Genomic DNA, 55,627 nt, shown 5'->3' on the forward strand with positions numbered 1-55,627 from the left:
CAGCCCAGTCCGAACCTGCTGTGCGGGTGAATACAGTTCATCGGGATGGTGGGTCTGGTAATCAAATTGTCCGCCCGGTTGCTCGCGGGCGAAATCGAAGTGCAGGACATGGCCCGTGCCCAGCAATTCCACGTTGATCAATTTGATGCCACGCGTGAGATTGGTATACACAAAGCCGCTCACCGTGGTCTGGGGCGCCACATGCACCTTCATTTGCCGGTCAATCAGCGTGCGCTCGACCTTCCGGTGCACGCCCATGTCACGAAAGAGGTAGGCCGCCTCGCGCGCCGCATAAAAATCGCGGTCCATGAACACCGGCATGAACCAATGAGGTTGCGTGCTGCGATTGACGATCTCAATCCACACGGGCTGAATGCCGCGCTCTGCCAGGGGCAGACCCAAACTGCCAAGGCTCTCCTCGTCGCGCAGGGCTGCCACACTGACCGATACGTTTCCGCGCGTCATGGTCTGGCGATGCGCACGCGCCATGAAGCCCGCCTCGACCTCCTGCGGGCTGCGCACATCGACGGCGGCGTCGGGAGCGCGCGTGGCCAAGCTGGTGCAAGCAGACAACAGGGCCAGCGCCAGCAGGACCGCGATTCGAGCGCCGATGACGCCCGCCCTCGACAGCATACCGGAACCGCCGCGCATGGTCACTTCGCGGGCCGCGGTGCCACCATGGACGACTGCGGGCGGACTCGCTCATCCGTGTAGCAATCCCCCGTAGGGGCATAACGGACCACTTTCCGTTTCTGGATGTAGAACAGGTTGTTGCAGACCAGCCGATTTTCGGAACACGACATGAAGGCGCCGTAGTGATGGTGACCTTGATGGCTACCCGCACTGGCAAAGCACTGTTCGGTCGTTTTGCCATTCACGTAATTGCGGATCTCCATGCCACTGTCAGAAAAGGTCTTGTACATGGGCATGGATAAAAACAATGGGTGGGTATCCAAGGCCTCAACAGGGACACCATCCCAGGCTGCCAAATCTTGCTGGCGCACGGTTGCGCATCCAAACAGCAGCGGGATGGCGGACAGTGCGAAGAGAGCTTTTACAGTTTTCATGGCATTTTCTGAAGGGTTGTAAAGAGTGTGCTGCTCAACGTTTTGCGCGCGGCAAAGCACACTGCGAAGCCGTCTGCTCACCGCCCCTGCCGCAGGCTAGGTGGTTTTGCAGCTCGATCACGCGAGTGCGGGTCATATCCGTCAAGCAATCGTTGACTTGCATGGCATGGAGGCTGCCGTCGACCGAACGGATCGACGCAAAGCGGCATTCCGCATCCCGGAAGGCCAGCCACTTGCGCTCCGCATCTAGGAGCAACCCTCGCGTCATCGAGTCGCCCTGAAGGCGGCCTTGCATCTGCTTGTATAAGGCGTTGAGCTCGTCATCGGCGCCCTTCAAGGCGATTGCGGCGCATTCGTTGAGCTGGGCCTGCGTCTGCGCGCGCTCGTAGCACATGTCAGACGATGCGTGTGCCGAAGCAGCCAAAAGTGCCAGCACAGTGCAGGCCATCGTGAATTTGAGCATGGGGGAATGAATCAGGTCAGTTTGTCAAAAAGTCGAAAAATCCAGGACAGTTGATACATCAATGCCGAAGAGACAAAGGCCACATGAAACACCCGTGACCGGGTCAGCGCAGCCACGATGCACAGCACCACCAAAATGGGCGTCCGGACCAAGTACTCACCGGCAAACCGGGAAAAGTGTTCCTCGCCTTTGATGAGGGTATCGATCACATCAAACAGGCTGGTTGCCGCCAACAAGCCAAAAAACCAAGATCGCCTGGCCAGGAAGAAATCTTGATAGCTCAAATAATCCTGCAAGCTGTCGGGAAATAGCAGTGCACACTGCAAAAACAGCAAAATAGCATAACCGATGACGAACAGGTAGGTACCAAATGTCCAAACTTCTACCTGATATAGGCCAAACTCCCACCACCAGAAATGCACAAGGGACAGCAGCACCGACGCGACCCAAGCCAAATGCACGGGGTAAAGTCGATACTGTGCCGGGTGTTGCACAATCCTCGCCACGCCGGAGAGCAACCGTGTGACCCCAAGTCCGATCACCATGCCCATCACGGTCCGTATGTGAGGGTAGATGTCGTGCACCGACAACAGGGCTTGCTGCATGTGTCGAACCTTCAGCGCATCTCCAACTGACCTGGCTCCGGAGGACCGTTGTCCTCGTCCGGGTTGTCGACCAGACATCCCGTATCATGGCACCCGTCATAACCATCCGATGGTTTTGAATGGTGATGATGGCCCGACGACGAGGCAGCACCCAAAATCGCCCCCAGCACCAATCCGCTGACCACCGCCCCCGCATCGTTGCCGCGGGAATCGTAGTGGCGTGCGCCTTCATCGTAAGTGTCGCTTCGGCCGTGGTGATAGCCGCCACCGTCGGCAAACGTACCCGCACACCCGTCGCCCACCCAGATGTAGCCCGTGCGCGGGTTGTAACCCCAGGTGCGATTCAAAATGCACGCACTGCTCGATATTTGATGGATCAATTGAGGCCGAGAAAGGTCTCGTGCCGAGCACTCGGTGTATTGGTAATCACGAGACCTGCATTCGACTGTGGTCTGAGCCATGACCTGGGTGGGATACGCGTACAGCAGCGGCATTAGAACCACTCCCGTGAAAAATCCTGCCTTCCTCATCTTTTCTCCTCTGCTGATGATTTGAATTCGAAAATTTATACTCATCCCACTTCACCCACCGTGTAGATGGCGAAAAATATCCGATAAAAGTATTATCTTAGGTCAAGAATAATGGATTATTTTTTCAAAAAAACGATGTTTTTCTTGATCCCAACATTCATTGGGACTGCTCTGGCCGCCCGGCGCGCTTGATCCCGTAAGTGCAGGCGGGCCACTGGTGACGCCGACACGGTCCTCGTCTGACACCATGGCAAGCGCAGTTCGCATGCAATTCCGAGGTCTACAGAGATTTCCGATGCAGCTGTATCGAGTGTGATCTCCTACCCCACCGGCCATCATTCGACAGCACCCTGCACGGGCGCGACGGCGTCAAGGCCTGGCCCCACCCAGGCAGCCCTGCATAGGGCAGATGCGCCGCGTGCCGGGACCTTGTGCTGACCAGCGCGCCTGCAGCTGCAGCGCCCTCACATGCGCCGTCGCCTGCGCCGGCCTGGCCCCTGCATCAACGAGCGGCTCTCATTCCGCGATGAAGGCCCCATGACAAGTAGGCTCCACCGCATGCCACGCCACGACGCCCCCCACGCCCGGCCCGCATCCCGGCTCACGCTCGCCCGATGCGTTGCGCCACGGGTGCGAAGCCGTGGTTCAGCGGCCCGTGGCCGTGGCCGGTCACCACGTCGGCGCCGGCCGCGATGGCGTTCAGGATGTAGGCGCGCGCCAGGCCCACGGCCTCGGACAGGCCATGGCCGAGCGCCAGGTGGGCGGCAATGGCGGACGACAGCGTGCAGCCCGTGCCGTGGCCGTTGTGGGTCACGATGCGCGCGCTTTCCAGGCGCTCGCAGCCGCCTGCCGTGGCCAGCACGTCGACGACCCAGTCGCCCGGCAGGTGCCCGCCTTTGAGCAGGGCCGCCGGTGCGCCCAGCGCGCGCAGCGCCTGGGCGGCCTCGTCCAGGCCCTGGGCGTGGTCGATGGCCTGCGCCAGCAGCAGCTCGGCCTCGTCCAGGTTGGGGGTGATGAGCTCGGCCAGCGGAAACAGGCGCTCGATCAGCACCGCCACCGTGGACTCGGCGATCAGGCGATCGCCGCTGGTGGCCACCATCACGGGGTCCAGCACCACGTGCGGCAGGCCGTGGGCCTCGATGGCGTCGGCCACCGCATGCACCACCTCGGGCGTGGCCAGCATGCCGATCTTCACCGCGTCGACGCCGATGTCGCCCACCACGGCATCGATCTGCGCCCGCACGAACTCGGGCGGCACCCCGTGGATGCCCTGCACACCGCGCGTGTTCTGGGCCGTCAGCGCGGTGATGGCACTCATGCCATAGCAGCCCAGCGCCGCAAAGGTCTTGAGATCGGCCTGGATGCCAGCACCGCCGCCGCTGTCGGAGCCGGCGATGGTGAGCACGCGCACGTAACGTGGCGGTTGCGCGGGCGGCGCAGCCAGGGGAGAAGCGGGGGCTGAGGTCATGGCGGACTGACAGAAAAGGACGGCATCGGACGGTGCGGCATGAGCGTCACCGCACGCCGAGGAACTTGTGCGTTTGGATGCTGACACGCCAGCCATGGCGCGTGGCCTCGTCCACGCACAGCGCGGTGGCCTTGGGGCTCTGGCTGATGGGTTGCAGCCAGATGAGCGACCGGGGTACGCGGCCCAGGTCCAGGCCCAGCAGGCGTTCGACGTCGGCAGGCTTGCCCACGGGGTGCTTGACCTCGTTGGCGCGCGCCAGCGCCTCGGGCAACACCGGCAGGCCACCGGGCATGTCGAGCTTGGGGCTCACCGTCACCCAGGTGTCGGGGTGCACCCGGATGGGGTGCGTGCCCGAGGTCTCGATCTGCACCGAGTAGCTGTGCGCGATCAAGAGCGTGGTCAAGGGCACCAGGTCGTAGAGCGCCGGCTCGCCGCCCGTGATCACCACGTGCCGGGCGCGAAAGGCCTGCACGGTGGCCAGCAGCTCATCCACCTCCATGGCGGCCCAGGTGTCGGCATCGTCGGTCTTGGCCAGCATGTCGGCCACGGCCACCTGCCGCGCCGGGTCCAACGCCCAGGTGTGCTTGGTGTCGCACCAGGGGCAGCCCACGGGGCAGGCCTGCAGGCGCAGGAACACGGACGGCGTGCCGGTCATGCAGGCCTCGCCCTGGATGGTTTCAAACACCTCGTTGATTGGCAGCATGGTCCGCCCCCAGGTAAATGGCGCTGTTGGCGCCGTGCTCCTTGACCTCGACCGACACCAGCCGGCAGCGCGGCGACAGGCCTTGAGCGCGCATCCACGCGGTGGCCAGGCCGTGCACGTGTTCGGCGAACTTTTCGCAGCCCACGCCGGGCAACACCACCAGCTCCAGCAGGCCGCGCCGGGCCGCCTCTTCAAACCAGGCGATCTCGGGGTCGTCGGCGGCCACCACGGTCTTGTGGTCAAAGGTGGCTTCCAGCATCGCCTTGAGCGGCTTGAGGCCGCCAAAGTCCACCACCCAGTGGCGCTCATCCAGCGCATGCGCCTCGAACTCGAAGCGAAACGCCAGCGAGTAGCCGTGCAACAGGCGGCAGTGCGAGGCCGCCCGCCACTGGCGAAACGCCACCGACAGGCCCACCTCGTGGCCATAGGTCTTGGTCGATCGGTAGCTCATGCGCGCCCCTCGGTCCCCGTGGCGGGACGAGCCGCGTGCCCCTGCACACACGCCCCACCCTGCCGCCGCCGCGCACGGGCCGCATGGCCAGCCATATGGCGAACCGGGCGGCCCGTCGTCAGGTCGATGGCCATGGACGCTGCCTTACACCGCATCGTGCGCTTCACGCACATCGTGCACCCCGAAGCCCGAAGCGAGCGAGGGGTGCGGCAGCACCGGCGCGGCAGACCGATCGGCCTGGGCGCGGGCCCAGCCCTCGGCCAGCGCCTGCTGCATGGCCGGCAGGGTGCGCGCGGGGTCGTCGCCCAGGCCGCGCACCACGCACACGGCGGCCGCGCCGCAGGCGGCGGTGTCGCGGATCTGCTCGGCCGACAAGATGCCGCCAATGGCCACCACCGGACAGCCGGCGTTCGCCACCCACCAGCGCAGGTTGCGCAGGCCTTGCGGGTGCCAGGGCATGTCCTTGGTGGTCGTGGCCCAGACGGGGCCGCAGGCGATGTAGTCCGGCGCCAGGGCACGCGCACGCGCCAGCTCCCACACGCTGTGCGAGCTGATGCCCAGGTGCAGCAGCCGCATGGGCGCATCACCCGGCGCCTGCGCCCAGTCCACGGCCAGCAACCGCCCGCCCTCGCTGGCCAGACGGGGCTGGCGCAGGCTGGCGCGCTGCATCTCGGTCAGGGCCAGCAGGTCTTCCTGGCCCAGGTGCAGGCCACTGGCGCCCAGGTCCAACGCAGCCTGCCGGTGGTCGTTGATGAACAGCGCCGCCCCGGCCGCGTGCGCCGCCTCGATGCTGCCGGCAATCGCCTGGCGCAGCCGGGCCTGGTCCTGCGGCGTGGGGTGCGGCGGCAGCTTGGTGCGCAGCTGCACGATCTGGGCGCCATGCTCGGCGCAGCGCGCCAGGCGCTCGGCGTTGTCGACGATGGCGTAGATGCTGGGGGCCGCAGGCATGGGGGTGTGCGGCACGCTGCCGTCGTCGTGCGTGAAGGTCGGCACCGCGCTCCAGCTCAACAGGGGCACGGGGCAGCGCCGGCCCGCGGGGTCCAGCGTCAGGCCCAGGGTGATGGCATCGGCCGCGACAAAGCCCTTGGCCAGCGCCAGCACGGTGGCGCCGGCCTGCATGCGCCAACCCGCGTCGGCGTCGGCCGTCCAATGCCGGCGCAGGCCCGGGTCGGGGTTGAGCCAGCCTTGGGCCGAGGCGCTGTCCAGCCACTGCAGGCCCTCGTCGGCGCGGCCCGGCTGGCGTTCGCCCCCGGCCTGGCGCAGACAGGCGCTGGGCGCGGGCATGCCCGTGGGCCACAGCCTGGCCTTGGCACTGCGCCAGGCATCGACCAGGAATGGCGCCGACGGCACGGCCTTGTCGAGGGCCGCGCCGTTGCGGCCGGCCAGCCAACGCAACAGGTCGGCGCTGCTGCCCATCAGCACATCACCGGCTTCGAGCAGGCAGGCCCAGGCCTCGCCCTGCGGCAGCGCACCGTCCATCAGCACGGCGACGGGCTGCGTCTCGCGCCAGCGCCGCAAGGCCGTGGCCAGGGCCACTGTGGGCGCGGCGCTGTGCACCCAGGCCACGTGCGGTGCGGTGTTTGCACCGGCCAGTTCATCGGCGCCCAGCACCTGCACCCAGGCCGGCACCTGCCAGGCGGCGGCGGCCTGCACCAGCACCTGCTGGCGTTGCGCCGCCTCGTGCGCCGTGGCGGCGACGATGGCGATGCGCACCGGGCCGTGTGCACCCGGCGCCGCCCGCGTGGCAGCCGCCGGCCGGGACGTGCGCGGCACCTCGTCCAGTGGCAGCAGCGGTGCCGGCCGGCTGAAGGGCCCCGGACTCATCGCGTGCCCCCGGCCGAGCCCGCGCCCGGCAGCACCAGGCCGCCGGCCGACGCGGCGGGGTTCAGCAAAAAGGGGTTGCCCGTGACCGGGGTCGAGGCAACGGCGTAATCCTGCTTGGCCATCACGCCGGCCAACCAAGCGTCGCGCCCCGCTTCGACCGCCTGGCGGAAGGCCCCCGCCATGCGCACCGGCTCGCTGGCCTGGGACACGGCCGAGTTCAGCAGCACGGCGTCAAAGCCCAGCTCCATGGCCTGGGCAGCGTGGCTGGGCGCCCCGATGCCCGCGTCGATGATGAGCACGGTGTCGGGCAGGCGCTCGCGCAGCGTGCGCAGTGCGAACGGGTTCACCAGCCCTTGGCCGGAGCCGATGGGCGCGCCCCAGGGCATCAGCAGCGGGCAGCCCACGTCCAGCAAGCGCTGGCAGGTCACCAGGTCGTCGGTGCAGTAGGGAAAGACCGTGAAGCCTTCGCGCACCAGCTCCTGCGCGGCCACCACCAGCTCATAGGGGTCGGGCTGCAGCGTGTACTCGTCGCCCACCACCTCGAGCTTGAGCCAGGCGGTGTCGTACAGCTCGCGGGCCATGTGGGCCAGCTGCACGGCCTCGCGCGCGGTGCGGCAGCCGGCCGTGTTGGGCAACAGGCGCGCGCCCTGGCCGGCCAGCGCGGCGCGAATGATGTCCACAAAGCCGTTGTCGCCCGCAGCGCTGAGCTGGCGCTTGAGCCCCACGGTGACGACCTGCGAGCCCGAGGCCGCGATGGCGTCGCCCAGCACCTTGGGCGAGGGATAGCCGGCCGTGCCCAGCAGGAAGCGGCTGGTGAGCGTCACGTCGCCGACCTGCCAGTGATCGGCACCGCGCTGCGCCGTGACCCAGCCGGCCGGCTCGGCCGCCGCCGACGGCGGGCTTGTTTCTGCGGAATTCATGTTGGCAACCATCGTTTCTCAATCAAGCAGTATGCACCGATCTCCGTTTTAATTTAAACGGAAACAGCCTGATACTGCCTCAAACCTTGTCTCACATCGCCGGTAGCGGCTTCGCCCAGGCCGTGCGATTGTCCCCTGCGGCGGCCGTCGCCGTTGCACCCGCCCTTGCGCCCGCCGTTGCACCTGCGGCGCCAGCCGACGCACACGGGTCGCAGCCCGGACCGGCGCGGCCTGCTCAGCCCCCGACGATGGGCTGGAACAGCATCACGCTGTCGCCGGCCGCCAGCGCGCGCGCGCGCCCGCCGCGCGGCACGAACTGCTCGTTCACCGCCGTGCTCACGGCCTGCGGCGCGTGGCCCAGCGCCGCCACCAGATCGGCCAGCGTGCAGCCATCGGGCACGAAGCGCGGCTGGCCATCGAGCTGGATGGCGATCGCGGCGCGGGGGGCCAGCGCATCGGCGGTGTCGGCGATGTGGCAGGCGGTGTCGGGGGTGTTCATGCGTTTCTCCTACTCAGGGGGGGCGCTGCCGGCAGGCTGTGCGACCGCGCCATCCGGCGCCGCCAGCCCTGCCCCAGCAGGCCACGGTCTCGTTCAGGTCATGGGGCCGACCGACTGGATCGGCCCTGAGGTCGGCTGGGGGTTGAACCCCGCGTGGGCCGGTTGGCTGACCCGGACGCCGCCTGCCCCGATGCACCCGGTGCGCGCGCGTCCGCCGCCGGCGCACCCGGCGTCGCACCGCCCGGCGACAGCCCATACAGCGAACCGCCCGAGCTGCCGTGCCCCGAAGCCGGGCCGCTCGTGGCGCCCAGCCCACCGAGTCCACCCAGGCCCCCGCCGCTGCCCAGCCCGGCCGCGCCCTCGCGCTGGATCGACAGCCCTTGCGCAGCCGCAGGCGCCATCAGGCCGGCCCACAGGCTCGCGGCCAGCCAGACCCACGCAACTCGCCCAGCAACTCGGGCTGCCGTGCCACGCAGGCCGCCCCGGTGCCGCGGGGCCTGCACCACCCATCGCCTTGCGTCACGCCACATGGTTCCCCTCCGCCGTTTGCCACCCGCACCTGGGGGTGCCGGGCCCGTTCAGGTTCGTCAACCAGATCCCGCCACGCCAGCGCGGCGACGTGGTGCCGTAGATGGTGTCCATGGCGGCGTCCTTCATGCGCAGGCCTGCGCGGCGTGCAGCCACGGCGCCTCGCCCAGGCCACCGACCTCGTCCAGCGCCACGCCGGCCAGCGTGGTCGGCAGGTCTGCGGCCTGCAGGGCCTGCTGCAGCAGCGCCGGCGCCAGCAGCCAGCCATGGCGGAACAGGCCATTGATGCGCAGGCGCCGGCCCGCCACCTCAATGCGCGGACCGTTGTCGGGCAAGGCCGGGCGCAGGTTCACGTCCAGGCGCACCACGCGGGCCTCGGCCGCAGCCGGCAGCACGCTGTGGGCCGCCGCCATGAGCTCGACCGCCGAGCGCAGCGACACCGGCGAGCGGTCTTCGCTTTCGATTTCGCTGGCGCCCACCAGCAGCAGGTCGCCCGGGCGCGGCACGATGTAGACGCGGTGGCGCGGGTGCAGCAGGCGCACCGGCCGCGTCAGCCCGTGGCCGGGCGCGTGCAGCCACACCAGCTCGCCACGCACCCCGCGCATGGGCAGGTCGGGCCGGGCGCCCAGGCCCCGCGTGTCGATGACCTGGTCAAAGGTGGCCACGCGCTCGCCCCCGGGGCCGTGCAGGTGCAGCCGCGCGTCTTCGCCCACCTGCGTCACGCGCTCGCCCCAGTGCCAGTTCACGCGGCCCGGACCCGAGGGGCCGCTCAGCGTGCGCGCCGCCAGCACCAGGGCCAGCAGGGTGTTGGCCGTGTCCAGCTGCCCCTCGGCCGGCAGGAACCAGGCGTGGGCGGCGCCGGCCAGGCTGGGCTCTTGCGCCTGCAGCTGCGCCAGGCTCAAGGCCTGCGGCATGCCCTGGGCGCTGGCCTCGGTCAAACCCAATGCAGGTATGGCGTCATCATCGATCAAAAATCGACGGTAAGCCAGGGATACTGCCTCTTGCCAGGCGGCGCTGCGCCCCGCCGCAGCCAGCCGCGCCAGCACGCGCTGGGCGCTGCCCAGGTCGGGTCGGTGCGCCAGCATCCACGAGCCGCGCTGGGCGTAGAACGGCGCAAAACTGCCGGGCGTGCGGCCCAGCGCCTGGGTGATGGCGCGCCACAGCACGATGGACCGCCAGCCCAGCGCGGCCAGCGCGGGCTCGGCGTTGTCCAGCTCGGCGATGGGGCTCAGCATGCCGGCGGCGGTGAAGCCCGCGGCCTGCGGCCAGACCGGGTCGGCAGCGCCCCCGCCCCCCGTCCAGGCCGGCGAGAGGCCCACCCGGGGCTGCGCACGGTCGGCAAAGCACGGGCCGGCATCGGGCGCCGGGTCGAACACGTCCACGCTCAAGCCCTGGCTGGCCAGGTGCCAGGCACACAGCCGGCCCAGCAGACCCGCACCGGCAATGCCGATGTGGCGCGCGCCGCCGCGCAGGCTGCCGCCCTGGCGATCACCAGTCATCGTGCGAGGGGGAACGGAGTCAAGCGGTGTCATTCACGTCATGGCGGAGCGCCTGACGGAGGGGCAAACCGGCCGGATCGGGCGCCGTCATGGCTGGGCGCGCCGTCGCTGGTCCTCTAGCTTCTTCCGCCGGTACAAACCGTCTCAAGTTCGCGGGTTTGGCGTGATCGCCATCTCAGCAGGCCGGCCTGCACCCCGGTTAAAGGCCAAGGGAACCGAGCCGCCATCGAGCCGATGAGGCAGCGGTTCCCAAGCCGCGCATGATACCCCAGCCCCCTGGCTGCGACCTGCCGCCGTCGGGCGCGACCCCACGGCCCGTCAGAGCAAGCGCGCCAGGGCCAGCAGCACCAGCAGCAGCAGCCACACGCCCAGGCTGCGCCACAGCAGCTTGGCCACCTCGCCCATGCGCGGCACCTCGGGCTCGCGCCGGTGGGGCGTGCCGGTCTGCGCCGTGAGCTGGGGCGTGAAGATCGCGTCGGCCGTGGACCAGGCCTGGTCGCGCGCGCTGGCATGGCCGGGGGGCGCCAGCCGCGCCAGGCTGGCCCCGCCCAGGCGGATGTTGAGCGCCCCGGCGGTCGCGGTCAGCAGCAGGCCGTCGCTGTCCATGGGCGCCTGCTGGGCGTGGCTGCGCCAGCTGCTGACGGCCTCGACGAAGTTGCCGACCACGGCCAGGCTCAGCGCCGTGAGCCGGGCTGGCGCCCAGTCCAGCACCTGCCACGCGCGCTCGGCCACCTCGGCCAGCAGCGAGCGCTCGCTGAGGGCCAGCACGGTGTGGCGCAGGCGCGCGTCGCGCATGGTCACCTCGGCCAGGCGGTACATGACGGCCCCCAGCGGGGCCAGCCCCAGCATGGCCGTGAAGCCGTACCAGGCCACCACACCGAACACGTGGCGATGCGCCGACAGCACCGCGTATTCGATGGCGTGGCGTGCGATCTCGGTGCCTGGCACGCGGGCCGTTTCCACCCCTTGCCAGGCCGCCAGCAGCCGCCGCGCCAGCTCTTCGTCGCCATCCGCCAGGGCATTGCGGATGGCCATGAAATGCTGGCTGAAGCTGCGCCAGCCCAGGCAGGCATACAGCAGCAGTGCATCCCACAGCATGGCCACGAACGAGCCCAGCAGCTGCTGCAGCCCCCAGTGCACCAGGGTGCAGGCCAGCGCGGGCACGCCGACGATGAGCACCCAGCCCACGCGCGCATGCACCAGCTTGCCGGTGTCCACGTTGCGGGCCACCCAGCGCGCCCAGCGCCGCAGCACGCGGTTGGGCCAGCTGCCGTGGCGCAGCGGGCGCACCTGCTCCACCAGCCAGGCCAGGACCAGGGCAAACAGGCTCATGGGAGGAGATCCACCACGTTCATCGCCGCTCGCGAACGTTCACTGCTCGGCGCTGAGGAAACGGTAGAGGTTGCGCAGCATGCCGGCCGTGGCGCCCCAGACGAAGCGCTCGTGGCCGTCATCCATGTACGGCATGGACAGCCAGCTGCGGCGAACGCCATCGGCCACGTACTCGTGGTGGCGGTGGTTGGCCGGGTTCATCAGAAAAGCCAGCGGCACCTCGAAGGCAACGTCCACCTCCTGCGGATTGATGCGCAGGTCCAGCGGCGGCTTGACCAGCCCGACCACCGGCGTGACGACGAAGGCCGTGCCCGTGGTGTACGACGGCAAGGCGCCGATGACCTCGACGCGGGCCGGGTCCAGGCCCACCTCCTCCAGCGCCTCGCGCAGCGCCGCGTCCTCGATCGAGGCGTCGCCCGGATCGACGCGCCCGCCCGGAAACGCGACCTGGCCCGAGTGCTTGCTCAGCTTGGTCGAGCGCTGGGTGAGCAGCACCATGGGCTGGGGCCGCATGACGATGGGCACCAGCACGGCCGCAGGCGCCGCCTCGGCCTGGGTGAACTGCGTTTCACGGCGGATTTCCGGCGTCCAGCTCAGGTCGCGGGTGAAGCGTCGGCGCAGGGCCTCGGGCGTCAGCGCCGCGGCCGGAATGGCTGGCAAGCCGTCGTCCACGGCCACGACCGGCACCTTGCGGGCATCGAACTGAGGGATGCGCGACAGCGGCGCGGGCAGGTTGACGTTGACTTGGCTCATGGCGTGGGTTCGCGGGGTTCTCTCTCGCGCCGTGGTCTGCAGGGGCAACCCGCGGCATCTGCGGGGCGTGGCCACCCTCCGGGGTGCACAACGCGGCAGGCCGCATCATGCCTCGTCGCGCGTGCGGGCTCTGACGCGGCCGCGGCCCGCGACAGACCGCCGGCCACCAGAGGCAGCCGCTGCGCCCCCAGCCCTGCGCGGCCAATCGCCAGGCAGCGGCGCTGCATGATCGTGCGTGCTTGGCGCCGACGTCACACGCAGTATGCACCGACATCCGTTGTTCATTCATCGGAAATCGACCCATACTCCAAAAATGACCGGCCACAAAAAAAGCCGCAGACGGCTGTCTGCGGCTTTCGAGGGGGTCGGCAGCTCACGCCACCGGCACACCCGATCAGGCCTGAGCGGCTTCGCCCTTGTTGACGCGGGCGGGCAGCTTTTCCTTGATGCGGGCCGACTTGCCGCTGCGCTCACGCAGGTAGTACAGCTTGGCACGGCGCACATCGCCACGACGCTTGACTTCGACGCCAGCGATCAGGGGCGAATAGGTCTGGAACGTACGCTCCACGCCTTCGCCGCTGGAGATCTTGCGAACGGTGAAGGCGCTGTTCAGGCCGCGGTTGCGCTTGGCAATCACCACGCCTTCGTAGGCCTGCACGCGCTTGCGCGAGCCTTCCACCACGTTCACGCTGACGATCACCGTGTCGCCAGGGGCGAACTGGGGGATGGTCTTGTTCAGGCGAGCAATTTCTTCCTGCTCAAGGGTTTGGATCAGATTCATGTCTGAGGCTCCGATGTGATCATGCCCAGCTGCACTAGGGGCGGCGTGGCGGCGAAAACCAGGGTTTTCGGCTTGCCTTCGAGGCAGTTTGCGCAAGGCGCAGGGACTGCATGCAGCGAAAGCGCCGCGGCTGACAGAGGATCGCAAAGCCCGCCATTCTACTGCACAGCCCGCCCGGTGCGCCAGTCGGGGCCCGTCCGACGCAAGACCCGCAGGCCGACTGAACGCCGAGACAATGCCCGCCCCCTCGCCATACCTTGCCTTTGGGCGTCACGCAGGCGTCCGTGGCACGAACCTTGTCGATGCCGGCTTGCGGATCACCGCTGCTGCAGCACGGGGCCCTGCTCCTTGGCTTAACGCAAACGCCACCGGCAGCGCCCGCCCTTCAGGATTGGGCGTCTTGCCGGCCCGTGGCCGCCAAGCCGCGCAGAAACGCCTCGTCGGCTTTGCTCAACCGCCCGGCCTGTCGGGCCGCGGTCACCAGCTCGGGCCGCAGGCGCTGGCTCAGCGCCAGGCTTTGCTCGCGCCGCCAGCGCGCGATGTCGGCGTGGTTGCCCGACATCAGCACGGGCGGCACGGCCTGGTCTTGCCAGACCTCGGGCCGGGTGTAGTGGGGCGAATCCAGCAGGCCGTCGAGCGCGGGGTTGAAGCTGTCGGCCATGTGGCTCTGCTCGTCGTGCAACACGCCGGGCTGTAGGCGCGCCACGGCGTCCAGCAGCGCCATGGCCGCGATTTCGCCGCCCGACAACACGAAATCACCGAGGCTGATCTGGGCGTCGACGTGGGCGTCGATGAAGCGCTGGTCCACGCCCTCGTAGCGGCCGCAAAGCAGGATGGCGCCGCTGGAGCCGGCCCAGCCGGCCACGCTGGCGTGGTCGAGGCGCTGCCCGATCGGCGAAAACAGCACCAGCGGCGCGGGCTCGGCCGCATCGGCCCCATCGGCCCCAGCGACGCGGTCGGCGCGGATGGCCTGCAGGCAGGCCAACAGCGGCTGGGCCTGCATGACCATGCCAGGTCCGCCACCAAAGGGCCGGTCGTCCACGCGGCGGTAGTTGCCCTCGGCGAAGTCCCGCAGCGGCCACAACCTGACCTGAACCTGGCCGCTCTCGTAGGCGCGCCGCGTCACGCCCGCCTGCAGCAGGGGCGCGAACAACTCGGGAAACAGGGTGATGACGTCAAAGCGCATGCCGGGGCCCAGCGGAAAAGGCCCGCATTCTGTCACGGCGCGTCGCCAGCACGGCGGACTCGCGGCATTTCATCCGCAGTATGAAGCCATGATCAATTAACCATCATCGAGGACGAAGCCATACCCCTCAACGGCTCAGATCCACATCCAAGCCGCGGTACAGCCAGGGGACGTCCATGAGCCGCTCGCCCAACAGCCGCATCGCCAGGTTGCGCCCCCAGCGCACCGGGCCCGTGGCGTGGAAGATGCGACCGTTGCGGCGTGAACGGGCCTGCACGCGGGCGTTGCGCGCCCAGCGGTTCAGCGCGTAGTGGCGCAACAGGTTGTCCATGGGCACACCGGTTTCGGCCATGGCAAACGCACGCCCCAGGGCATGCGCGTCTTCGATCGCCATGCCGGCCCCTTGCGCGAGGTAAGGCCGCATGGGGTGGGCCGCGTCGCCCAGCAAGGCCACCAGGCCCTGCCCGTGGTCGTGCGGGCTCTGCATGGGCGCGCGGTCGTGCAAGGGCCACAGCCGCCAGTGCGGCACGGCCTCCACCAAGTCCCGCAAGGCCGGGGCGTGCCCCCGCAGCTGGGCCTGCAGCTGGGCGGCATGGGCGCTGTGGTCCCACGACCGCGGGTCGCCGGCCGGCTTCTCGCCCTCGACGATGACGACGAGGTTCAGCGCCTCCCCCGCGCTCACGGGATAGGCCACGGCATGCAGCCGGGGCGCCAGCCACACGCCCACCTGGCCGCTGCGCAGCCGCGCCGGCAGCTGCGCCTGCGGCACGGTGGCGCGGTAGGCCAGGTGGCCCGTGAACGCGGGCGCGCCGTCGTGCAGCAGTTGCTCGCGCACGCGGCTCCACAGGCCATCGGCCCCCAGCAGCACATCGCCCTCCACCGTGTGACAGCGGGTGCGGACAGTGGCTTCGGCTGGGCGGGTCGTGTGCCTCAGGTTCGCCGACACCTCCTCGTCGCCCCCGGCACGCGCCGGCTGCAGGGCCGCGCCGGCATCCGTGGCGGGCCCGGCGCCCACCGCGCCCGCCATGTCGGCTGGAACGGCGGGGTCCGGCACCGTGGCCACATCCAGCGACACCACGCCATCGCGCTGCCGGAAGCCCTGCACCTCGGTGTTCAACCGCAGCCAGACGCCCGGCAAAGGCGCCACCGCGCGCAGCAGCAGCGCGTGCAACGCCGCGCGGTGCACGGTGACGTAGGGCGCGCCGTAGCGCTGCAGGCAGCGGGCCCCCAAAGGCAAGGCCGCCAGGCTGGCGCCGCTGCGGCCATCGAAAGCCTGGATGCGATCGGGGTGGGCGGCCACGCGGTCCAGCTCGGGCATCAGCCCCCAGGCGGTGAGGATGCGCGTGACGTTGGGTCCCAGTTGAACGCCGGCGCCCACTTCCTCAAAAACGGGGGCCTGTTCATACAGGCGCACCTCCCAGCCGGCGCGGGCCGCTGCCAAGGTGGCGGCCAAGCCCCCAATGCCACCACCGGCCACCAGCATCTGTTTGTTCATGCCGAACGATTCTGCCATCATTTCAGGAGCAGGAAAACCAGCACACATGAGTCAGACGAACGCATGCATTTTTTTTCGCATGCCGGCCTCATGAACCGGTGCACGGGGTTGAATCCGCGGCCCCATGCTGCGCCCACCAGCCTCCGCGCCAAGCGGGCCGCGGCCGGCACGCGGCCCGCGTACCGACCGCCGCATGGGGTTGTCACCGACGGGCACGATCGGGTCACGGGTGTAGTCTGCCCGCGCTACGTGCCCGGAACCACCACAAGGAGACCCGATGCAGACCATGCACCCGCTGTTCCTGAGCCTGTTCGCCGCTGCCGCCCTGACCGCTTGCGGCGGGGGCGGCGATGACGACCATCCCAGCCCGGAACCCGAAGAAACGCGCGCGCAGGACAACCGCAACAGCTTCGCGCCCGCCGACCCCACGGCCACCACCTTCGCGGCCCTGGCCGCCACCGCCGACGACACCGTGGACATGACCACGACCAGCCGCTGGGCCGGGGTGCTGCAGGGCTCGGCCTACCGCATCGAGGTTCCGGCCAACTGGAACGGCCACCTGGTCATGTACGCCCATGGCTACGCCGGCACCGAAAACGCCTTGACCCTCTCCAACCCGTCCATCCGCCGGCATCTGATTCAGAACGGCTACGCCTGGGCGGCCTCGAGCTACAGCAAGAACTACTACGACGTGCGCGCCGGCGTCGAGGACACCAACGCGCTGGCCCTGGCCTTCAACCGCATCGCCGCCGAGCGCGGCCGTGCACTGGCCGCGCCCCAGCGCACCTACATCATCGGCCACTCCATGGGTGGCCACATCGCGGCCGCAGCGGTCGAGGCCGAAACCCAGACCACGGCCAACCACAAGGTCCGCTACGACGGGGCCGTGCCCATGTGCGGCGTGGTGGGCGATACCGAGCTGTTCGACTACTTCACCGCCGCGCAGGTCACCGCACAGGCCCTGGCTGGCGTGCCCAACCAGCCGCTGACCAACTGGTCGTCCATCTCGACGCAGGTGACCTCTGCGCTGTTCACCACCTTCCCGTCGGTGCCCACGGCCACAGGCCTGGCCTACCTGTCGGTGGTGCAAAACCTCACGGGCGGTCCACGGCCGCTGTTCGACCTGGGCGTGGCCGTGGGCGGTTCGTTCGCGCCCGTCTGGGGCGTTTTCGGCAGCGACGGCACGGTCAACGGCATCCTCAACCGCAGCGTGACCGACACCTCGCGCTTCACCTACGTGATCGACGGCGAGCCCGCTGCATCTGCCGCCCTGAACGCCGCGGTGCAGACCGTCCACCCCGTGCCCGACGCCAACCGCCTGCGCCGCGACGGCCTGCGCTGGATCCCCAAGACCGCGGGCCAGATCAACGTGCCCGTGGTCACGCTGCACACGCTGGGCGACCTGTACGTGCCCTTCAGCATGGAGCAGATCTACAACCGCCGCGTGGCCGCTCAGGGCAACAGCGGCAAGCTGGTGCAGCGGGCCATCCGGGGCGCGTCGCATTGCGACTTCACCGTGGCCGAGCAGGTCGAGGCCTTCGACGACATGGTGCAGTGGGAGCAAGGCGGGCCCAAGCCTGCCGGCGACGACGTGCTGACCGCCGCCACCGTGGCCGAGCCCACTTACGGCTGCCGCTTCACACGCAACACGTTGGGGCCGGACGACAGCGCCACGACGACGCAGCTGCGGGCGGTCATCGGCCAATACGCCGCCACCTGTCCCTGAGTAGGTGCCACGCGCCGGGCTGGCTGGTGACGCACAGCGGCCCGGCCGGGTGTATTGGCGGCGCAGGCCAGCCGAGCGCTTTCTGGACGCGTGGCAACCTGAACGACGTGCGGCAGCTGCAGCTTGAGTGGCCATCGGCCCGCGTGAGACAGCCAGCTGCGTGACCACGGTCGGACCAGGCCGTTGGACGGATGACTTCCGGGCATACGCGGCGTGCATGGTCTTGACCCCGATTGCACGGCGCATGGCCCGCCTGTCCAGGCACCCTTGACGAGCCCGCTCAGGACAGGTCAGGCCGGCCGCGACCAGCCTTGACCACCGCACGGCGGCTCTTGCCCGCCAGCCGGCGCAGCTGCGAACCCCGTGTGGGCCGGGTGGCCTTGCGGGCGCGCGGCGGCTGCGCCACGCCCTGCACCAGCTCGTGCAGGCGCGCCAGGGCATCCAGGCGGTTCAGCTCCTGCGTGCGGTGCCGCTGGGCCTTGAGCACCAGCACCCCGCCCTGCGTGATGCGGCTGTCGCGCGAGGCCAGCAGGCGCGCCTTCACGTCGTCCGGCAGCGACGACGCAGCGATGTTGAAGCGCAGGTGAATCGCGCTGGCCACCTTGTTGACGTTCTGCCCGCCTGCGCCCTGGGCGCGGATGGCCGTGATCTCGACCTCGGCCTCGTCGATGACCAGGGGCCGGCTCATGCCAGCGCCCGGCCGGCCATGGCCCGGCCCGCGGCACCATGCCGGCCCTGCAACGGCCCCAGCGTGGCGGCAGCGGGGCGCGAGCTGACGGCTGCCCTGGCATGCACGGTGGTGTGTGACGAGGCTTGCGCATACGCCAAGGCTTGCGCCATGCCGCTCGTCATGGCTGGCTTGCCCCCCGCCCCTGTCAGCCGGCCGCCATCCAAGCGGGGGCTAGGATGGGCGAAGACGGTCAGGTGCTGGCGGACCTGCGCGCCACCGACGATCACGTTTTCAACGGGCTGAACCATGGCCTTGTTGCCTCATGAAAAATGGCAGCATGCACGCATTGCCGTTGATGAATGAACGGCAATGCCCGTATACTGCCTTCAGCCTTGGGCTACAGACGAACCGCGGCGATCACGCCAGCAACTGGCGCAGCACAAAGGGCAGGATGCCGCCGTTCTGGAAGTACTCGACCTCAATCGGCGTGTCGATGCGCAGCGTCAGCGTGGTGGTCTGCCGGCTGCCATCGGCCCGCTCGATGATGAGCTGGGCGTCGCTTTGCGGCGCCAGGTCAGCCTGCGGCACAACGTGGATGAGCTCGTTGCCCGTCAGGCCCAGGCTCTCCCAGCTTTCGCCGGCCTTGAACTGCAGCGGCAGCACGCCCATGCCCACCAGGTTCGAGCGGTGGATGCGCTCGAAGCTGCGCGCCACCACGGCCTGAATGCCCAGCAACTGCGTGCCCTTGGCCGCCCAGTCGCGGCTGGAGCCCGTGCCGTACTCCTCGCCCGCGAACACCACCGTGCCCACGCCGGCGTCCTGGTACTTCATGGCTGCGTCGTAGATCGCCATCTTCTCGCCCGTGGGCTGGTACAGCGTCACCCCGCCCTCCTCGCGCGTGCCGTCAGGCTGCGGCGGGATCATGAGGTTCTTGATGCGCACGTTGGCAAAGGTGCCGCGCATCATCACGTCGTGGTTGCCCCGGCGCGAGCCATAGCTGTTGAAGTCGGCCTTCATCACGCCGTGCTCCTTGAGCCACAGGCCGGCCGGCGAGCTCTCCTTGATCGAGCCGGCCGGCGAGATGTGGTCGGTGGTGATGGAGTCGCCAAACAGGGCCATCACGCGCGCGCCACGCACGGCATGGGGCGAAGTCACATCGCCCTGCGGCTGGGGCAGGTCCAGCCCAAAGCCCTTGAAGAACGGCGGCTCGGCGATGTAGGTGCTGGAGGGCCAGTTGTAGACCTCGCCCGTCACGCCCTTGATCTTTTCCCACAGCTTGCCGGGCTCGCTCTTGACCAGGCCGTAGTTCTCCCGGTAGGCCTTGCCCTTGAGCGCGAACTTCAGCAGCTGGTAGATCTCGTCGCTGCTGGGCCAGATGTCGCCCAGGAACACGTCCTTGCCACCCTTGCCCTTGCCCACGGGCTGCGTCATCAGGTCCACGCGCACGTTGCCGGCGATGGCGTAGGCCACGACCAGCGGCGGGCTGGCCAGGAAGTTCGCCTTCAGGTTGGGGTGGATGCGGGCCTCGAAGTTGCGGTTGCCCGACAGCACGGCCGCGCACACCAGGTCGTTGGCGACGATGGCCTCGTTGATCTCGGGCGCCAGGTCACCGGCGTTGCCGATGCAGGTGGTGCACCCGTAGCCGGCCAGCGCGAATCCGAGTTTGGCCAGGTACGGCAGCAGGCCGGTCTCGCTGAGGTACTCGGTCACGATGCGCGAGCCGGGCGCGAGCGAGGTCTTGATGTGCGGCTTGACCGTGAGGCCCGCCTCGACCGCCTTCTTGGCCAGCAGGCCCGCGGCCAGCATCACGCTGGGGTTGGAGGTGTTGGTGCAGCTGGTGATGGCCGCGATCAGCACGTCGCCATTGCCGATCGACACCCGCCCCTGCTCATCGAGCAGGCAGACCTCTTCCGGAGCGGCCACGGCCGGCAGGTCGACGCGGTTGCCGCTCATCTCGGCCACGTTGCGTGCCGCACCGGCGGGCGTGGCCTTCGCCTTGGCCGCGGGCTGGCTGAGCTCGGCGCCGCAGTCCAGCGGCACGCGCCGATCCAGCTCGTCCTGCGGGCGGTTGAACCCGTTGTTCGCCATGGGGGCTGAGAACAGCGTGGTGAACTGGTTCGCCACGTGGCCGATCTCGATGCGGTCCTGCGGGCGCTTGGGGCCGGCCAGGCTGGGCGCCACCGTGCTCAGGTCCAGCGAGACCACGTGCGTGTAGTCGATCTCGCCCTTGCCCGGCACGCCGAACAAGCCCTGCGCCTTGAAATAGGCCTCGAACAGCTCGATCTCGCTCTTCTTGCGACCCGTGCCCTGGAAGTAATCCAGCGTGCGCTCGTCCACGGGAAAGAAGCCCATGGTGGCGCCGTACTCGGGCGCCATGTTGGCGATGGTGGCGCGGTCGGGCACGGTCAGGCTGCGCGTGCCTTCGCCAAAGAACTCGACAAACTTGCCGACCACCTTCTCCTTGCGCAGGATCTCGGTCACGGTCAGCACCAGGTCGGTGGCGGTCACGCCCTCGCGCAGCGCCCCCGTCAGCTCGAACCCCACCACATCGGGGGTCAGGAAGTAGACCGGCTGCCCCAGCATCGCGGCTTCGGCCTCGATGCCGCCCACACCCCAGGCCACCACGCCCACGCCATTGATCATGGTCGTGTGGCTGTCGGTGCCCACCAGGCTGTCGGGGTAGTACACGTCAGATGCCGTTTCTTTGTAAACGCCACGCGCCAGGTACTCCAGGTTCACCTGGTGAACGATGCCAAAGCCGGGCGGCACCACGCCAAAGGTGTCGAAGGCCTGCATGCCCCACTTCATGAACTGGTAGCGCTCCTTGTTGCGGTTGAACTCCAGCTTCATGTTCAGGTCGAGCGCATCCTTGCGGCCGTAGTAATCGACCATCACCGAGTGGTCGACCACCAGGTCCACGGGCACCAGCGGCTCGATGCGGCGCGGGTCCTTGCCCAGCGCCTTGGCCGTCGACCGCATGGCCGCCAGATCGGCCAGCAGCGGCACGCCGGTGAAGTCCTGCAGCACCACGCGGGCCACGGTGAAGGGAATCTCATCGGTGCGGGGGGCCGTGGGCTGCCAGTTCGCCACCTGGGCCACGTGATCGACCGTGACCTTGTTGCCATCGCAGTGGCGCAGCACCGACTCGAGCACGATGCGAATCGACACCGGCAAGCGGTTCACTGCGGGGAATTGCTTGGCCAAAGCCGGCAGCGAGTAATACTGGCCCGACTTGCCCGAGCGGGTCTTGAATTTCTTCAGCGTGGCCGCGAAGGCGTGCTTGGCAGGCTTGCTGGCCTTCGCGCCGGACTTGGCTCGCGCTGCGGCGCTGGATTTCGCTGGGGCTTTGGACTTCACGGCTGTCATCTTGGGGATCCTTATCGAAGTTCCGATTGGGCGCCCCGCTGCTGCGTCACGCCCGCTCTGGCACCGATTGTGCAACTCCTTGACGCTTCCCGCCGCCGCGGGCGGCGAGCACCGCACGGGGCGTCATGGCATGGCCTGTCCCACACTCACCTTGAAAGCAGTATGGGCCGGTTGTCGTTCAAATTTGAACGGCAACCGGCCCATACTGGGTATAGCGATGAGAAGCTCAGCGCGCCGGCAGGTAGCGCGACGGATCGGTGGGCTTGCCCTGGCGGCGAACCTCGAAATGCAGCTTCACGCGGTCGGCATCGGTGTTGCCCATTTCGGCGATCTTCTGGCCCTTGGTCACGGACTGGTCTTCCTTGACCAGCAGGGCGCGGTTGTGCGCATAGGCCGTCAGGTAGGTGTTGTTGTGCTTGAGGATGATGAGCTGGCCGTAGCCGCGCAGGCCGGAGCCCGCATACACCACCTTGCCGTCTGCCGCGGCCACCACGGGGTCGCCCGCCTTGCCGGCGATGTCGATGCCCTTGTTCTTGGCTTCGTCGTAGCCGGCAATGATGCTGCCCGACGCGGGCCAGATGAAGGCGACTTCTTCGCCCCCCGTGGCGCGCGGCTGCGTGGGCGCAGGCGCCGGCGAAGCCGAGCCGGCCGCAGGCAACTCGCTCACGCTGGGCGCCGGGGCAGGCGCGGCGGCCACGACCGGTGCACTCGGGGCGGCACCGGGCGGCGGCGACACGCGCAGGACCTGGCCCACTTCGATGGCGTTCGGATCGGGCACCACGTGGGCGTTCCAGCGGATCACATCGCGCCAGTTCTGGCCGTGGTCGAGCGCGATCTTGCGCACGGTGTCGCCGCGCTGCACAGTGTAGTAACCGGGCTTGCCCATGTTTTCGTAGCCGGGCAAGCTGCGGGGATCAACCTGATTGACCGTCGGCGCGGGCGCTGCGCCCGCCGTCTGTCCGCGATCTTCCACTGGGGCGCGTGTGGGGCTGGAGCTGCACCCCGCAATTGCGGCCAACATGGCCGCCAAGGCCACCCCGTTCCAAGCTGATCGAAAGCCTGCGTTCATACCGTGTTCCTCTTCAAGCAACCCCGGATTTTAAAGGGACGAACAAAACGGCCTCGAGAACGCGCTGGGTAAAGCCCTGCGGCGTGCGCTCCACCACCATCAACGACTGTGTACCCGGCCCCGTGACGGTGGGGGCCACGAGGCGTCCGCCCACGGCGAGCTGCGCCAGCCAGGTCTGGGGAATGGCATCGCCCCCGGCGGCCGAAATGATGGCGGCATACGGTGCGCCCTGGGGGTAGCCCAGGTTGCCGTCACCCATCAGGAGGTGGATGTTGGGGATGCGCAGCGTGCGCAGGTTTTCGCGCGCCTTGTCGTGCATGGCGCGCAGGCGCTCCATGCTGTAGACCTCGGTCGCCAGCTCGCTGAGCACGGCCGCCTGGTAGCCGCATCCGGTACCGATTTCGAGCACGCGCCCGAGCCGGCCGCTGTGGCCCTCGCGCAGCAGGCTCAGCATGCGCGCCACCACACCGGGTTTGGAGATGGTCTGGCCCAGGCCGATCGGCAGCGACGTGTCTTCGTAGGCCTGACCCTCCAGCGCGGGATCGATGAAGCGGTGGCGCTCGACCTTGCCCATGGCCGTCAGCACCGCCAGGTCCTGAACGCCCTGCTGCGCCAGCAGCTGCAGCAGACGCTGGCGCGGCGCCGCCCGGTCGCCCGAGACGGTCGGCAGCGCGAAACCCGGCGGCCAGGCGGGGGGCGCTGCGCCTGGCGCGGGCGCGGGGCGCGGCCGAGCACTCGCCGTGGGCGCCTGCGCCGCCGGCTTGCCCCCCAGATCGAGCCGCGCCGGAAAGCGGGGACGCTGAGGCTCGTTCATGTCTGCTGCTGCGACGGCGATCGCATGCTGTGCAAGGCCTGCGACCAATACGCCAGGTCCTGATGCGCGGTGAGGTCCACCATCAAGGGCGTGATGGCGACATGGCCTTGCGCCGTGGCGTGGAAATCGGTGCCGGGTGCGCCATCCATGGTGGCCCCGGCGGCACCGATCCAGTACATGGTGTCGCCGCGCGGGCTCAGCTGCTGAATCACGCGCTCAGCGCTGTGCCGCCGGCCCAGGCGGCAGATCTTGGGCGGCTGCAAGTCGCCCAGCGGCACGCTGGGCACGTTGACGTTGAGCAGCCACGGCGGCGGCACGCGGTGCTCGTGCTTGCGTCGCGCCACCATGGGGGCCAGGTCCTGTATCAGCGCCTTGGCGGCGGCCACGGCCGTGTCGAGGTGGGGCCAGCCCTTGTCGACCAGCGAAAACGCGATCGCCGGGATGCCGAACAGGTAGCCCTCCATGGCCGCGCCCACGGTGCCCGAATAGATGGTGTCGTCACCCATGTTGGCGCCGTTGTTGATCCCCGAAATCACGAGGTCGGGCGTGTAGTCGAGCAAGCCCGTGAGCGCGATGTGCACGCAATCGGCAGGCGTGCCGTTCACGTAGCGCACGCCCTCACCGGCCTGATGCACGTACAGCGGCGCGTTCAGCGTCAGCGCGTTCGACTTGGCGCTGTTGTTGTGCTCGGGGGCCACCACCTCCACGTCGGCGATGTCCTTGAGCGCGGCGAACAAGGCCATCAGGCCCAAGGCCTGGTGGCCATCGTCATTGCTCAACAAGATCTTCATTTGCAAGCAATTGTAGGGGGTGCGCCAGCGCCTGCGGCCCGCCGCCCAGATGGCTTGCCCAGCCGGCCGCAAGCGTCCGCACACCGGCCGCCGGCCGGGCTTTGCGCACCAATCGCCCATGGGACAAGCCCCTGAGCCTGGCCGCCTATGATGCGGCGAGCCGCCTGGCCGACTGAGCAGATCAGCGGTCGGGCGCCCTGTTTTCACCTTGTTTTACCGGAGACCTCATGCACGGCTGGTTCTGCCCCAATCCCACTGGCGTTGACACCCTGGAATGGCGCGAAGCGCCCGATCCACAGCCCGGCCCCGGCCAGGTGCGCGTGCGCGTGCATGCCGCCAGCCTGAATTTCCCCGACCTGCTCATCGTCGAAAACAAGTACCAGTTCAAGCCCGAGCCGCCGTTCGTGCCGGGCTCGGAATTCGCCGGCGTGGTCGAGGCCGTGGGCGAAGGGGTCACCACCCTCAAGGTGGGGCAGCGCGTGGCCGCCCTGGGCGGGCACGGCGGCTTTGGCACCCACGCCCTGGCGATGGAAGGCAAGTGCGTGGCCCTGCCCGACGACTTCCCCTTCGTCGACGGCGCGGCCTTCGTCATGACCTACGGCACCACGCAGCATGCGCTGTTCGACCGCGGCCGCCTGCAGGCCGGTGAAACGCTGCTGGTACTGGGCGCCGTGGGTGGCGTGGGTTCGGCCGCCGTGCAGCTGGGCAAGGTGGCCGGTGCCAAGGTGATCGCCGCGGCCTCGACCGACGAGAAGTGCGCCATCGCCAAGCAGCTGGGCGCCGACGAAACCATCAACTACAGCACCGAAGACCTGCGTGAAGCCCTCAAGCGCCTCACGGGCGGCAAGGGTCCGGACGTGATCTACGACCCCGTGGGCGACAAGTTCGCCGAGCCGGCCTTCCGCTCCATCGCCTGGCGTGGCCGCTACCTGGTCATCGGCTTCGCCGGTGGCGACATCCCCAAGCTGCCGCTGAACCTGCCGCTGCTCAAGAGCGCCGACATCGTGGGCGTGTTCTGGGGCGAGTACGCGCGCCGCGAACCCGAGGCCTACGCCAAGGACAAGGCCGAGCTGCTGCAGTGGTACAAGGAAGGCAAGATCAAGCCGCTGATCGACCAGACCATGCCCATGCACAAGCTGCACGACGCCTACGCCTACATGGCCTCGCGCGGCGTCAAGGGCAAACTGGTGCTGGTGAACGAAGGCTGAGCGCAGCCCGCCGTGCACCCTGAAGGCGCCTGCGGGCGCCTTTTTCATGCGCGCCTCACAGGCAGAGCCGATCACCTCGCGCATCAGGTGCCGCTGCACCACGTCTGCGCCATGGGCCCGGGGGCCACGTGAACGCGCGTTTGGGGTCACAACCCAGATCCTCTCGATCACCCGCACCCCGCCGGCCCGCGCAGGTGCCCCGCAGTCGGCCCGTCGGCCGCGCACCTGCCCCTTCGGTGGCCGCGGCCAGCATGACCTTCCCCCGCACCGGTCAAACGACCGCGCTGCCGCTTGGGGCGATGCACGCCGTGGACAGATGCCATCCGCCCTCTTCCCGTCCATCCGACTCACGTTCCAGTACGCCGCCCTTCTCCCTTTCGAGACCGAATCATCCGGTGTCCCCCGCGTGTCACAGCGTGCCTGGCGCGGCGCATTTGGCGCTGGTCTTCAATCGTTTCTCAGAAATAGAATTCTTGTTCTCATTTGTGACTGCGTTGGCACGACGCGCAGGCCGCAACGAGGCATGACAAAGCAATTCAAACATCAGGAGACTGTTCGTGACGCAACGCATCAACATCCGGCAGATGGCCGACGACGCGCCCATGGGGCCGCTGCAGAAATGGCTGGTCGCCCTGTGCGCCCTCATCCTGCTCATCGATGGCTATGACCTCACGGTCATCGGCGTGGCCCTGCCCTCGCTGATGGCCGATCTGAAGATCGAGGCCGGCGCCGCCGGCGTGCTGGCCAGCGCCGCGCTCGTGGGCATGATGCTCGGCGCCATGGTGCTGGGCACGCTGGCCGACCGCATCGGCCGCGTGAAGGCCATCGCCATCAGCGTGTTCATTTTCAGCGTGTTCACCGCCGCTTGTGGCCTGGCCACCGACGTGTGGACCTTCGGCGTGCTGCGCTTCATCGCCGGCCTGGGCCTGGGCGGCGTGGTGCCGGCGGTCACGGCCACCATCGCCGAGTTCGCGCCACGCCGATCGCGCTCGTTCATCACCACCGCGGTGTTCGCCGCCTATGCCCTGGGCGGCGTGCTGGCCGCGCTGCTGGGCCGCTCGCTGCTGGACAGTTTCGGCTGGCAGATCGTGTTCTACCTCGCCGGCCTGCCGGTGCTGCTGATTCCCGTGCTGCTGAAGTACCTGCCCGAATCGGCCGCTGTGCTGCAAAGCCGCAACGACCAAACCGCCCTGCGCGCGCTGGCGCGACGCATCGTGCCCCAGCAGGCCCTGCCCGCCGATGCCGAGGTGTTCGCGCCGCAGCCCCAGCAACAGGCCAAGGTGCCACTGGCCCGGTTGTTCCAGGACGGCCGGGGCTTCAGCACGGTGATGCTGTGGGTGGGCTTCTTCTCGGGCCTGTTCATGCTGTATGCGCTCAACTCGTGGCTGACCAAACTCATGGCCATGGCGGGCTACAGCCTCAAATCGGCCCTCATGTTCCTGCTGCTGCTCAACTGCGGCTCGGCCCTGGGCAGCTTTGGCAGCGGCTGGCTGGCCGATCGCCTGGGCATGAAGCGCGTATTGACCACCATGCTGGTGTGCGGCGCCGTCGCCACGGCCATGCTGGCGCAGCAGATGTCCCCCAACATGGTGGCGCTGCTGGTCTTCATCGTCGGCTTCACCATGTCCGGCGGCCAGGGCCTGGCCTATGCCTATGTGGGGCAGTACTACCCGGTGGACATCGGGGCCACGGGCGTGGGCATGGCCGCCGGCGTGGGGCGCATTGGCGGCATCGCCGCGCCCATCATCATCGGCACGCTGATCGCGATGGAGCTGCCGCACGCGCAGAACTTCTACGTCATCGCCGCCTTCGGCCTGCTGCAGGCGCTGGCCTTCAGCCTCATCAACAACCGCGTGGCCGCGTTCAGCCAACAGCAACAGCCGGCCTGATTGCGGCAGTTCCAGTTATTCAAGGCAGTATGGCCTTGTTGCCCTTTTTTATACAACGGAAAATGGGCCATACTGCCACCCATCACTGCTTCAGCACAACGGAGTCCTCATGACCATCCTTCACGGCAAAACCATCGTCGTCACCGGTGCCGGCTCGGGCATCGGCCGGGCCACCGCCCGCCTGCTGGCCCAGCAGGGTGCCACCGTCTTCGCCACCGACCTGAACCCGGCCGGCCTGGCCGAAACCGCCGCCGACCTGGGTGACCAGGCCGGCGCCTTCCACACCTTGACGCACGACGTCACCGAGCAAGCCGACTGGGACCGCGTGTTCGCCCAGGTGGCGCAGCAGGCCAACGGGCAGCTGCACGGCCTGGTGAACAACGCCGGCATCATGCTCGCCGGGCCGTTCGACCAGGCCTCGGTGGCCGACCTGCAGCGCCAATACCGCATCAACGTGGAAGGCCCGTTCATGGGCATGCAGGGTGCCCTGCCCCTGATGCGCGCGGCCGTGCAGGCCCAGGGCGGCACGGCCTCCATCGTCAACGTCTCGTCCATCTTCGGCCAGATCGCCGGCCAGCGCTATGCGGCCTATTCCGCCAGCAAGGGCGCCATCCTCATGCTGACCAAGGCCGCCGCCGTGGAACTGGCGCCCGACGGCATCCGCGTCAACAGCGTGCACCCCGGCCCCACCCTCACCGCCCTGGGCGCGGCGCACGAGCCCCCGCGCGACGCGCAAGGCCGGCCCCTGAGCCGCGACGAGGCCCTGGCGCAGTGGTCCAGCCGCATCCCCATGCGGCGCCTGGGCCAGGCGGACGAGATCGCCGGCACCATCGCCTTCCTGCTCAGCGACGCGGCCGCCTACACCAGCGGCGCCGAGCTGGTCGTCGACGGCGCCTACTCGGCGTGCTGACCGGCCGACCGCCGATCGCACAATGGGCCGCCCACACCCGGAGACGCCATGACTTCCGCCCCGACCTCCTCGTCCACCCTTCACGCCGGCGGCTGCCTGTGCGGCCAGCGGCGCTACCGCATCGCCGGCGAGCTGCCTGCCGTCGTCGCATGCCATTGCAGCCATTGCCGGCGCACCTCGGGCAGCGCCTACTCCCTCAACCTGGTGCTGGATGAGGCGCAGGTCAGCTGGGACGGCCTGCCACCGGCGGCCTACGCCGACCAGCCCGAATCGGGCCACACGCTGGAGCGGCTGTTCTGCGACCGCTGCGGCTCGTCGCTGGCCTCGCGCGCCGGCCTGATGCCGGGCAAGCTCATCGTCAAGCTCGGCAGCCTGGACGCCCCGCCTGCCGACGCGCCGCGCATGCAGGTCTGGACCGACTCCGCCCTGCCCTGGGCGGTGTTTGCCGGCCTGCCCAGCGCCGCCAAGGGGCGCTGACACGCAGGCCGGGCGGCGGGGGGCACCGCTCGCCGCACCCGGCATGACTGGCCGATGTCGGCGCAGGCCGCTCACGCGTGGTGCCCAACACATCGCGCCCCCGCGGCGTGGTCGATACATCGCGCCCCCCGCGGCGCGGTCAATGTCACCCGGCCGCAGGCTCACCGCCTTCGGCCTCGGTGGTGACGGGATGGATCAGCGTGGGCTGGGGCGCGGACACACCATGCCCAGCCTCACTCGCCGCGGTTCGCGGGCGCCTCGCGCCCGGCCCAGGGTACGCTGCCGCGCAGGTCGATCGCGCTTCTTTTGACCCAGTATGGCGCACTGCCCGATGATTTTAAAAAGGCGTTAGACCCATACTGCCATTACAACTGGCATGAATGCGCTGACTGCCGACACCCAGGCTAGCGCGGCATCCGCGCCCGACCACCGCAACGCCAAATCGGCCGCCCAACCCCACTCGGCCCGTGGTTCCGGGCGGGCCGCGTCGCGCCATGGCGCGTTCAGCCCGCTCCAGGCCCCTCGGCCACCGCCGTCACTTCGAGTCGCCCGCCGGCGCCGCGGCGTCGGCTGCGGGTTGGGCCCCGACGAGCACCACGGCCAGGCGGTCGGGGTGGATGAGCTCGCCAAACGCAGCCTTGACCTGCTGCGCGGTGACAGCGTTGACCTGGCGCGTCCAGGTGTCCAGGTAATCCAGCGGCAGGTTGTTCCAGGCGATGTTGGCCACGTTGAGCAGCAGCTTGCGGTTGCTGTCGATGCGCAGCGGGAAGCTGCCCGTCAGGTTGGCCTTGGCGGCGTTCATCTCCGCCTCGGTCGGGCCGCGCGTGACGTAGTCGCGCAGCACGTCCTGCGCCACCTTCAGCGCCTGCTGGGCCTGCTCGGGCTTGGTCTGCAGGCCGATGGTGAAGCTGCCCCCCGCCAGGCCCGGCGAGAAGTCGCTGCCCACGCTGTAGGACAAGCCGCGCTTCTCGCGCACCTCGTTCACCAGGCGCGAGGTGAAGCCCTCACCCAGGATGTGGTTGCCGACGAAGAACGCGAAGTGGCGCGGGTCCTGGCGTGCATAGCCGGGCTGCCCCATCAGCACCTGGGCCTGGGCGGCGGCAAAGGGCTGGTTGACGACCGTGGCCTGGGTCAGGGCCGGCACGGGCTGCGACTGAGCCGGCGCCGGGCAGGCCCCGCTGCTGGCGGCCGGCAACTGGGCCAGCAGCGTCTGGACCAGCGCGTCGGCCTGGGCGCGGTCGACCGCGCCCACCACCGTGGCCTTGGCACGGCACGGCGCCAGGCGCTGGTCGCGCCACGCCTGCATGTCGGTCACGCCGATCGCGGCCAAGGTCTGCGCGTCCGGCTCCTGGCCGTAGGGATGGCTGCCGAACACCGCCTTCTGATAGGCCAGCGCGGCCACGGTGCCGGGCCGCGTCAGGGCCTCTTTCAGCCCCGCCGTCCAGCGCGCGCGGTCACGCTGCCAGATGGCGTCGGGAAAACTGGCATGGCCCAGCTGATGCGCGGCCAGTTGCACGGCGGGTGTCAGCAGCTTGGGGTCGGTGAGCGAGCGCAGGTTGACCGAGAAGCGGTCGTTGCTGGCGCTGGCGCCAAAGCTCGCACCCAGGTCGGCCCAGGCTTCGCCCAGCTGGTTTTCGTCCATGGCGGGCTGGCCGCCGCCAGCGGCCACGCCCTGCTGCAGCATGCTGGCCGTGGCCTGCGCCAGGCCGGCCTGGGCCGCAGGCACCAGGCGCTCGCCGGCGTCGAAGTCGATCTGCACGTCGACCATGGGCAGCCCGGGGCTGGGCACGAAATACACCTGCGCGCCGCTGGCCTGCTGCCAGCGCTCGATGGGGATGGCGGCCTGCACAGAGCCGGCGAACCCCATCACCAGTATGGCGCCAATGGCGATGTAGCTTGAACGGAAATTCATGAATACTCCAATGTCATTCGATGGGCAACGGGGCTGCTTCGCGCGTCAGTGCAGCTCGCCCTGCGGGCCGGCCGGCGCGGGCCGGGCCGGCGCGGCGCCAGTCACCGGAATCAGCGTGCCCACGGTCAGGCCGTCGTCACCGAAGTAGCGCTGGGCTACGTCTTGCACCTGCTTGGCGGTGACCCGGTTCAGCGCCGCGATGAGCGCCGGGTTCAAGTCCAGCGGCAGCCCCTGGACCCAGGCCGCGCCCAGCTCGCGCGCCTGGTTCATGAGCGAATCGAGCTCGTACACCTGGCTGGCCGTCCACTGCGTTTTCACGCGCGCCAGCTCCTGCTCGGAAATGCCCTCCTTGGCCACCCGCGCCACCTCGGCGCGCAGGGCCGCCTCGACCTGTTCGGCGGTCTTGCCGGCCGCGGGCACGCCCATCATGAAGAACTGCTGCGGGCCGCGGCCAAACAAGCCATTGCCGGTGCTCGCGCTGTCGGCCACGCGGTCGGGGCCCTGCATCAGCGCGCGGTCCAGACGCGCGCCGCCGTACCCGTCCAGCACGGCTGACAACACCGTGAGCGCCAAGGCATCGCGCGTGTCGGCGCTGTCGTCCAGCCGGGTGAGCTGCGGCACCTTGAAGGCCAGGATCACGTAGGCCTGTTCGGCGGGCGCCTTCAGGCTGACGCGACGCATGCCCTGCTGCTCGGGCTCGGGCATGGGTTTGCGAGTGGGCACCGCGCGCTTGGGGATCTTGCCGTAGGTCTGCTGGGCCAGCTGCCACACCTGCTCGGGGTTCACGTCGCCAGCGACCACGACGGCAGCGTTGGCGGGCACATACCAGCGGCGGTGGAAATCGCGCACGTCATCGGGCGCCAGGCTGTCGAGGTCGCCCATCCAGCCGATCACCGGCCGGTGGTAGGGGTTGGCCACGAACGAGGTGGCGTTGACCAGCTCGAACAGGCGCGAGCGCGGGTTGTCGTCGGTGCGCATGCGGCGCTCCTCCTTCACCACGGCCAGCTCTTTCGTGAACTCGTCGTCGGGCCAGCGGTTGTTGGCAAAGCGGTCGGCTTCCAGGCGCATCACGTCAGCCAGCTTGTCCTTGGGAATCTGCTGGTAGTAGCCGGTGTAGTCCATGGTGGTGAAGGCGTTCTCCTGCCCACCCAGCGCGGCGACGCGGCGCGAGAACTCGCCGGGCTGGAGCCGCTGCGTGCCCTTGAACATCATGTGCTCGAGCACGTGGGCCACGCCGCTGACGCCTTCGCCCTCGTCATACGCCCCGGCGCGCACCCACACCATGTGCACCGCCGTGGGCGCGCGCCTGTCCACCTTGACGATGAGCTGCATGCCGTTGGGCAGCGTGCGCGTGAACAGCGGGGTGGCCGCGGGTGCCCGGGCCGCGGAGGTCGTGGCAGCAGGCGCGGGCGCTGATGCGGGTTCAGCCCAGCTGGCCGACGCCCCCCAGGTCAAAGCGACCGCCAGCGCCACGCGGCGCAGCATCCATCCAGCTTGGCGCTGCGCGCCGGTTGACTCACTCATGGTGTCCTCGTTCGATGCAGGGCCTCGGGGCCCATGCGGTTGGGTGTGCGCGTCGATTCTGCGCGAGGGAAAGGCTTGGTGCGCTTGCAACCAAGCGCAACGGCGCAATTTCATAGAATGCAAGTGATCCCTAAAAGCCATCGATGTTCAGTTTTTTCCGCAAAAAGTCGGCCCCCACGCCCGCCCAACCCGCAGCGCCCGTCAGCCCGGAGGCCGATCTGCCCGTGCCAGCGGCGCCGACCGCGGCCATCGCGGTGGTCGAGCCGATGGCCGCACCGGCACCGGTCGTGCCTCCGGTTGCCGAGCCTGCAGCCGAAACCGAAGCCACCGAAGCCGCCCGCGCAGGATGGCTGCAGCGCCTTAAATCAGGCTTATCCAAGACCAGCAACAGCATTGCCGACGTGTTCACGGGCGGCACCAAGATCGACGAGGCGCTGTACGAAGAGCTGGAAGCCGCCTTGCTCATGGCCGACACCGGCGTGGCCGCCACCACCGCGCTGCTGGACGACCTGCGCCAACGCGTGAAGGACACGCGGGCCACCGAGCCCGCCCAGGTCAAGGCGCTGCTGGCCGATGCCATCGCCGACATGCTCGCGCCGCTCGAAAAATCGCTGATCGTGGGGGAGTACCACCCGACGGTCATCATGGTGGCCGGCGTGAACGGGGCCGGCAAAACCACCACCATCGGCAAGCTCACCCGCCACCTGGCCGCAGGCGGCGCCACCGTGCTGCTGGCCGCGGCCGACACCTTCCGCGCCGCCGCCCGCGAGCAGCTGGCCGCCTGGGCCGACCGCAACACCCATGACCTGAGCGCGCGCGAGCTGGACCCCGGCAACCGTGTCGAGATCATCAGCCAGCAAGGGGCCGATCCCGCCGCCGTGAGCTTCGACGCCGTGGCGGCCGGCCGCGCACGCGGCAAGGACGTGGTGCTGGTGGACACGGCAGGCCGCCTGCCCACGCAGGCCCACCTCATGGAAGAGCTGCGCAAGATCCGCCGCGTGGTGCAGAAGGCCGACGTGACGGCGCCGCACGAGTGCCTGCTGGTCATCGACGGCAACACCGGTCAGAACGCCCTGGCCCAGGTCAAGGCGTTTGACGAGGTGCTGCAGCTCACCGGCCTGGTGGTCACCAAACTCGACGGCACGGCCAAAGGGGGCGTGCTGTGCGCCATCGCACGCGAGAAGCCACTGCCCGTGTATTTCATCGGCGTGGGCGAAAAGCTCGAGGACCTGGAGACCTTCCACGCACGCGAGTTCGCCCATGCACTGCTCGACTGAGCACCTGGGCGGGAACCGCAGCGCCGCGCTGGCACTCAGTCCCGTGTGCCAGACTTTTCACTCCGCGCGCCAGCAGCGCCCATCGACGACCCGCTCATGAACGCCACCGTTGCCCAAAAACACCTGCTGATGCTCGGCGCGGGCCGCGCCAACCTCCACGCGCTGCGCAGCTTTGCCGACAACCGCAGCGGCGACATGCGCATCACCTTCGTCGCGCCGCACCCGCATTTCACCGATCCGGCCATGCTGGGCGATTACGTGGCCGGCAACCTGGCGCTGGACGACTGCCGCCGGCCGCTGCAAACCGTGCTGGAGGCCGCCGGGGCCGACTACATCGCCGCCGTGCCCACGGGCCTCGATCCGGTCGGCCGCATGGTGCAGCTGAGCAGCGGTCACACCCTGTCGTACGACGTGCTGGCCGTGAACCTGGAGCCGCTGATCGACCGCACCGCCGTCGAGGCCGAGCTGCCCGGCGCGCGCCAGAACGCCATGTTCCTGCACCCGCTCGAGGCCTTTGGCCAGCTGTGGCCCCAGCTGGAAGCGCTGGCCCAGCAGCGCCCCATGCACGTGGCCATCGTCGGCCACGATCTGGGCGCCGCTGAGCTGGCCATGTGCGCCGCCCAAGGCCTGTGGCAGCCCCAGGGCAGCCGGGTCAGCCTGCTGACCCACGGCCAGCCGCTGTTCGACGACGCCCCCCAGGGCCTGCAGCGCAAGGTGCTTGCACGCCTGAAGCAGCTGGGCGTGGCCATCGTGCCCACGCCGGTGCTGGGCTTCACGCCAGGCACCATCCACCTCGAGGGCGAACTCACGCTGAGCTGCGACGCCCCCGTCATCGCCCTGCCACCCAAGCCAGCCGCCTGGCTCAGCCACACCGGCCTGGTGATCGACAACCAGGGCTTTGCCGAGGTGAACGAACGCCTGCAAAGCGAAAGCCACCGCCAGATCTTCATCGCCCATGACGCGGCCGATGAAGCCCTGGGCCCCGTCTTCGACAACAACCTGCGCGTGGCGCTGCAGGGCGGCAACTTCAAGAATGCGCCCAAGCATGGCCGGGCCCTGCGCGTGGTCAGCAGCGGCAACCGCCAGGCCATCGTGACCTGGGGGCCTCTCGCCCTGGAAGGCCGCGAAGTCTGGAACTGGAAGCACCGGCGCGATGCCCGGCTGCTGGACGGCCTGGTGCCTGCCCCCATCGAGTGAACCCTCCGCACGCCTGACCTGCTCACACGACGAACCAGGATCGCCCCATGACGGCCGACATCGATGTGCTGCACACCCTGCAGGCGCGTTTTGAGCAGCACATGCACCGCCATCCCCGGCTGACGTGGCCTGCAGTGCGTGGCCGCATCGAGGCCAACCCCAAAGCGCTGGACAGCCTGCGCCTCATGGAAGCCTCGGGCGGCGAACCCGATGCGGTGGTGCTGAATGCCGACGACGATCCGTTGGGCCCGGTGTGCCTGTGCGACTGCGCGCCGCAAAGCCCCAGCGGCCGCCGCAGCCTCTGCTACGACGGCGCCGCCTTGGCCGAGCGCAAGGCCCATCCGCCGGCAGGCAGCGCCCTGGACCTGGCCCAGGCCATGGGCACACAGCTGCTGACGCCCGAGCAATACCGCGCGCTGCAGCGGCTCGATGCCTTCGACACCAAAACCTCGAGCTGGCTGCTGACCCCGCCCGACATGCGCGCCCAGGGCGGCGCCCTGTTCGGCGACCGCCGTTACGGCCAGGTGTTCACCTACCACAACGGCGCCTCGTCGTACTACGCGGTGCGCGGCTTTCGCAGCCTGCTGTGGGTGTGAGTGATCGCCACGGGCTGTTTTTTGAAGGCAGTATGGCGGCACCACCTTTTGGTGACAAACGGCTAACGGGACATACTCATCGATGCACAGGCATTGCTCAGCGGAGAGCACACGAGAACACCAAGGTGAGTGCCCCGAATTGGTGACGCTGAGCGGCCCAAAGAAAAAGGCCCGATCTTTGTGAGATCGGGCCTTTCAACAGGCTTGGCATCCAAGATCGGGGCATGGCCAGGAAGTTACCTGAGCATCGAACCGTCATTGGTAGGCGCGATTGGATTCGAACCAACGACCCCCACCATGTCAAGGTGGTGCTCTAACCAACTGAGCTACGCGCCTGTTGTTCGTTCGAGAAGCTGAAAGTATAGCACGCAATTTTCAGCTCACGCAACTGGATTGAAAATTTTCCGCCAACACCCGCTTCCTTCTTCGGTTGCCGAACCACTGAACCGCGCGCCACCTGCGGCTGCAGCCTTTGTCATTCGCCCCGATGCCGCAGTCATCAAGACATCAAGTTGCCCAATCCCCTCCGCCCCACGCCGCGTCACCGCCGGGGCTGTGCGATGCGCGGCGGCGGTCGTAAAATCTGCTGCACTGCAACATGCGCAGCATCCCATGACTTGGCCGTGCAGGGCCGGGTCTGCCTGCGAGGAGCACCTGGGTGCCTCAAGACCACGATTCCACAACAGCCGATGACAGCGGCGTCCGCGTCATCAAGAAATACCCCAACCGCCGGCTCTACGACTCGGCCACCTCGACCTACATCACGTTGGCCCAGGTCAAGGAGATGGTGATTGCGGGCGAGCGCGTGCGCGTGCGCGATGCCAAGACCAGTGAAGACCTGACGCGCAGCATCCTGCTGCAGATCATCCTGGAAGAAGAAGCCGGCGGCGCGCCGATGTTCTCGGAAGCGGCGCTGGCCAACATCATCCGGTTCTACGGCCACACCATGCAGGGCTTCATGGGCGCCTACCTGGAGCGCAACGTGGCGGCCTTCTCGGAGATGCAGTCGCGCATGCAGGACCAGGCCAAGTCGTTTTCGCCCGAGGCCTGGGCCCAGTACATGAAGCTGCCGGCCAACCCCATGGGCGCCGTGCAAGAGCAGATGCAGGAACAGATGAAGAAGCAGACCGAGCAGATGCTGGAGATGTTCGGCCTCAAGCGCTGAGTCTGGCTCGCCGGCCGCGCAACGCCTGCCGACTGGACGGCACTTGGCGCGTCCCTGCGCTTCGTGCCATCCAGTATCCAGCCATTCTCGTTGTCCATTAAACGCAAGCCACCTGATACTACCTGGTGGTTTCTTCATGCTCACCCACAACTGCCTGGACCAGACCCCTGAGCGGGCACGTCACCTGAACGCAACCGGGCCACAACGCCCGCCCTCCGACGCTTCACGCCGCTGAACCACACTCTCGGGTCGCCGCCTCCGGCGGCCCGCCTCTTGACCCAGAACTGGGACAATACGCCATGAGCGACGTACTCACCCCCACAACCCCCACGCCGACCCCCGCCAAGCCCCCGAAAGTGGGCTTCGTGTCGCTGGGCTGCCCCAAGGCCCTCACCGACAGCGAGTTGATCCTCACGCAGCTGTCCGCCGAAGGCTACGAGACCGCCAAGACCTTCAACGGTGCCGACCTGGTCATCGTCAACACCTGCGGCTTCATCGACGACGCCGTCAAGGAAAGCCTGGACACGATCGGCGAAGCTCTGGCTGAAAACGGCAAGGTCATCGTGACCGGTTGCCTGGGCGCCAAACAGGCGGCCGACGGCGGCAACATGGTGGCCAGCATCCACCCCAGCGTGCTGGCGGTGACCGGCCCGCACGCCACACAAGAGGTGATGGATGCAGTCCACCAGTTCCTGCCCAAGCCGCACGACCCGTTTGTGGACCTGGTGCCCGGCGCCTTCGGCGATGCCGGCATCAAGCTCACACCCAAGCACTACGCCTACCTGAAGATCAGCGAAGGCTGCAACCACCGCTGCACGTTCTGCATCATCCCGTCCATGCGGGGCGATCTGGTCAGCCGCCCGATTGGCGACGTGCTGAAAGAAGCACGCGCGCTGTTCGAAGGCGGCGTGAAAGAGCTGCTCATCATCAGCCAGGACACCTCGGCCTATGGTGTGGACGTGAAGTACCGCACCGGCTTCTGGGACGGCCGGCCGGTGAAGACCCGCATGTTCGAGCTGGTGCAGGCCCTGGGCGACCTGGCTCAACCCTTTGGGGCCTGGGTGCGCCTGCACTATGTGTACCCCTATCCGCATGTGGACGAGCTGCTGCCGCTGATGGCCGAAGGCAAGGTGCTGCCCTACCTCGATGTGCCGCTGCAGCACAGCCACCCCGATGTGCTCAAGCGCATGAAGCGGCCGGCCAGCGGCGAGCGCAACCTGGAGCGCATCCAGCGCTGGCGCGAGATCTGCCCCGAGCTGGTCATCCGCTCCACCTTCATCGCCGGCTTCCCGGGCGAAACCGAGGCCGAATTCGAACACCTGCTGGACTTCGTGCGCGAAGCGCAGATCGACCGGGCCGGCTGCTTTGCCTACAGCCCTGTCGACGGCGCCACCGCCAACGCCCTGCCCGGCATGCTGCCCGAGGCCGAGCGCGAAGCCCGCCGCGCGCGCTTCATGGCTGTGGCCGAATCCGTGTCCACGGCCAGGCTGCGTCGCCGCGTGGGCGCCACCATGCAGGTGCTGGTGGACAGCGCGCCCGGCCTGGGCAAGCGCGGCGGGGTGGGCCGCAGCTACGCCGATGCACCCGAGATCGACGGCGTGGTGCGCCTGCTGCCGCCCGAAAAGATCAGCAAGACCATGAAAGTGGGCGAGTTCACGCGCGCCCGCATCGTGGACACGCAAGGCCACGACTTGGTGGCCTTGCCGATTTGATCGCTTGACCAGTATGCATCCCTTGTCGTTTTCTGAACAACGGCAATCGATACATACTCCCGGAACCATTCAGCGTGCGTGGTGCATGCCCATCCAGATGAATCTCGTAGCGGTCTGCCCCAAGGCGCGCAGCTTCCTTGAAACGCACCCGCGGCAACACCATCCCAAGTTCCTGCGCATGCTGATTGCAGAAAGCAGCAATGCGTTGCGCGCGGTCACGCCCCGCTGCGTCACCCAACCCGCATGAAGGCCATCCCCTTGTCCCCCGGCACGCTGTGCTCCGAAGCCGAGGTGGTGACGCTCGTGCACAGCTTCTACGCCCGTGTCCGGCAGGACCCGGTGCTGAGCCCTATCTTCAACGCGCACATCCACGACTGGGACGAGCACCTGGCGCAGCTGGTGGATTTCTGGTCGGCGATCTTGCGGCGCACCGGGCGCTTCTCCGGCGCCCCCATGCCCAAGCATGCGGCCTTGCCAGGCCTGTCGGCGGACCTGTTTCAGCGCTGGTTGACCCTGTTTCGCGAGAACGCAGCGATGCAGCCCAACCAGGCCATGGCCACGCAGGCCTGCGTGATGGCGGAACGCATCGCACAAAGCCTGTGGCTGGGCTATCAAACGCACCACCACCCCGAGGCCTTGCCGACAGCCTTGCCGAAACACTGACCTGGATGCGGGTGCAGTCCGGGGCGACCTCGCCCACAGGCGGATCGTCGCCGTCGCCGATGGGACGTTTCTCCGCTCGACGCTGCAGGGCTCCTGTCTGCAAGTCCCAGTTCCCGGCACGAGCGACCACAGCAACCTGTTCACAGCAGACTGTGCCGCAGAGGCCAAAAAGCCAGGCAGGCGCTGCAAGTCGTGCGCCGCGTTCTGTGCATCCGGTTGCACCGCGCAGCCAGTTGACAGCCTCCTCCGCACAGTCCATCCACTTCAGCCGGGCCCCACAGACGGCTGGCATACCCCCAAGGGTCCAGGGCGACCAGCGCGGCAACACCGTCCTCAGCACGCCGCCCATGCGAATGAACCATCTCGCCCCGACGCATGGCCGACCTGTTGAGGCGCATCCACCACGCGACCAGGGCACCCAGGGCTCTGCGGCGCCAATGGGCGGGCATGAACAGCGGATGCGTGGCCACGGCAACAATCAAGGCAGTATGCCGCTCATTCCATTTCATGTTGAACAGCAACAAGCGCATACTGCCCTACATCATTTTGAAAAGCAGGTCCAACGCACAGGCCTCACGCGGCGCGCAGCCCTCGGCAAAGGCCGCTCACATGCGACGGGTGCCGCGCACGCCTTTCACCTGACGCACCGCATTCAGCACCTGGACCAGTTGCCCGGTCTGCTGCAGCTCGACCGTGAACGTCATCCAGGCTGTGCCCCGGGCCGAATGGGTCTGCACGCCGATGACGTTGATGCGCTCCTTGGAAAACACATCCGAGATGTCGCGCAGCAGGCCCTGCCGGTCGGCCGCCTCGACCGAGATGTCCACGGGGTAGACCGCCGCCGGCTCGCCCGGTTTGCCACCCTGCCCCCAGTCGACCTCGATGACGCGCTCGGGCTCGCGGCGGCCGAGCGCGTGGAAACTGGCGCAGTCCAGGCGGTGGATGCTGACGCCCTTGCCCCGGGTGACGAAGCCGCCGATTTCGTCGGGCGGCGCGGGCCGGCAGCAGCGCGCCAGGTGCGTGAGCAACGAGCCCACGCCCACCACCAGCACGCCGGCGCCCCGGCCATCGGTTCGCGGCTTGCCCGTGCGCACCACGTCCTGCTCGGCTTCGTGAGGCGCCGCATCGGGCTTGAACAAGGCCTCGATGGTGCGCAGCGAGAGCTCGTCCTTGCCCACCACCTCGAACAAGGCGTCGATGGTCTTGAAGCCCAGCTCGCGCGCCAGGTCTTCGTACTTGATCGCCGTCTTGCCTTCGCGCTGCAGCAGCTTTTCGACCATGTCGCGTCCACGCGCCACCGTGGCCTCGGCATGCTGGGCGTTGAACCAGGCGCGCACCTTGGCCTTGGCCCGCTGGCCGACCAGGTAACCCTGCTCGGGATCGAGCCAATCCATCGAGGGACCGCCCTCTTTGGCGGTCACGATCTCGACGCTCTGGCCGTTCTCCAGCGGCGTGTTCAGCGCCACCAACTTGCCGTCGACCTTGGCGCCGCGGCAGCGGTGCCCCACGCTGGTGTGCACGGAGTAGGCGAAATCAACCGGTGTGGCGCCTCGCGGCAGCTCGATCACGGCCGCATCGGGCGTGAGGACGTAGATGCGGTCGTCGAACAAAGCCTGGCCGTTGATGGCATGGGCCAGGTCGCGCTCCCAGGCCAGCAGCTGGCGCAGCACGGCGATCTTGGCGTCGTACGAGCTGTCGGCGGTCACGGCCCCGCCATACCCCTTGCTGCCGGCCTCTTTGTAGGCCCAGTGCGCGGCCACACCATGTTCGGCGTGGTCGTGCATGGCCTTGGTCCGGATCTGGATCTCCATGGGCTTGCCCTTGGCATCGCGCACCACGGTGTGCAGCGACTGGTAGCCGTTGGGCTTGGGCTTGGCGATGTAGTCGTCGAACTCTTCGGACACCGGGGTGAAGTGGCGATTCACCCAGTCCAGCGCCGCGTAGCAGTCGTCCACGGTGTTGACCACCACGCGCAGGGCACGCACGTCGAACACCTGGTCAAAGTCCAGCTGCTTGCCGCGCATCTTCTTGACGATGCTGTAGATGTGCTTGGGCCGGCCTTGCACGGTGGCGGGGATGCCCGCAGCCATCAGGCCACCCTGGAGTTCCTTGCGCAAGGCCTCGAGCGACAGCTCGCGCTCGACGCGCTTCTCGTCGAGCATGGACGCGACCAGCTTGTAGGTGTCGGGCTCGAGCGCCCGAAACAGCAGGTCTTCCATCTCCCACTTGATCTGCCAGACCCCGAGGCGATTGGCCAGCGGGGCGAACACCTCGCGTGTCTCGCGCGCCAGCGACGGCTGCAGCGACTTGCGCGTGGCGGCGGCATAGCGCAGGGTCTGCAGGCGTGACGCCAGCCGCAGCATGACCACGCGCAGGTCGCGGCTGAACGCCAGCAGCATCTTGCGCACGTTCTCGTTCTGCAGGCGCACGCCCTCTGGCGTCTGGATCATGGGCAAGGCGGCGCGCGACAGGCGCTGCACCTTGACCAGCTTGCCGGTTTCGATGGCCAGGTCGGCCAGCTCAGGGCCACAGATGCGGGTGATGACCTCGCGCGGCTTGTTCAGGTGTTCGCTGGCATACACCAGGTAACCCCCTGCCTTCATCGAGGCGGACGCCCCCACGCTGGCCAGGATGTCCACCATGGCGTCGGCGTGCTCGAGCGTGTTCTCGCCACTGTCCAGCACCTGGTCGGCCAAGAGCGGCTCCGCAAACGCCCGCACACGCGCCAGCAAGTTGGCATCGTCCGCCGTGGTCTGGGCCGTGGCTGTCACCAGGTCAGGCGGTGGTGTATCGATCCGGGGGGCGATCAGCTCGGGCGCTAAGGTTTTGACCATGTGTGCAACTGTACTTCGGCACACTCATTCCAACAGGAAATTGAGCACCGGGGTGGTTTGTTCGGGCGTCAGCAAGGTGGGGGCATGTCCGACGTTTTCAAACACCTGCAAGCGCGCTTTCGGCCCCACCTCACCCATGCGCTGGGCCGTGGCCGGACTCAACAGGTCCGATTGCGCACCCCGGATAAGCAAAGTCTGTGCCGTGATCGCTTCGTACACTTGCCAGATGGCCGCTTCGGCCGCCTGGGCCTGCTCTGGGGTGTTGCGCTTGAACGGCAGCGCGATGTCGGGGTCGTAGTGCAGGGTCAGCCCCCCTTCGGGCAAGGGCCGCACCATGTGGGTGGACAAGGCGCGCCACTGCGCATCGGTGTGCTGGCCAAAGCCGGCCTGGATGGTTTTCAGGTAGCCCGTGGCCTCGTCCAGGCTGTTGAACATGCCGGTCTTGCCCAGGTAGCTGCCGATGCGGGCCAGCGATGACCATTCGATGGTGGGCCCCACGTCGTTGAGGACCAGGCGCCGGATCGGCATCGGCAAGGGCAACTGGGGCGAGCCCGCCACCAGCATGCCGATGAGCCCCCCCATGCTGGTCCCCACCCAGTCGAGCTGGGCCATGGGGCCGTCCTGGGCCAACTGCTGGAGCAGCGCCAGCATGTCGCCCACATACTGCGGAAAGCCGTAGCCTTCGGGGTTCTTCAGCCAGTCGCTCTGACCGCGGCCCACGACGTCGGGGCAGATCACCCGAACGCCAGCACCAACCCGCGCCACCAGGGCCTGGGCCAGCGCATCGAAGTCACGCCCGGTGCGCGTGAGGCCATGCACACACACCACCACGTGGGGGGCGCTGTTCGGTCCCCACTGCCAATACGCGGTGTCGTGCCCACCATCGGCATCCGCACAACGCACCGTCCTAAGCTGGGGTTCAGTTTGCATCCAGGGCCTCGCTTAACATGTGATTCCCGGGCATCGTAATTCATCCACCCATTTCAGAAGGACACCCATGCTCAAAGGAAAAACAGCGCTTGTCACAGGCTCCACCAGCGGCATCGGCCTGGGATTGGCCAAGGCCCTGGCGCAGCAGGGCGCCAACATCGTGGTGAACGGCTTTGGCGACCACGCGGGCCCCGAAGCCGAGATTCGCGCCCTGGGCGTTCAAACGGCCTACCACGGCGCCGACATGAGCAAGCCGGCCGAGATCGAAGACATGATGGCGTTCGCCGCCAAGACCTTTGGCCGCGTGGACATCCTGGTGAACAACGCCGGCATCCAGCATGTGTCGCGCGTCGAGCACTTCCCGCCCGAGCGCTGGGACGCCATCATCGCCATCAACCTCAGCAGCGCCTTCCACACCACGCGCCTGGCCTTGCCGGGCATGCAGCAGGCGGGCTGGGGCCGCATCATCAACATCGCCTCGGTGCACGGCCTCGTGGCGTCGGCCGAGAAAGCCGCCTATGTGGCCGCCAAGCACGGCATCGTCGGGCTGACCAAGGTCACGGCGCTGGAAAACGCACAAGGCGGCGTGACCTGCAACGCCATCTGCCCAGGCTGGGTGCTGACGCCGCTGGTGCAAAAACAGATCGACGCCAAGGCCGCCGAGCAGAAGATCTCGGTGGCAGACGCCACCAAGCAACTGTTGCAGGAAAAAGAGCCTTCGCTGCGCTTCACCACGCCCGAGGAGCTGGGCGCGCTGGCCGTGTTTTTCTGCTCGCAGGCTGCGCACAACGTAACCGGTGTGGCCTGGAACATGGATGGGGGCTGGGTCGCTCAGTGACCCGAGAGGATGGTCGACCCCGACCGTCTCGCGGAGGGGTGATTGGCCTGCCGCTGACCGGCGGTCTTGCTGAACTTGATGGGAGGCAGCAGGCCGCGCCTTCAGCGTCCGCCCCGTCCGCTGCTGGACGCCTGCTTGACCTGGTCACGCAAGATGGCGCGCTCCTGGGGGGACAGGCGCCAGGCGGCATCGGGCTCGGTGCGCATGGCGGCTTGCACGTTGCCGTTCTGCATCGCTGTCGGACCGGCATTGAGCGCCCGCCCCGCCGTCGCGGCACCGGCGGCCGGCATCAGCATGTTTTGAGCCTTCGCCATGGCCTCGGCCGAGGCGCGTGCGCCCTCCTGCCCCAAGGCGGGCTGACCATGGGCGCTGAGGCTGACCAGCAGCAACGAGGCCAGCGCGGCGCACGGAAAAGATGGAGGAAGGACCATGACGGGCAAGCGTCTCACAAGCCCCCGTGTTTGTCTGGGTCAAAATCCCGGGAACGGGCAACAAATGTAACCCGTTGATAGTTGAGGTCCAAATCCAGCTGCCGATGATGTAACAATGGCCGCTGTTACATATTCAAGGAAGCCCATTGAACGCCATGAATCAAACAGCCGGACGCTTGGACAAACTGGTGGTGGTCGACGACGATGCGCGCATTCGCGATCTGTTGCGTCGCTACCTCACCCAGGAAGGGTTTGAGGTCATGGTGGCCGAAGACAGCAAGGCGCTCAACCGCATCCTGCTGCGCGACACGGTCGACCTCATCGTGCTCGATTTGATGATGCCTGGCGAAGATGGCCTGTCGATCTGCCGTCGCCTGCGCGCCGGCGGCGACCGCACGCCCATCATCATGCTCACCGCCAAGGGCGAGGACGTGGACCGCATCGTTGGCCTGGAGGTCGGTGCCGATGATTACCTGGGCAAGCCCTTCAACCCGCGCGAATTGCTGGCCCGTGTGCACGCCGTGTTGCGCCGCCGCCCGCCCCAGGAGGCGCCGGGTGCCCCATCGGCCGAAAACGAAACCGTGACCTTCGGCCCGTTCTCGTTCGACCTGGGTGCGCGCACGCTGCACAAGGACGGCCAGGAGATGTCGCTCACCACGGGCGAATTCGCCATGCTCAAGGCCCTGGTGCGCCACCCGCGCCAGCCACTCTCGCGTGAAAAGCTGGCCCAGCTGGCACGCGGTCGCGAGTTCGAGCCCTTCGACCGCAGCCTGGACGTGCAGGTCTCGCGCCTGCGCAAACTCGTGGAGCAGGACCCCGCCTCGCCGCGCTACATCCAGACCGTGTGGGGTGTGGGCTACGTGTTCGTGCCGGACGGCGCCAGCTGACACCTCGCGCACACGTCCCATAACTCAACCCAGTATGCAGCCATTGACGTTCATGATTGAACGACAGTGGCTGCATACTGCTTCTTGCCGATGCCTTTTTTGCTGCCCGGATCAGACCGCGCGCCCGGGCACCGGCTTCCAGGCCCTACCAGGACTGACTGCATGCCCTCCATCGACTCCAGCCTGACCTCGCCCATCCCGCTGGAGGTGTTGACGAGCACCCCGACCAGTCCCAAGCGCCGCTTTGGCGTGTCGCTGTTCTGGCGCACCCTCTTCCTGCTCGCCGCGCTGCTGCTGGGCAGCACCTTCACCTGGTACCAGACCTTTCGCGCGCTCGAGTACGAGCCGCGGGCGATTCAAACGGCGCAGCAGATCGCCTCGCTGGTCAACCTCACGCGTGCGGCGCTGGTGTATTCCGACGCCATCGCGCGTGTCTCCCTCATCAAGACCCTGGCCGAACAGGAAAAGGTGCGCATCGTGCCGCGCGAGCCGACGGACAAGTTCGAGCTCTACGGCAAATCGCAACTCGATGAGCGCATCACGGCCGAGCTGATCAACCGGCTGGGCTCGGGCACGGTCGTGGCATCGTCCGTCAACGGTGAACAAGGCCTGTGGGTGGGCTTCACCATCGAGGGCGACTCCTACTGGCTGCTGATGGACCCCTCGCGCCTGCGGCCGCTGTGGGGCGCAGCCTGGATGATCTGGCTGCTGGCCGCCGGGGCACTGTCGCTGATGGGCGCGGCCATCATCGCCGGCCTGATCAACGCACCGCTCAAACAGCTCTCGCTGGCCACCAGCCGCGTGCGCGAGGGCAATTTCGACGCCCCGCCGCTGGACGAGCACACCGTCACCAAGGAAATCCGCGAGGTCAACATCGGCTTCAACCGCATGGCCGAGCAGCTGGCCAAGGTGGAGCAGGACCGCACCGAAATGCTGGCCGGCATCTCGCACGACCTGCGCACGCCCCTGGCGCGGCTGCGGCTGGAAACCGAGCTGTCCATTCCCGACGCGGACGCGCGTGAGCTGATGGTGGCCGACATCGCCCAGATCGACGTCATCATCAACAAATTCCTGGACTATGCGCGGCCCGACCACGTCTCGCTTTCGCTCACCTCGGTGGCCGAAGTCATCGAGAGCTGCGCGTTCCCGTTCCGCAGCGCCGCCGGCATGGACATCCGCGTCGAGGTGCCGCACTCGCTGCAGGTCATGGCCGACGAGGTCGAGCTGGGCCGCGTGATCTCCAACCTGCTGGAGAACGCACGCCGCTATGGCAAGTCGCCCACCACGGGGCTGACGCGCGTGAACATCACGGCCCAGGCCACGGCGCAGCATGTGCACATCCGCCTGCGCGACTTTGGCCCCGGCGTGCGGCCCGACCAGCTCGGCGGCCTGACCAAGCCCTTCGTGCGCGGGGACGAGGCACGCACCGAAGCCAAGGGTGCCGGCCTGGGCCTGGCCATCGCGGAGAAGGCCATGAACCGCATGGGCGGCACCTTCACCCTGTCGAACGCGCAACCGAGCGGCCTCGCGGCGCTGCTGACGCTGCCAGTCGCCTAAGCCAAGCCAAGCCAAGCCAAGCCAAGCCAAGCCAAGCCAACAAGATCATGGCTGCAGGCTCTGTGTGCCAAGCGCCTGACCAGGGCCATGCGACATGGGCGGACAGCGCCCGCGCAGGCTTGCCGCGCGCGCCCGCTCAGTAATGCGGGGGCAGCTCGTCGCGCGGGTCGCGCGCGCCGGCGCCGCCCGGGGCCGCAGCGGCCTGCAGAAGGCGCAGCTGCGCGACCTGGGCCTGCAGGGCATCGATCTGGGCCTGCTGGCGGTACAGGGCCAGGTTGAGCTGCTCCAGCAGGTCTTCGCTGTAGCTGAGCTTGACCTCCAGGTCGGTCAGGCGGGCGTCCACGCGATCGGCGGCAGCCGCCTCATCGGACGCTGTGGCCGGCGCGGGGGTGGCAGACGCGGTCATGGCAACCTCCGGCGGTGAGCCATGGATACCGCAGTATCCACACCTTCCCGTTGCTTCATCAACGACAAGTGGCGCATACCCCAGCCACTCACCGTTGCAGCAAGGCGGCGGTCATGCGGGCCACGCCTTCAAAGATTTTTTCCACATCGGCCGTGGCGAAGGACAGGCGCAGCGTCGCCGGGTCGGCCTGGGCGGCAAAGAAAGGCGCACCCGGCACAAAGGCCACGCCGCGCTCCACGCAACGCCGGTTCCACTCGCCCGCGTCCTGCAGGGCCCCGTCGGCGCCGGTCAGGCGCGCCCACACGAACAGCCCGCCCTGCGGCGGCACGAAGCTCAGGGCCTGACCCAGGCCGTCTTCCAGGGCGCTGCACAGGGTTTGCGCACGCTGGGCGTACACGCTGCGCACCTTGGCCAGCGTGTCGGGCAGGCGGCCCGCGGCCAGGTACTGCGCGGCCGTGGCCTGGGCGAAGGTGCTGGTGTTGGCGTCGGAAAACTGCTTGCACATGATGGTGCGCGCCAGCAGCTCGGGCGGCGCGATCAGCCAGCCCAGTCGCAGGCCAGCCGAGAGGATCTTGGACAGCGAGCCGCAGTGCGCCAGCACCTCGCGGCTGCCCGGCACCTCGCGCGACAGGGCCAGCATGCTGGCCGGCGGCGGCGTGTCGAAGTAGAGGTCGCCATACGGGTCGTCTTCGATCACCAGGGTTCGGGTGCGCGCGGCCAGCGCCAGCACGCGCTTGCGGCGCTCCAGCGTCAGCGTGGCCCCACTGGGGTTGCCGAACGTGGGAATCAGGTAGATCAGCTTGGGCTGGTGCTCGTCGACCAGCCGCTCCAACGCGTCGACGTCGACCCCGTCGCTGTCGATGGGGGCCGAGATCACCTCGGCGCCATACAGGCGGAAGCACTGGATCGCGGCCAGGAAGGTTGGCCCTTCCACGATGACTTTGTCACCGGGCGAAATCATGCACTTGGCCAGCAGGTCCATGCCCTGCTGGCTGCCGGTCGTGACCACCAGCTGGTCGGCGCTCACATCGGTGCAGCCCTTGGCCTGCATGAAGGCCGCCAGCTGTTCGCGCAAGGGGCCATAGCCCTCGGTGGCGCCATAGGCCAGCGCCGCAGCCGGATCGGCCTTGAGCGCCGCATTCACCGCCTCGGTGATGCCCGGCGCATCGCACAGCGTCACATCGGGAAAGCCGCCTGCGAAGCTGATGATGCCAGGCTTGCCCAGCAGCTTGAACAGTTCACGGATGGCGGAGGTTTCGACCTGGTTGAGGCGATTGGCAAAGTGCAGGGACATGGCGAATGAGGTGAACACGGGACAGGAGGCCGGTGCATGCGCTTGCCTCGGCCCAGGTGCCATTGTGCCCCGCGGCGTCCCCGCTCATCCAAGCACCCCGGTCACGCGGGGCGCCTGCCGCCTCAGGCCGCGCGGCGGCGCACCAGCAGCGCCAGCAGGACGAAGCCGAAGATCACGAACCAGATGAAGGCCCAGTTCGCGATGGTCAAGCCCAGCAAGGTCCAGTCGATGGCGCTGCAATCGCCGCTGCCGCGGAAGATCATGGGCACCACGCGCTGCAGCGGGAAGGACTCGATCATGCCGTACAGGTCACGGCCGCAGGTCGCAAACTCGGGCGGGTTCCACTGCAGCCAGCTCTGGCGTGCGGCCGTGAACGCCCCGAAGGCACAGACCAACACGCCCAGCGCCGCCATGACCACCTGCAGGCCGCGCTTGGGAAAGATGGCGCCCAGCACCGACAGCACGATGAGCACGATGAAGCACTCACGCTGCACGATGCACATGGGGCACGGGTGCAGGCCCAGCACGTTTTGCAGGTAGAGGATGCCGAACGCCAGCATGCTGGCCGAAATGAGCGCAATGCCGGCAAACGCACGGCGGGGGTGTTGGGTCAGGAAGGACAGCACAGGTGTTGAGGCGTGAGGGATGAAAGCCACCAAACGGCGGGCCGAATGATGAGCCGAACGGCGGGCCGAATGGCGAGCCACACAGCTCACCATTCAGCGGGCCAAACGGCTGGCGGGGCGACCGGACACGATTCTCGGTCATGCCCCAGCCTGCCGGTGCGCCAGGGCTCGTCTCTGAGCGGCAGGCCGCCAAATGGTTCCCGATGGCCCGCGTGGCCCGCCACACGCTGGCGGCCCGCTCTGCGCCGCCTCACGGCCGGGCTGCCTCAGGTCGATTGACGCATAAAGAGGTAGTATCAACCTGCGTTGATCATGTAGCCAACGGAAAACCCACCATACTCCGCTCAATCCGAACTCAATCCCGGCACGCGCAAAAAGTGGCTGCGGTAGTGCACCAGCTCCTCGATGGACTCGTGCACATCGGCCAGCGCCGTGTGGGCCTGCTTTTTCTTGAAAGCCGACACCAGCTCGGGGCGCCAGCGCAGGGCCAGCTCCTTGAGCGTGCTGACGTCGATGTTGCGGTAGTGGAACCAGGCCTCGAAACGCGGCATGTACTTGACCAGGAAACGCCGGTCCTGGCTGATGGTGTTGCCGCACATGGGCGACTTCGCCTTGGGCACGTAGCGCTTGATGAAGGCGATGAGCTGTTCGGCCGCAGCCTCTTCCGTCAGCGTGGAGGCCTTCACCTTGTCGATCAGGCCGCTGCGGCCATGCGTGCCCTTGTTCCAGGCGTCCATGCCGTCGAGCAGCGCGTCGCTTTGGTGGATGACCAGCACCGGGCCTTCCACGCGCAGGCTCAGGTCAGGGCTGGTGACGATGACGGCGATCTCCAGCAGGCGCTCTTTGTCGGGGTTCAGGCCGGTCATCTCACAGTCCAGCCAGATCAGGTTCTGGTCCGACTTGGTCAGGACAGGCGTGGGCGTGGGTGCGGCGGCGGGAACGGGCGCCGGCTCGGCAGCAGCGGTGGGCAGATCGGGTTCGGACATGCAAGGGCTCGGCCACCGCCCGCGCTCCGAGTCGGCCGGAGCCGGCTGGCGCGCGGCAAAGCCGCCGACCATAGCACAGCCCTTTCGCACCCTGGCGGCGCCGAATCCGACGCCCGTTCCGACGCAGGCCAGCTCTTCGAGCTGGCGGTAGCCCTGTGCAGGACTGACCCGGCGCGCATGCCTCCGCCGGGCGTGGCGCCCGCGCGGCGCGCCGGTGCCCAGGTTCGCGCACGGTCCCACGCCTGCACGCCTGCACGCCCGCTGCCCGGGGGCGCGCTGTTGCCACATCCTCGACAACGCCCACAACCTGCCCCTGCAACTCGCCGTGGGGCTGGGCGTGCCGGCTGCGGCCCTGCTGTGCGGGCGGGTCGCCTGGCTGGTCTGGCGCGCGCCCCTGGCCGCCCTGACGCGCACCGCTACACTGCGCGCATGTTGCAGGTGATGCCCCTGGCGCTGTGGATCAGCGCTTTTTTTGCGCTGGCGCTGTGCGCGCAGACGCTGCTCAAGCTCTGGCTGGCGGCCCGGCAGATGCGGCATGTGGCTCGGCACCGGCACGCCGTGCCAGCCTCTTTTGCCGGCACCGTGAGCCTGGACGCCCACCAGCGCGCCGCCGCCTACACGGTGGACAAGCTGCGCGTGAGCCTCGTCGAGATCGTCGTCAGCGCCGCTGTGGTGCTGGGCTGGACGCTGCTGGGCGGGCTGGACGCGCTCAATGCCGCGCTGCTCGGCGTCGTCACCCACCCGCTGCTGCAGCAACTGGCGCTGCTGGGCGCCTTTGCCGCCATCGGCGCCCTCATCGACCTGCCGTTTTCGCTCTACCAGACCTTCGTCATCGAGGCCCGCCACGGCTTCAACCGCATGAGCCCCGCCCTCTGGCTGGCCGATTTGCTCAAGGGCACGCTGGTCGGCATCGCCCTGGGCCTGCCGCTGGCTGCCCTGGTGCTGTGGCTGATGGCCGCGAGCGGCGCGCTGTGGTGGCTGTGGGTGTGGCTGACCTGGACCGGCTTCAGCGTGCTGCTCATGCTGGTCTTTCCGACCTGGATCGCCCCCCTGTTCAATCGGTTCGAGCCCCTGCGCGACGAGTCCCTGAAGCAGCAGGTGGCCGAGCTGATGGCGCGCTGCGGCTTCCGGGCCAAGGGCTTGTTCGTGGTCGATGGCAGCCGCCGATCCGCCCACGCCAACGCCTACTTCACCGGCCTGGGCGCTGCCAAGCGCGTGGTGTTCTACGACACCTTGCTCGACCAGCTCACGCCTGGCCAGGTGCAGGCCGTGTTGGCCCACGAGCTGGGCCACTTTCACCACCGGCATGTCACCAAGCGGCTGGTGGCCATGATGGCCTTCAGCCTGCTGGCCCTGGCCGTGCTGGGCTGGCTCAGCCAGCAGCCGGCCTTCTTCGTCGGGCTGGGCGTCACGCCCAACCTGCCCTATGCGCTGAACGGGGTGCCGGCCATCCCCAACCACGCCCTGTTGCTGTTGCTGTTCCTGCTCGCCGTGCCCGTGGTGTCGCTCTGGGTCACGCCCTGGCTGAGCCACCGCTCGCGCCGCGACGAGTTCCAGGCCGATGCCTACGCCGTCGCCCAAACTGGCCGCGCCGACCTGCAGGCCGCGCTGCTCGCGCTCTACAACGACAACGCCAGCACGCTCACCCCCGATCCGCTGTATGCCCGCTTTTACTACTCGCACCCACCGGCCAGCGAGCGCCTGGCGCACATCGCCCAGGCGGGCGTCGTGCCTGCCCATGCATGACACAGCGCAGTATCCACCCCTTGCCGTTATTCTTTGAACGGCCATTCAGCCATACTGGGTGATGGAACACCCCTGCTGCCGGTGCGGCACATCGCGAGGGGCCGTGTGGCCCGCAAGCGATTTGCCCGCCAACCGCGCCCGCACGTGGCCTTGCCGCCTGCACCCGGGCCTGCCACGCATCGCAGCCCACACACGCCGCCGCCCCACCATGCCACCATCCGGCTTCGCCTTGACCAGGACCCCACCCGCCCCATGAAGCACCAACCGCCCTCCTTCCACCCCGCCAGCGCCTCGCAGACCGGCCTCGTCATCGCCAGCCATGGCCGCCATTGCGTGGTGGAGACGCCGGACGGCGAGCGGGTGATCTGCCATCCGCGCGGCAAGAAGAGCGCCGTGGTCGTGGGCGATCGTGTGGCTTGGCAGACCAGCGGCGATGAAGGCGTGATCGAACGCGTGCTGGAACGGCGCAACCTGCTCTACCGGCAGGACGAAATCCGCACCAAGTCCTTTGCCGCCAACATCGACCTGGTGCTGGTGCTGGTGGCCGCCGAGCCGGTGTTCTCGGAAAAGCAGCTCACGCGGGCGCTGATCGCGGCCGAGGCGGCGCACATCCAACCCCTGGTCGCGCTGAACAAAAGCGACCTGACCGAGCCCTTCGCCCACGCCTGGGCCCGCCTGGCCCCCTACCGCGACATGGGCTACGCCGTGGTGCCGCTGGGCCTGGAGCACGACGCCGACGCCGAGCTGGCGCCCCTGCGCGAGCTGCTGGCCGGCCGCGCCACCCTGGTGCTGGGCCCCTCGGGCGCGGGCAAGTCCACGCTCATCAACCGCCTGGTGCCGGGCGCCAAGGCGCTCACGCGCGAGATCTCGCAGGTGCTGAACACCGGCAAGCACACCACCACCAGCACGAGCTGGTACTGGCTGGATGCGGCGCGCACCACGGCCTTGATCGACTCGCCCGGCTTTCAGGAATTCGGCCTGCACCACATCGAACCCGCTCAGCTGCCCGCTTACATGCCCGACCTGCGCCGCCACGTGAAAGACTGCCGCTTCTACAACTGCACCCACCTGCACGAACCCGGCTGCGGCGTGCGCGCCGAAGTCGTCTGGCCCTTCGAACCCGGGCGGATCAGCGAGAACCGCTACGCGATCTATGAAGAGCTGTTCGCCGAACTCAGCGCGCCGCGCTACTGAGTGCGCGACCGCCGGCTTGGCGCCATGGCGGGGCATGAGCCGCCGCACGGATTCGCCCGGTCGGTGACGCGTCGGCGGTGCAGCCGCCGGCGCAGCCCAGCGCGGCTCCGCACGCCGCGCTGCGCTGGGACACCTGCGGGACCGCAACCGTGCTGGTCTGGCCCATCACGCGGACCACGACCCAGCCTGGCGCGCTGCACGTCCGCACGCAAGACAGCCGGGTCGTGATGATCGGACGGGCCACGGCGCCTGCGCCGGACACCCAGCCAGGCAGCGCCAAGGTGAACAGCCCTGATCTGGCCCGCCAACAGACAGTCGGTGGGCTGCACGGCAGCCAGACGCTGCGCTTCGGACATGGCTTTGGCCGGCATCGCACGGCCAGAGGGCTTGCGGAGCCTGCTGCTGTCACCGTTGCGCGGGTGCCGGCTGCAGGGACTGCATTTCTTGCCCCTCGGCTGCCTGAGACGTCGGGAAGCGCTGGCGCGGCGCCGCCTGCAGCGCGGCATGGCCCGGCGCCCCGCCGCGAGGCCGGCGAATCAACCGAAGCGGTAGCTCGACACGGTCAGTCCGCCCATGAAGTCGCGCTGGTGGTAGCTGTGGCGGCCCACATCGGCGCCGGCCGCACCGGCAGCCACCATCAACGGCAGCAGGTGCTCTTCACGCGGGTGCGCCAGGCGAGCGGCCGGGGCGTCGGTCCAGGCCCGCAGGCGGGCGTCGCGCTCGGCCTGCGGTTGCTGCACGGCCTCGCTCAGCCAGGCATCGAACGCCTGCGAGGCGGCGTGCCCGGGCGGGCCGAAGGCACGCAGGTTGTGGTACGACAGGCCGCTGCCGACGATGAGCACGTCCTCGTCGCGCAGCGGAGCCAGCGCCTGCCCCAGGACCAGGTGGGCCTGCGGGTCCAGGCCGCGTTTCAGCGACAGCTGCACCACGGGCACGCGGGCATCGGGGTACATGGCCTGCATGGGCGAAAACATGCCGTGGTCGTACCCGCGCTCGTCGTCCTGCGCCACGGCCAGGCCGGCCGCGCGCAGCAGCACGCTCACCCGGTCGGCCAGGGCAGGATCACCCGCGGAGGGGTACTGCACGGCGTAGGTGTAGGCCGGAAAGCCCCCGTAGTCGTACACCATGCCGGGCCGGGCGGCACGCTGCACCGTGAATTCGGGCGCTTCCCAGTGGGCCGACACCATGAGGATGGCGCGCGGATCACGCCCCACCTCGGCCGGCATGCGCGCCAGCGAAGCGGCCAGTTCGCGGTACGCCGTGTCCCGCTCAGGCATCCAGGGCCAGGGCCCGCCCCCGTGCGAGATGTAGTAAACGGGCAGGCGCGAGCCAGGGGCGGCAGAGGATTCGGGTGTGGACATGACAAGCCTCGGAAAGCAGGATGGCCCTCACATGGCGTCGCCGGTGAGCCATTGCAAGCGCTGCGAGCGCGCGGGCCACCATTGTCCACGTCCGCCTGAGGGCAGGCCTGACGGCATGCGCCCCACCGTGCACGGCCTTCGGCAGCCTGCCCCAGGCACGGCGACCTGGCACGCCATGCACCTCGTATTTCAACAGTATCCTCAGGTTTCGGATCATTCAAGATCGGAAATCTGACCATACTCCATCACATCACACTTCACCATCCCCGCGCAGGGACCAGCGCTGACCATGCCGAGGCGCCGGGGGCCAGTGCGCCGCCTGCGGCCCGGCGGACGCTGCCGGCGCCTCGCTGGCCGCGCCTGGCTCGCCTTGCCCATCGAGCCAGCGGGCCGCCGACATCCAGCCGCCGTGGCTGACAACCAGCGCCTGCGGCGGCAGGGCCTGCCGAATCCGCGTCACGCGCTGCAGCAGCATGGCCACGGATTCGCCCCCGCCGGGGCGCGTGTGCGTCAGGTCGCGTGCCCAGGCGTCGATCTCGGCCACGGGGATGTCGGCCCAGAGCTGGCCATCCCAGCCGCCAAAGTCGCTCTCCCGCAGGTCGCGCAGCACCGTGTGACGCCAACCCCAGCGCGCCAGCCAGCGCCCCACGGCCCGGCTGCGCTGCAGGTCCGAGGTCCACACCCGGCGCGCCAGGCCCTGGCGGCGCGCAAAGGCCTGGATGCGCCGCGCCACGCGCTTGGCCTTGCGCCGGTCCACGGGCAGGTCGGTGTGGCCGATGCAGCGGCCTGCGCTGCCCATGGCCTTGGGGTGGCGCCAGACGTGCAGCGCATCGGCGAGCACGGCATCGCCTGCGGCCATCGCGCGCACGCGACCGGCTTGGCCCGATGCCCGCGCCGGCTTGCCCGTGCCGGTCGTCATGCCAGCCACCCCGGGGCCTGGCCAGCCAGCACCAGCAGCATGAGCGCCTCGGCCCCCTGCTCGGTCGCGCCCAGTGCATCGCCGGTGAAGCCACCCAGGCGCCGGCGCAGCCAGGCGCGCATCCACAGCACCCAGGCCAGCAGCAGCACGGCCGCCAGGGCCAGGCGCAGGCCGGGCAGCGGCAGCGCCAGCGCCAGCGCGCTCCAGCCCAGGGCCGGCAACACCAGCGCCGCCGGCACGTCCAGCGCCAGGGGCTTGGCCTTGGCATGCTCGGCGTCGCCGCCATACGGCAGGCTGACCATGAGCAGCACGGCGCTGGCGCGCGCCCACATGTGCGTGGCGACCAGGGCGGCGCAGGCCAGCGCGACATCGTGTGCCGCCAGCGTGGCCAGCAGGCCGATGCGCAAGCCGGTGACCACCAGCAAGCCCACCGTGCCGTAGGTGCCGATGCGCGAATCCTTCATGATGAGCAGCGCCTTCTCGCGCGGGACCCAGCCCATCAGGGCGTCACAGGTGTCGGCCAGGCCGTCTTCGTGAAAGGCGCAGGT

At 68.5% G+C, this 55,627-nt stretch carries 52 protein-coding genes, 1 tRNA gene and 1 riboswitch (2 of these 54 cut by a window edge); of the genes, 16 read left to right on the forward strand and 37 right to left on the reverse strand.

The features are described 5' to 3' along the window. The 18 genes from CCO03_RS14000 to CCO03_RS14080 form a co-directional block, all read right to left on the reverse strand. Positions 1-651: the beginning of an LssY C-terminal domain-containing protein gene (locus CCO03_RS14000; protein ID WP_087282026.1), read on the reverse strand. Its footprint begins 654 nt before the window's first position; only the first 651 of its 1,305 coding nucleotides appear in the window; its start codon is at positions 649-651; its stop codon lies off the left edge, out of view. Positions 652-653: 2 nt separating this feature from the next. Further along, complete coding sequence (locus CCO03_RS14005; RefSeq protein WP_087282028.1) at positions 654-1,067, reverse strand: hypothetical protein; 414 nt, start codon at positions 1,065-1,067, stop codon at positions 654-656. Between the two features lie 34 nt (positions 1,068-1,101). Then, positions 1,102-1,530 carry a lysozyme inhibitor LprI family protein gene (locus CCO03_RS14010; protein ID WP_087282029.1) on the reverse strand — a complete coding sequence of 143 codons (429 nt, stop codon included), beginning with the start codon at positions 1,528-1,530 and terminating at the stop codon, positions 1,102-1,104. A gap of 11 nt (positions 1,531-1,541) precedes the next feature. Further along, the gene (locus tag CCO03_RS14015; RefSeq protein WP_087282030.1) at positions 1,542-2,135 is read right to left on the reverse strand and encodes a hypothetical protein; all 594 of its coding nucleotides are present in this window, start codon (positions 2,133-2,135) and stop codon (positions 1,542-1,544) included. A gap of 11 nt (positions 2,136-2,146) precedes the next feature. Beyond that, positions 2,147-2,629: a DUF3011 domain-containing protein gene (locus tag CCO03_RS14020; RefSeq protein WP_205690306.1), complete on the reverse strand. Its 483-nt coding sequence runs from the start codon at positions 2,627-2,629 to the stop codon at positions 2,147-2,149. Between the two features lie 637 nt (positions 2,630-3,266). Then, complete coding sequence (gene thiD / locus CCO03_RS14025; RefSeq protein WP_087282034.1) at positions 3,267-4,133, reverse strand: bifunctional hydroxymethylpyrimidine kinase/phosphomethylpyrimidine kinase; 867 nt, start codon at positions 4,131-4,133, stop codon at positions 3,267-3,269. A gap of 46 nt (positions 4,134-4,179) precedes the next feature. Further along, positions 4,180-4,836 (reverse strand): 7-carboxy-7-deazaguanine synthase QueE, encoded by a 657-nt coding sequence (gene queE, locus CCO03_RS14030; RefSeq protein WP_087282036.1) that lies wholly within the window; start codon positions 4,834-4,836, stop codon positions 4,180-4,182. After that, the gene (locus CCO03_RS14035) at positions 4,811-5,287 is read right to left on the reverse strand and encodes a 6-pyruvoyl trahydropterin synthase family protein (protein WP_087282038.1); all 477 of its coding nucleotides are present in this window, start codon (positions 5,285-5,287) and stop codon (positions 4,811-4,813) included. Before CCO03_RS14035 ends, queE begins: the two co-directional genes overlap by 26 nt. A gap of 144 nt (positions 5,288-5,431) precedes the next feature. Beyond that, positions 5,432-7,111, reverse strand: a complete 1,680-nt coding sequence (locus CCO03_RS14040) for a thiamine phosphate synthase (protein WP_087282040.1) — start codon at positions 7,109-7,111, stop codon at positions 5,432-5,434. Continuing rightward, positions 7,108-8,031, reverse strand: coding sequence for a thiazole synthase (locus tag CCO03_RS14045; RefSeq protein WP_087284705.1), 924 nt, complete (start codon positions 8,029-8,031; stop codon positions 7,108-7,110). Before CCO03_RS14045 ends, CCO03_RS14040 begins: the two co-directional genes overlap by 4 nt. Positions 8,032-8,266: 235 nt before the next feature. Next, positions 8,267-8,530 (reverse strand): sulfur carrier protein ThiS, encoded by a 264-nt coding sequence (gene thiS / locus CCO03_RS14050; protein WP_236903838.1) that lies wholly within the window; start codon positions 8,528-8,530, stop codon positions 8,267-8,269. Between the two features lie 519 nt (positions 8,531-9,049). Continuing rightward, a complete protein-coding gene (locus CCO03_RS20610; RefSeq protein ID WP_257789717.1) occupies positions 9,050-9,172 on the reverse strand; it encodes a hypothetical protein in 123 nt (40 codons plus the stop codon). A gap of 11 nt (positions 9,173-9,183) precedes the next feature. Next, entirely contained in the window at positions 9,184-10,557 is a 1,374-nt protein-coding gene (locus CCO03_RS14055; RefSeq protein WP_087282041.1) for an FAD-dependent oxidoreductase, read from the reverse strand. A gap of 104 nt (positions 10,558-10,661) precedes the next feature. Beyond that, positions 10,662-10,765, reverse strand: a riboswitch (TPP riboswitch). Positions 10,766-10,875: 110 nt separating this feature from the next. Beyond that, complete coding sequence (locus CCO03_RS14060; RefSeq protein ID WP_087282043.1) at positions 10,876-11,889, reverse strand: cobalamin biosynthesis protein; 1,014 nt, start codon at positions 11,887-11,889, stop codon at positions 10,876-10,878. 39 nt (positions 11,890-11,928) lie between these two features. Further along, positions 11,929-12,642 carry a CoA pyrophosphatase gene (locus tag CCO03_RS14065; protein WP_087282045.1) on the reverse strand — a complete coding sequence of 238 codons (714 nt, stop codon included), beginning with the start codon at positions 12,640-12,642 and terminating at the stop codon, positions 11,929-11,931. Between the two features lie 394 nt (positions 12,643-13,036). Then, positions 13,037-13,423, reverse strand: coding sequence for a 50S ribosomal protein L19 (rplS, locus tag CCO03_RS14070; RefSeq protein ID WP_087282047.1), 387 nt, complete (start codon positions 13,421-13,423; stop codon positions 13,037-13,039). Between the two features lie 385 nt (positions 13,424-13,808). After that, positions 13,809-14,609: a tRNA (guanosine(37)-N1)-methyltransferase TrmD gene (gene trmD, locus CCO03_RS14075; RefSeq protein ID WP_087282048.1), complete on the reverse strand. Its 801-nt coding sequence runs from the start codon at positions 14,607-14,609 to the stop codon at positions 13,809-13,811. A 127-nt stretch (positions 14,610-14,736) separates the two neighbouring features. Next, positions 14,737-16,104 (reverse strand): FAD-dependent monooxygenase, encoded by a 1,368-nt coding sequence (locus CCO03_RS14080; protein ID WP_169717476.1) that lies wholly within the window; start codon positions 16,102-16,104, stop codon positions 14,737-14,739. 277 nt (positions 16,105-16,381) lie between these two features. Here CCO03_RS14080 and CCO03_RS14085 point away from each other — a divergent pair, with 277 nt between their 5' ends. After that, complete coding sequence (locus CCO03_RS14085) at positions 16,382-17,830, forward strand: alpha/beta hydrolase family protein (RefSeq protein WP_418236027.1); 1,449 nt, start codon at positions 16,382-16,384, stop codon at positions 17,828-17,830. A 280-nt stretch (positions 17,831-18,110) separates the two neighbouring features. Here CCO03_RS14085 and arfB read toward each other — a convergent pair whose 3' ends face one another. From arfB to surE, 6 genes are all read right to left on the reverse strand, one after another. Beyond that, positions 18,111-18,518: an alternative ribosome rescue aminoacyl-tRNA hydrolase ArfB gene (arfB, locus tag CCO03_RS14090; RefSeq protein WP_087282050.1), complete on the reverse strand. Its 408-nt coding sequence runs from the start codon at positions 18,516-18,518 to the stop codon at positions 18,111-18,113. Next, positions 18,515-18,808 (reverse strand): hypothetical protein, encoded by a 294-nt coding sequence (locus tag CCO03_RS19840; protein WP_157667691.1) that lies wholly within the window; start codon positions 18,806-18,808, stop codon positions 18,515-18,517. The genes arfB and CCO03_RS19840 overlap by 4 nt, the downstream gene beginning before the upstream one ends. 109 nt (positions 18,809-18,917) lie before the next feature. Next, positions 18,918-21,866 carry an aconitate hydratase gene (locus CCO03_RS14095; protein ID WP_087282052.1) on the reverse strand — a complete coding sequence of 983 codons (2,949 nt, stop codon included), beginning with the start codon at positions 21,864-21,866 and terminating at the stop codon, positions 18,918-18,920. Between the two features lie 226 nt (positions 21,867-22,092). Then, complete coding sequence (locus CCO03_RS14100) at positions 22,093-22,935, reverse strand: peptidoglycan DD-metalloendopeptidase family protein (RefSeq protein WP_236903840.1); 843 nt, start codon at positions 22,933-22,935, stop codon at positions 22,093-22,095. Positions 22,936-22,948: 13 nt separating this feature from the next. Next, the gene (locus CCO03_RS14105; RefSeq protein ID WP_087282054.1) at positions 22,949-23,749 is read right to left on the reverse strand and encodes a protein-L-isoaspartate(D-aspartate) O-methyltransferase; all 801 of its coding nucleotides are present in this window, start codon (positions 23,747-23,749) and stop codon (positions 22,949-22,951) included. Beyond that, positions 23,746-24,540, reverse strand: coding sequence for a 5'/3'-nucleotidase SurE (surE, locus tag CCO03_RS14110; protein ID WP_087282056.1), 795 nt, complete (start codon positions 24,538-24,540; stop codon positions 23,746-23,748). Before surE ends, CCO03_RS14105 begins: the two co-directional genes overlap by 4 nt. Before the next feature lie 227 nt (positions 24,541-24,767). Between surE and CCO03_RS14115 the strand changes: the two genes are divergently transcribed. From CCO03_RS14115 to CCO03_RS14130, 4 genes are all read left to right on the forward strand, one after another. After that, on the forward strand, positions 24,768-25,748 hold the full coding sequence (locus CCO03_RS14115) for an NADPH:quinone oxidoreductase family protein (protein ID WP_087282058.1): 981 nt from the start codon (positions 24,768-24,770) through the stop codon (positions 25,746-25,748). A 557-nt stretch (positions 25,749-26,305) separates the two neighbouring features. Next, positions 26,306-27,637, forward strand: coding sequence for an MFS transporter (locus CCO03_RS14120; protein WP_236903842.1), 1,332 nt, complete (start codon positions 26,306-26,308; stop codon positions 27,635-27,637). 109 nt (positions 27,638-27,746) lie between these two features. After that, complete coding sequence (locus CCO03_RS14125) at positions 27,747-28,547, forward strand: SDR family NAD(P)-dependent oxidoreductase (RefSeq protein ID WP_087282062.1); 801 nt, start codon at positions 27,747-27,749, stop codon at positions 28,545-28,547. A gap of 48 nt (positions 28,548-28,595) precedes the next feature. Further along, positions 28,596-29,024, forward strand: coding sequence for a GFA family protein (locus tag CCO03_RS14130; protein ID WP_087282064.1), 429 nt, complete (start codon positions 28,596-28,598; stop codon positions 29,022-29,024). Between the two features lie 535 nt (positions 29,025-29,559). Here the strand turns inward: CCO03_RS14130 and CCO03_RS14135 are convergent. Both CCO03_RS14135 and CCO03_RS14140 read right to left on the reverse strand, forming a co-directional pair. Then, positions 29,560-30,936, reverse strand: coding sequence for a M16 family metallopeptidase (locus tag CCO03_RS14135; protein ID WP_087282065.1), 1,377 nt, complete (start codon positions 30,934-30,936; stop codon positions 29,560-29,562). Positions 30,937-30,981: 45 nt separating this feature from the next. After that, complete coding sequence (locus CCO03_RS14140; protein ID WP_087282067.1) at positions 30,982-32,421, reverse strand: M16 family metallopeptidase; 1,440 nt, start codon at positions 32,419-32,421, stop codon at positions 30,982-30,984. Positions 32,422-32,603: 182 nt separating this feature from the next. On the opposite strand from CCO03_RS14140, the gene ftsY reads away from it, so the two are divergent. The 3 genes from ftsY (at position 32,604) to CCO03_RS14155 (ending at position 35,530) form a co-directional block, all read left to right on the forward strand. After that, on the forward strand, positions 32,604-33,737 hold the full coding sequence (ftsY, locus tag CCO03_RS14145) for a signal recognition particle-docking protein FtsY (RefSeq protein ID WP_087282069.1): 1,134 nt from the start codon (positions 32,604-32,606) through the stop codon (positions 33,735-33,737). A 96-nt stretch (positions 33,738-33,833) separates the two neighbouring features. Then, positions 33,834-34,934 carry an NAD(P)/FAD-dependent oxidoreductase gene (locus tag CCO03_RS14150; protein WP_087282071.1) on the forward strand — a complete coding sequence of 367 codons (1,101 nt, stop codon included), beginning with the start codon at positions 33,834-33,836 and terminating at the stop codon, positions 34,932-34,934. A 47-nt stretch (positions 34,935-34,981) separates the two neighbouring features. Next, positions 34,982-35,530: a DUF4256 domain-containing protein gene (locus CCO03_RS14155; RefSeq protein ID WP_087282072.1), complete on the forward strand. Its 549-nt coding sequence runs from the start codon at positions 34,982-34,984 to the stop codon at positions 35,528-35,530. A 259-nt stretch (positions 35,531-35,789) separates the two neighbouring features. Here CCO03_RS14155 and CCO03_RS14160 read toward each other — a convergent pair. Beyond that, a tRNA-Val gene (locus CCO03_RS14160) sits at positions 35,790-35,866 on the reverse strand. Positions 35,867-36,188: 322 nt separating this feature from the next. Between CCO03_RS14160 and phaR the strand changes: the two genes are divergently transcribed. The 3 genes from phaR (at position 36,189) to CCO03_RS14180 (ending at position 39,070) form a co-directional block, all read left to right on the forward strand. Beyond that, positions 36,189-36,695: a polyhydroxyalkanoate synthesis repressor PhaR gene (gene phaR / locus CCO03_RS14165; RefSeq protein WP_087282074.1), complete on the forward strand. Its 507-nt coding sequence runs from the start codon at positions 36,189-36,191 to the stop codon at positions 36,693-36,695. 299 nt (positions 36,696-36,994) lie between these two features. Continuing rightward, the gene (gene rimO, locus CCO03_RS14170) at positions 36,995-38,407 is read left to right on the forward strand and encodes a 30S ribosomal protein S12 methylthiotransferase RimO (protein ID WP_087282076.1); all 1,413 of its coding nucleotides are present in this window, start codon (positions 36,995-36,997) and stop codon (positions 38,405-38,407) included. A 243-nt stretch (positions 38,408-38,650) separates the two neighbouring features. Further along, on the forward strand, positions 38,651-39,070 hold the full coding sequence (locus tag CCO03_RS14180; protein WP_087282080.1) for a group III truncated hemoglobin: 420 nt from the start codon (positions 38,651-38,653) through the stop codon (positions 39,068-39,070). A 605-nt stretch (positions 39,071-39,675) separates the two neighbouring features. Here the strand turns inward: CCO03_RS14180 and CCO03_RS14185 are convergent. Beyond that, positions 39,676-41,904, reverse strand: a complete 2,229-nt coding sequence (locus tag CCO03_RS14185) for a RelA/SpoT family protein (protein ID WP_087282081.1) — start codon at positions 41,902-41,904, stop codon at positions 39,676-39,678. Positions 41,905-41,928: 24 nt separating this feature from the next. Then, complete coding sequence (locus tag CCO03_RS14190) at positions 41,929-42,834, reverse strand: alpha/beta fold hydrolase (protein WP_087282083.1); 906 nt, start codon at positions 42,832-42,834, stop codon at positions 41,929-41,931. A gap of 67 nt (positions 42,835-42,901) precedes the next feature. Between CCO03_RS14190 and CCO03_RS14195 the strand changes: the two genes are divergently transcribed. After that, positions 42,902-43,672, forward strand: a complete 771-nt coding sequence (locus CCO03_RS14195) for a 3-hydroxybutyrate dehydrogenase (protein WP_087282085.1) — start codon at positions 42,902-42,904, stop codon at positions 43,670-43,672. Positions 43,673-43,773: 101 nt separating this feature from the next. Here the strand turns inward: CCO03_RS14195 and CCO03_RS14200 are convergent, their stop codons facing one another. Beyond that, a complete protein-coding gene (locus tag CCO03_RS14200; protein ID WP_157667692.1) occupies positions 43,774-44,103 on the reverse strand; it encodes a hypothetical protein in 330 nt (109 codons plus the stop codon). A gap of 155 nt (positions 44,104-44,258) precedes the next feature. Here CCO03_RS14200 and ompR point away from each other — a divergent pair, with 155 nt between their 5' ends. Together ompR and CCO03_RS14210 are read left to right on the forward strand one after the other, a co-directional pair. Continuing rightward, positions 44,259-44,990 carry an osmolarity response regulator transcription factor OmpR gene (ompR, locus tag CCO03_RS14205; RefSeq protein WP_087282089.1) on the forward strand — a complete coding sequence of 244 codons (732 nt, stop codon included), beginning with the start codon at positions 44,259-44,261 and terminating at the stop codon, positions 44,988-44,990. Between the two features lie 162 nt (positions 44,991-45,152). Continuing rightward, positions 45,153-46,547, forward strand: coding sequence for a sensor histidine kinase (locus CCO03_RS14210; RefSeq protein WP_087282091.1), 1,395 nt, complete (start codon positions 45,153-45,155; stop codon positions 46,545-46,547). Positions 46,548-46,683: 136 nt separating this feature from the next. Here CCO03_RS14210 and CCO03_RS14215 read toward each other — a convergent pair whose 3' ends face one another. The 4 genes from CCO03_RS14215 to orn form a co-directional block, all read right to left on the reverse strand. Continuing rightward, positions 46,684-46,953: a SlyX family protein gene (locus CCO03_RS14215; protein ID WP_087282093.1), complete on the reverse strand. Its 270-nt coding sequence runs from the start codon at positions 46,951-46,953 to the stop codon at positions 46,684-46,686. A gap of 88 nt (positions 46,954-47,041) precedes the next feature. Then, positions 47,042-48,247 (reverse strand): aminotransferase-like domain-containing protein, encoded by a 1,206-nt coding sequence (locus CCO03_RS14220; RefSeq protein ID WP_087284717.1) that lies wholly within the window; start codon positions 48,245-48,247, stop codon positions 47,042-47,044. A gap of 122 nt (positions 48,248-48,369) precedes the next feature. Then, positions 48,370-48,873, reverse strand: a complete 504-nt coding sequence (locus CCO03_RS14225; protein WP_236903844.1) for a disulfide bond formation protein B — start codon at positions 48,871-48,873, stop codon at positions 48,370-48,372. A gap of 344 nt (positions 48,874-49,217) precedes the next feature. Then, a complete protein-coding gene (orn, locus tag CCO03_RS14230; RefSeq protein WP_087282097.1) occupies positions 49,218-49,859 on the reverse strand; it encodes an oligoribonuclease in 642 nt (213 codons plus the stop codon). Between the two features lie 429 nt (positions 49,860-50,288). Here orn and CCO03_RS14240 point away from each other — a divergent pair, with 429 nt between their 5' ends. Both CCO03_RS14240 and rsgA read left to right on the forward strand, forming a co-directional pair. Beyond that, the gene (locus CCO03_RS14240; protein ID WP_205690307.1) at positions 50,289-51,605 is read left to right on the forward strand and encodes a M48 family metallopeptidase; all 1,317 of its coding nucleotides are present in this window, start codon (positions 50,289-50,291) and stop codon (positions 51,603-51,605) included. A gap of 252 nt (positions 51,606-51,857) precedes the next feature. Next, positions 51,858-52,799, forward strand: a complete 942-nt coding sequence (gene rsgA / locus CCO03_RS14245) for a ribosome small subunit-dependent GTPase A (protein ID WP_087282100.1) — start codon at positions 51,858-51,860, stop codon at positions 52,797-52,799. Between the two features lie 536 nt (positions 52,800-53,335). On the opposite strand, the gene CCO03_RS14250 is transcribed toward rsgA, so the two are convergent. The 3 genes from CCO03_RS14250 to cobS form a co-directional block, all read right to left on the reverse strand. Then, complete coding sequence (locus CCO03_RS14250; protein WP_087282104.1) at positions 53,336-54,160, reverse strand: DODA-type extradiol aromatic ring-opening family dioxygenase; 825 nt, start codon at positions 54,158-54,160, stop codon at positions 53,336-53,338. A 250-nt stretch (positions 54,161-54,410) separates the two neighbouring features. After that, positions 54,411-55,079: a histidine phosphatase family protein gene (locus CCO03_RS14255; RefSeq protein WP_236903846.1), complete on the reverse strand. Its 669-nt coding sequence runs from the start codon at positions 55,077-55,079 to the stop codon at positions 54,411-54,413. Beyond that, positions 55,076-55,627, reverse strand: the 3' portion of a protein-coding gene (gene cobS, locus CCO03_RS14260; protein ID WP_205690308.1) for an adenosylcobinamide-GDP ribazoletransferase. Its footprint extends 237 nt past the window's final position; the window shows 552 of its 789 coding nt (coding positions 238-789); the start codon falls outside the window, past its right edge — the gene reads right to left on this strand; the stop codon is at positions 55,076-55,078. Before cobS ends, CCO03_RS14255 begins: the two co-directional genes overlap by 4 nt.

Source organism: Comamonas serinivorans, from assembly GCF_002158865.1.
GTDB classification, from domain to species: domain Bacteria; phylum Pseudomonadota; class Gammaproteobacteria; order Burkholderiales; family Burkholderiaceae_C; genus Comamonas_E; species Comamonas_E serinivorans.

What these genes read in the sequence shown, in the direction of transcription:
- CCO03_RS14005 (WP_087282028.1), bottom strand. Translation starts at nt 1,067, where the DNA reads ATGAAAACTGTAAAAGCTCTCTTCGCACTGTCCGCCATCCCGCTGCTG.
- CCO03_RS14010 (WP_087282029.1), bottom strand. Translation starts at nt 1,530, where the DNA reads ATGCTCAAATTCACGATGGCCTGCACTGTGCTGGCACTTTTGGCTGCT.
- CCO03_RS14015 (WP_087282030.1), bottom strand. Translation starts at nt 2,135, where the DNA reads ATGCAGCAAGCCCTGTTGTCGGTGCACGACATCTACCCTCACATACGG.
- CCO03_RS14020 (WP_205690306.1), bottom strand. Translation starts at nt 2,629, where the DNA reads ATGCCGCTGCTGTACGCGTATCCCACCCAGGTCATGGCTCAGACCACA.
- thiD (WP_087282034.1), bottom strand. Translation starts at nt 4,133, where the DNA reads ATGACCTCAGCCCCCGCTTCTCCCCTGGCTGCGCCGCCCGCGCAACCG.
- queE (WP_087282036.1), bottom strand. Translation starts at nt 4,836, where the DNA reads ATGCTGCCAATCAACGAGGTGTTTGAAACCATCCAGGGCGAGGCCTGC.
- CCO03_RS14035 (WP_087282038.1), bottom strand. Translation starts at nt 5,287, where the DNA reads ATGAGCTACCGATCGACCAAGACCTATGGCCACGAGGTGGGCCTGTCG.
- CCO03_RS14040 (WP_087282040.1), bottom strand. Translation starts at nt 7,111, where the DNA reads ATGAGTCCGGGGCCCTTCAGCCGGCCGGCACCGCTGCTGCCACTGGAC.
- CCO03_RS14045 (WP_087284705.1), bottom strand. Translation starts at nt 8,031, where the DNA reads ATGAATTCCGCAGAAACAAGCCCGCCGTCGGCGGCGGCCGAGCCGGCC.
- thiS (WP_236903838.1), bottom strand. Translation starts at nt 8,530, where the DNA reads ATGAACACCCCCGACACCGCCTGCCACATCGCCGACACCGCCGATGCG.
- CCO03_RS20610 (WP_257789717.1), bottom strand. Translation starts at nt 9,172, where the DNA reads ATGGACACCATCTACGGCACCACGTCGCCGCGCTGGCGTGGCGGGATC.
- CCO03_RS14055 (WP_087282041.1), bottom strand. Translation starts at nt 10,557, where the DNA reads ATGACTGGTGATCGCCAGGGCGGCAGCCTGCGCGGCGGCGCGCGCCAC.
- CCO03_RS14060 (WP_087282043.1), bottom strand. Translation starts at nt 11,889, where the DNA reads ATGAGCCTGTTTGCCCTGGTCCTGGCCTGGCTGGTGGAGCAGGTGCGC.
- CCO03_RS14065 (WP_087282045.1), bottom strand. Translation starts at nt 12,642, where the DNA reads ATGAGCCAAGTCAACGTCAACCTGCCCGCGCCGCTGTCGCGCATCCCT.
- rplS (WP_087282047.1), bottom strand. Translation starts at nt 13,423, where the DNA reads ATGAATCTGATCCAAACCCTTGAGCAGGAAGAAATTGCTCGCCTGAAC.
- trmD (WP_087282048.1), bottom strand. Translation starts at nt 14,609, where the DNA reads ATGCGCTTTGACGTCATCACCCTGTTTCCCGAGTTGTTCGCGCCCCTG.
- CCO03_RS14080 (WP_169717476.1), bottom strand. Translation starts at nt 16,104, where the DNA reads ATGAACAAACAGATGCTGGTGGCCGGTGGTGGCATTGGGGGCTTGGCC.
- CCO03_RS14085 (WP_418236027.1), top strand. Translation starts at nt 16,382, where the DNA reads ATGCAGACCATGCACCCGCTGTTCCTGAGCCTGTTCGCCGCTGCCGCC.
- arfB (WP_087282050.1), bottom strand. Translation starts at nt 18,518, where the DNA reads ATGAGCCGGCCCCTGGTCATCGACGAGGCCGAGGTCGAGATCACGGCC.
- CCO03_RS19840 (WP_157667691.1), bottom strand. Translation starts at nt 18,808, where the DNA reads ATGGTTCAGCCCGTTGAAAACGTGATCGTCGGTGGCGCGCAGGTCCGC.
- CCO03_RS14095 (WP_087282052.1), bottom strand. Translation starts at nt 21,866, where the DNA reads ATGACAGCCGTGAAGTCCAAAGCCCCAGCGAAATCCAGCGCCGCAGCG.
- CCO03_RS14100 (WP_236903840.1), bottom strand. Translation starts at nt 22,935, where the DNA reads ATGAACGCAGGCTTTCGATCAGCTTGGAACGGGGTGGCCTTGGCGGCC.
- CCO03_RS14105 (WP_087282054.1), bottom strand. Translation starts at nt 23,749, where the DNA reads ATGAACGAGCCTCAGCGTCCCCGCTTTCCGGCGCGGCTCGATCTGGGG.
- surE (WP_087282056.1), bottom strand. Translation starts at nt 24,540, where the DNA reads ATGAAGATCTTGTTGAGCAATGACGATGGCCACCAGGCCTTGGGCCTG.
- CCO03_RS14115 (WP_087282058.1), top strand. Translation starts at nt 24,768, where the DNA reads ATGCACGGCTGGTTCTGCCCCAATCCCACTGGCGTTGACACCCTGGAA.
- CCO03_RS14125 (WP_087282062.1), top strand. Translation starts at nt 27,747, where the DNA reads ATGACCATCCTTCACGGCAAAACCATCGTCGTCACCGGTGCCGGCTCG.
- CCO03_RS14130 (WP_087282064.1), top strand. Translation starts at nt 28,596, where the DNA reads ATGACTTCCGCCCCGACCTCCTCGTCCACCCTTCACGCCGGCGGCTGC.
- CCO03_RS14135 (WP_087282065.1), bottom strand. Translation starts at nt 30,936, where the DNA reads ATGAATTTCCGTTCAAGCTACATCGCCATTGGCGCCATACTGGTGATG.
- CCO03_RS14140 (WP_087282067.1), bottom strand. Translation starts at nt 32,421, where the DNA reads ATGCTGCGCCGCGTGGCGCTGGCGGTCGCTTTGACCTGGGGGGCGTCG.
- ftsY (WP_087282069.1), top strand. Translation starts at nt 32,604, where the DNA reads ATGTTCAGTTTTTTCCGCAAAAAGTCGGCCCCCACGCCCGCCCAACCC.
- CCO03_RS14150 (WP_087282071.1), top strand. Translation starts at nt 33,834, where the DNA reads ATGAACGCCACCGTTGCCCAAAAACACCTGCTGATGCTCGGCGCGGGC.
- CCO03_RS14155 (WP_087282072.1), top strand. Translation starts at nt 34,982, where the DNA reads ATGACGGCCGACATCGATGTGCTGCACACCCTGCAGGCGCGTTTTGAG.
- rimO (WP_087282076.1), top strand. Translation starts at nt 36,995, where the DNA reads ATGAGCGACGTACTCACCCCCACAACCCCCACGCCGACCCCCGCCAAG.
- CCO03_RS14180 (WP_087282080.1), top strand. Translation starts at nt 38,651, where the DNA reads ATGAAGGCCATCCCCTTGTCCCCCGGCACGCTGTGCTCCGAAGCCGAG.
- CCO03_RS14185 (WP_087282081.1), bottom strand. Translation starts at nt 41,904, where the DNA reads ATGGTCAAAACCTTAGCGCCCGAGCTGATCGCCCCCCGGATCGATACA.
- CCO03_RS14190 (WP_087282083.1), bottom strand. Translation starts at nt 42,834, where the DNA reads ATGCAAACTGAACCCCAGCTTAGGACGGTGCGTTGTGCGGATGCCGAT.
- CCO03_RS14195 (WP_087282085.1), top strand. Translation starts at nt 42,902, where the DNA reads ATGCTCAAAGGAAAAACAGCGCTTGTCACAGGCTCCACCAGCGGCATC.
- CCO03_RS14200 (WP_157667692.1), bottom strand. Translation starts at nt 44,103, where the DNA reads ATGGTCCTTCCTCCATCTTTTCCGTGCGCCGCGCTGGCCTCGTTGCTG.
- ompR (WP_087282089.1), top strand. Translation starts at nt 44,259, where the DNA reads ATGAATCAAACAGCCGGACGCTTGGACAAACTGGTGGTGGTCGACGAC.
- CCO03_RS14210 (WP_087282091.1), top strand. Translation starts at nt 45,153, where the DNA reads ATGCCCTCCATCGACTCCAGCCTGACCTCGCCCATCCCGCTGGAGGTG.
- CCO03_RS14215 (WP_087282093.1), bottom strand. Translation starts at nt 46,953, where the DNA reads ATGACCGCGTCTGCCACCCCCGCGCCGGCCACAGCGTCCGATGAGGCG.
- CCO03_RS14220 (WP_087284717.1), bottom strand. Translation starts at nt 48,247, where the DNA reads ATGTCCCTGCACTTTGCCAATCGCCTCAACCAGGTCGAAACCTCCGCC.
- orn (WP_087282097.1), bottom strand. Translation starts at nt 49,859, where the DNA reads ATGTCCGAACCCGATCTGCCCACCGCTGCTGCCGAGCCGGCGCCCGTT.
- CCO03_RS14240 (WP_205690307.1), top strand. Translation starts at nt 50,289, where the DNA reads ATGTTGCAGGTGATGCCCCTGGCGCTGTGGATCAGCGCTTTTTTTGCG.
- rsgA (WP_087282100.1), top strand. Translation starts at nt 51,858, where the DNA reads ATGAAGCACCAACCGCCCTCCTTCCACCCCGCCAGCGCCTCGCAGACC.
- CCO03_RS14250 (WP_087282104.1), bottom strand. Translation starts at nt 54,160, where the DNA reads ATGTCCACACCCGAATCCTCTGCCGCCCCTGGCTCGCGCCTGCCCGTT.
- CCO03_RS14255 (WP_236903846.1), bottom strand. Translation starts at nt 55,079, where the DNA reads ATGACGACCGGCACGGGCAAGCCGGCGCGGGCATCGGGCCAAGCCGGT.